The sequence below is a fragment of the Natrinema salinisoli genome, assembly GCF_020405205.1.
GTDB lineage: Archaea > Halobacteriota > Halobacteria > Halobacteriales > Natrialbaceae > Natrinema > Natrinema salinisoli.
Genome location: NZ_CP084469.1, coordinates 1 through 55,649, shown reverse-complemented (window position 1 = coordinate 55,649; position 55,649 = coordinate 1). Strand labels below are relative to the sequence as shown.

General features: G+C 64.9%; 55 protein-coding genes and 1 other RNA gene (1 of these 56 running past the window's edge). 32 read left to right on the top strand and 24 right to left on the bottom strand.

Translation table 11 applies throughout. The annotated features are described in order from the left end of the window. From LDB05_RS00280 to LDB05_RS00265, 4 genes are all read left to right on the top strand, one after another. Positions 1-310 carry the 3' portion of an Hsp20/alpha crystallin family protein gene (locus tag LDB05_RS00280; protein WP_425498582.1) on the top strand. The gene continues 59 nt to the left of window position 1, outside the view, so only the last 310 of its 369 coding nucleotides appear in the window; its start codon lies off the left edge, out of view; the stop codon is at positions 308-310. A 209-nt stretch (positions 311-519) separates the two neighbouring features. After that, a complete protein-coding gene (locus LDB05_RS00275; protein ID WP_226005928.1) occupies positions 520-2,766 on the top strand; it encodes a CDC48 family AAA ATPase in 2,247 nt (748 codons plus the stop codon). A 341-nt stretch (positions 2,767-3,107) separates the two neighbouring features. Continuing rightward, positions 3,108-3,419: signal recognition particle sRNA (gene ffs, locus LDB05_RS00270), an RNA gene on the top strand. Positions 3,420-3,727: 308 nt separating this feature from the next. Next, complete coding sequence (locus LDB05_RS00265; RefSeq protein ID WP_226005927.1) at positions 3,728-4,537, top strand: LolA family protein; 810 nt, start codon at positions 3,728-3,730, stop codon at positions 4,535-4,537. A gap of 27 nt (positions 4,538-4,564) precedes the next feature. On the opposite strand, the gene LDB05_RS00260 is transcribed toward LDB05_RS00265, so the two are convergent. The 3 genes from LDB05_RS00260 to LDB05_RS00250 all read right to left on the bottom strand — a co-directional run bounded on the left by LDB05_RS00260 (position 4,565) and on the right by LDB05_RS00250 (position 6,105). Beyond that, positions 4,565-5,488 (bottom strand): mechanosensitive ion channel family protein, encoded by a 924-nt coding sequence (locus LDB05_RS00260; protein WP_226005926.1) that lies wholly within the window; start codon positions 5,486-5,488, stop codon positions 4,565-4,567. Further along, positions 5,485-5,733 carry a YhbY family RNA-binding protein gene (locus LDB05_RS00255; protein WP_226005925.1) on the bottom strand — a complete coding sequence of 83 codons (249 nt, stop codon included), beginning with the start codon at positions 5,731-5,733 and terminating at the stop codon, positions 5,485-5,487. Before LDB05_RS00255 ends, LDB05_RS00260 begins: the two co-directional genes overlap by 4 nt. Positions 5,734-5,826: 93 nt before the next feature. Beyond that, entirely contained in the window at positions 5,827-6,105 is a 279-nt protein-coding gene (locus tag LDB05_RS00250; protein WP_226005924.1) for a ribonuclease P protein component 4, read from the bottom strand. A gap of 209 nt (positions 6,106-6,314) precedes the next feature. Here LDB05_RS00250 and LDB05_RS00245 point away from each other — a divergent pair, with 209 nt between their 5' ends. The 3 genes from LDB05_RS00245 (at position 6,315) to LDB05_RS00235 (ending at position 10,914) form a co-directional block, all read left to right on the top strand. Then, positions 6,315-8,111, top strand: a complete 1,797-nt coding sequence (locus LDB05_RS00245; RefSeq protein ID WP_226005923.1) for an ABC transporter substrate-binding protein — start codon at positions 6,315-6,317, stop codon at positions 8,109-8,111. Positions 8,112-8,116: 5 nt separating this feature from the next. Then, positions 8,117-8,977, top strand: a complete 861-nt coding sequence (locus LDB05_RS00240) for a phosphatase PAP2 family protein (RefSeq protein WP_226005922.1) — start codon at positions 8,117-8,119, stop codon at positions 8,975-8,977. A 230-nt stretch (positions 8,978-9,207) separates the two neighbouring features. Beyond that, a complete protein-coding gene (locus LDB05_RS00235) occupies positions 9,208-10,914 on the top strand; it encodes an ABC transporter substrate-binding protein (RefSeq protein WP_226007948.1) in 1,707 nt (568 codons plus the stop codon). 141 nt (positions 10,915-11,055) lie between these two features. Here LDB05_RS00235 and LDB05_RS00230 read toward each other — a convergent pair whose 3' ends face one another. After that, positions 11,056-11,439 (bottom strand): hypothetical protein, encoded by a 384-nt coding sequence (locus LDB05_RS00230; protein WP_226005921.1) that lies wholly within the window; start codon positions 11,437-11,439, stop codon positions 11,056-11,058. Positions 11,440-11,781: 342 nt separating this feature from the next. On the opposite strand from LDB05_RS00230, the gene LDB05_RS00225 reads away from it, so the two are divergent. After that, positions 11,782-12,339: a hypothetical protein gene (locus tag LDB05_RS00225; protein WP_226005920.1), complete on the top strand. Its 558-nt coding sequence runs from the start codon at positions 11,782-11,784 to the stop codon at positions 12,337-12,339. A 40-nt stretch (positions 12,340-12,379) separates the two neighbouring features. Here LDB05_RS00225 and LDB05_RS00220 read toward each other — a convergent pair whose 3' ends face one another. Continuing rightward, a complete protein-coding gene (locus LDB05_RS00220; RefSeq protein ID WP_226005919.1) occupies positions 12,380-13,663 on the bottom strand; it encodes an alkaline phosphatase family protein in 1,284 nt (427 codons plus the stop codon). 51 nt (positions 13,664-13,714) lie between these two features. Beyond that, positions 13,715-14,830, bottom strand: coding sequence for an MFS transporter (locus LDB05_RS00215; protein WP_343232922.1), 1,116 nt, complete (start codon positions 14,828-14,830; stop codon positions 13,715-13,717). Between the two features lie 270 nt (positions 14,831-15,100). On the opposite strand from LDB05_RS00215, the gene LDB05_RS00210 reads away from it, so the two are divergent. Then, positions 15,101-15,676: a DoxX family membrane protein gene (locus LDB05_RS00210; RefSeq protein ID WP_226005917.1), complete on the top strand. Its 576-nt coding sequence runs from the start codon at positions 15,101-15,103 to the stop codon at positions 15,674-15,676. A gap of 255 nt (positions 15,677-15,931) precedes the next feature. Here LDB05_RS00210 and LDB05_RS00205 read toward each other — a convergent pair whose 3' ends face one another. The 3 genes from LDB05_RS00205 to LDB05_RS00195 form a co-directional block, all read right to left on the bottom strand. Beyond that, positions 15,932-17,074 carry a thiolase family protein gene (locus tag LDB05_RS00205; protein WP_226005916.1) on the bottom strand — a complete coding sequence of 381 codons (1,143 nt, stop codon included), beginning with the start codon at positions 17,072-17,074 and terminating at the stop codon, positions 15,932-15,934. A gap of 106 nt (positions 17,075-17,180) precedes the next feature. Then, positions 17,181-18,473 carry a 3-phosphoshikimate 1-carboxyvinyltransferase gene (aroA, locus tag LDB05_RS00200; protein WP_226005915.1) on the bottom strand — a complete coding sequence of 431 codons (1,293 nt, stop codon included), beginning with the start codon at positions 18,471-18,473 and terminating at the stop codon, positions 17,181-17,183. Between the two features lie 93 nt (positions 18,474-18,566). Then, the gene (locus LDB05_RS00195) at positions 18,567-19,712 is read right to left on the bottom strand and encodes a LolA family protein (protein ID WP_226005914.1); all 1,146 of its coding nucleotides are present in this window, start codon (positions 19,710-19,712) and stop codon (positions 18,567-18,569) included. A gap of 101 nt (positions 19,713-19,813) precedes the next feature. Here LDB05_RS00195 and LDB05_RS00190 point away from each other — a divergent pair, with 101 nt between their 5' ends. Further along, complete coding sequence (locus LDB05_RS00190) at positions 19,814-21,010, top strand: M24 family metallopeptidase (protein ID WP_226005913.1); 1,197 nt, start codon at positions 19,814-19,816, stop codon at positions 21,008-21,010. Positions 21,011-21,240: 230 nt separating this feature from the next. Here the strand turns inward: LDB05_RS00190 and LDB05_RS00185 are convergent, their stop codons facing one another. After that, complete coding sequence (locus LDB05_RS00185; RefSeq protein ID WP_226005912.1) at positions 21,241-22,515, bottom strand: aldo/keto reductase; 1,275 nt, start codon at positions 22,513-22,515, stop codon at positions 21,241-21,243. Between the two features lie 137 nt (positions 22,516-22,652). Between LDB05_RS00185 and LDB05_RS00180 the strand changes: the two genes are divergently transcribed. Next, positions 22,653-24,278, top strand: a complete 1,626-nt coding sequence (locus LDB05_RS00180; protein ID WP_226005911.1) for a potassium channel family protein — start codon at positions 22,653-22,655, stop codon at positions 24,276-24,278. Between the two features lie 63 nt (positions 24,279-24,341). On the opposite strand, the gene LDB05_RS00175 is transcribed toward LDB05_RS00180, so the two are convergent. Both LDB05_RS00175 and LDB05_RS00170 read right to left on the bottom strand, forming a co-directional pair. Continuing rightward, positions 24,342-24,911, bottom strand: coding sequence for a GrpB family protein (locus LDB05_RS00175; protein ID WP_226005910.1), 570 nt, complete (start codon positions 24,909-24,911; stop codon positions 24,342-24,344). Between the two features lie 119 nt (positions 24,912-25,030). Then, on the bottom strand, positions 25,031-25,987 hold the full coding sequence (locus LDB05_RS00170; RefSeq protein ID WP_226005909.1) for a TIGR03557 family F420-dependent LLM class oxidoreductase: 957 nt from the start codon (positions 25,985-25,987) through the stop codon (positions 25,031-25,033). Positions 25,988-26,165: 178 nt separating this feature from the next. On the opposite strand from LDB05_RS00170, the gene LDB05_RS00165 reads away from it, so the two are divergent. From LDB05_RS00165 to LDB05_RS00140, 6 genes are all read left to right on the top strand, one after another. After that, on the top strand, positions 26,166-28,064 hold the full coding sequence (locus LDB05_RS00165; protein WP_226005908.1) for a histidine kinase N-terminal 7TM domain-containing protein: 1,899 nt from the start codon (positions 26,166-26,168) through the stop codon (positions 28,062-28,064). Between the two features lie 103 nt (positions 28,065-28,167). Next, a complete protein-coding gene (locus LDB05_RS00160) occupies positions 28,168-29,538 on the top strand; it encodes a metallophosphoesterase (protein ID WP_226005907.1) in 1,371 nt (456 codons plus the stop codon). A gap of 201 nt (positions 29,539-29,739) precedes the next feature. Then, a complete protein-coding gene (locus LDB05_RS00155; RefSeq protein ID WP_226005906.1) occupies positions 29,740-30,729 on the top strand; it encodes an ABC transporter ATP-binding protein in 990 nt (329 codons plus the stop codon). Then, positions 30,726-31,499 (top strand): ABC transporter permease, encoded by a 774-nt coding sequence (locus tag LDB05_RS00150; protein WP_226005905.1) that lies wholly within the window; start codon positions 30,726-30,728, stop codon positions 31,497-31,499. The genes LDB05_RS00155 and LDB05_RS00150 overlap by 4 nt, the downstream gene beginning before the upstream one ends. A 68-nt stretch (positions 31,500-31,567) precedes the next feature. After that, positions 31,568-32,941, top strand: coding sequence for a tRNA pseudouridine(13) synthase TruD (truD, locus tag LDB05_RS00145; RefSeq protein ID WP_226005904.1), 1,374 nt, complete (start codon positions 31,568-31,570; stop codon positions 32,939-32,941). Between the two features lie 125 nt (positions 32,942-33,066). Continuing rightward, entirely contained in the window at positions 33,067-33,363 is a 297-nt protein-coding gene (locus LDB05_RS00140) for a hypothetical protein (RefSeq protein ID WP_226005903.1), read from the top strand. 20 nt (positions 33,364-33,383) lie between these two features. On the opposite strand, the gene LDB05_RS00135 is transcribed toward LDB05_RS00140, so the two are convergent. Then, positions 33,384-33,905 (bottom strand): DUF8173 domain-containing protein, encoded by a 522-nt coding sequence (locus tag LDB05_RS00135; RefSeq protein WP_226005902.1) that lies wholly within the window; start codon positions 33,903-33,905, stop codon positions 33,384-33,386. Positions 33,906-33,998: 93 nt separating this feature from the next. On the opposite strand from LDB05_RS00135, the gene LDB05_RS00130 reads away from it, so the two are divergent. The 10 genes from LDB05_RS00130 to LDB05_RS00085 all read left to right on the top strand — a co-directional run bounded on the left by LDB05_RS00130 (position 33,999) and on the right by LDB05_RS00085 (position 38,846). Continuing rightward, positions 33,999-34,448 carry a zinc ribbon domain-containing protein gene (locus tag LDB05_RS00130; protein ID WP_226005901.1) on the top strand — a complete coding sequence of 150 codons (450 nt, stop codon included), beginning with the start codon at positions 33,999-34,001 and terminating at the stop codon, positions 34,446-34,448. Between the two features lie 26 nt (positions 34,449-34,474). Further along, positions 34,475-35,314: a 5'/3'-nucleotidase SurE gene (gene surE, locus LDB05_RS00125; RefSeq protein ID WP_226005900.1), complete on the top strand. Its 840-nt coding sequence runs from the start codon at positions 34,475-34,477 to the stop codon at positions 35,312-35,314. 264 nt (positions 35,315-35,578) lie between these two features. Further along, positions 35,579-36,340 carry a DUF2103 domain-containing protein gene (locus LDB05_RS00120; protein ID WP_226005899.1) on the top strand — a complete coding sequence of 254 codons (762 nt, stop codon included), beginning with the start codon at positions 35,579-35,581 and terminating at the stop codon, positions 36,338-36,340. Between the two features lie 158 nt (positions 36,341-36,498). Further along, positions 36,499-36,705 (top strand): hypothetical protein, encoded by a 207-nt coding sequence (locus LDB05_RS00115; RefSeq protein WP_226005898.1) that lies wholly within the window; start codon positions 36,499-36,501, stop codon positions 36,703-36,705. Between the two features lie 87 nt (positions 36,706-36,792). Beyond that, positions 36,793-37,059 (top strand): eL43 family ribosomal protein, encoded by a 267-nt coding sequence (locus LDB05_RS00110; protein ID WP_226005897.1) that lies wholly within the window; start codon positions 36,793-36,795, stop codon positions 37,057-37,059. A 15-nt stretch (positions 37,060-37,074) separates the two neighbouring features. After that, positions 37,075-37,209: a DNA-directed RNA polymerase subunit P gene (locus LDB05_RS00105; RefSeq protein WP_006181151.1), complete on the top strand. Its 135-nt coding sequence runs from the start codon at positions 37,075-37,077 to the stop codon at positions 37,207-37,209. A 5-nt stretch (positions 37,210-37,214) separates the two neighbouring features. Further along, complete coding sequence (locus LDB05_RS00100) at positions 37,215-37,481, top strand: KEOPS complex subunit Pcc1 (protein ID WP_226005896.1); 267 nt, start codon at positions 37,215-37,217, stop codon at positions 37,479-37,481. An 82-nt stretch (positions 37,482-37,563) separates the two neighbouring features. Then, on the top strand, positions 37,564-38,112 hold the full coding sequence (locus tag LDB05_RS00095; protein WP_226005895.1) for a DUF2243 domain-containing protein: 549 nt from the start codon (positions 37,564-37,566) through the stop codon (positions 38,110-38,112). Positions 38,113-38,195: 83 nt separating this feature from the next. After that, positions 38,196-38,591: a prefoldin subunit beta gene (locus LDB05_RS00090; RefSeq protein ID WP_226005894.1), complete on the top strand. Its 396-nt coding sequence runs from the start codon at positions 38,196-38,198 to the stop codon at positions 38,589-38,591. Then, entirely contained in the window at positions 38,592-38,846 is a 255-nt protein-coding gene (locus LDB05_RS00085; protein WP_226005893.1) for a DUF3194 domain-containing protein, read from the top strand. A 37-nt stretch (positions 38,847-38,883) separates the two neighbouring features. Here the strand turns inward: LDB05_RS00085 and LDB05_RS00080 are convergent, their stop codons facing one another. The 5 genes from LDB05_RS00080 to LDB05_RS00060 form a co-directional block, all read right to left on the bottom strand. Beyond that, positions 38,884-39,081, bottom strand: coding sequence for a hypothetical protein (locus LDB05_RS00080; RefSeq protein WP_226005892.1), 198 nt, complete (start codon positions 39,079-39,081; stop codon positions 38,884-38,886). A 33-nt stretch (positions 39,082-39,114) separates the two neighbouring features. Continuing rightward, positions 39,115-39,327, bottom strand: coding sequence for a hypothetical protein (locus LDB05_RS00075; RefSeq protein ID WP_226005891.1), 213 nt, complete (start codon positions 39,325-39,327; stop codon positions 39,115-39,117). Positions 39,328-39,387: 60 nt separating this feature from the next. Next, positions 39,388-40,686: an ArgE/DapE family deacylase gene (locus tag LDB05_RS00070; RefSeq protein WP_226005890.1), complete on the bottom strand. Its 1,299-nt coding sequence runs from the start codon at positions 40,684-40,686 to the stop codon at positions 39,388-39,390. Between the two features lie 143 nt (positions 40,687-40,829). Next, complete coding sequence (locus LDB05_RS00065; protein ID WP_226005889.1) at positions 40,830-43,166, bottom strand: LUD domain-containing protein; 2,337 nt, start codon at positions 43,164-43,166, stop codon at positions 40,830-40,832. 1 nt (position 43,167) lies between these two features. Continuing rightward, complete coding sequence (locus LDB05_RS00060; protein ID WP_226005888.1) at positions 43,168-43,674, bottom strand: LUD domain-containing protein; 507 nt, start codon at positions 43,672-43,674, stop codon at positions 43,168-43,170. Between the two features lie 254 nt (positions 43,675-43,928). On the opposite strand from LDB05_RS00060, the gene LDB05_RS00055 reads away from it, so the two are divergent. Together LDB05_RS00055 and LDB05_RS00050 are read left to right on the top strand one after the other, a co-directional pair. Then, the gene (locus LDB05_RS00055; RefSeq protein WP_226005887.1) at positions 43,929-44,273 is read left to right on the top strand and encodes a hypothetical protein; all 345 of its coding nucleotides are present in this window, start codon (positions 43,929-43,931) and stop codon (positions 44,271-44,273) included. A 19-nt stretch (positions 44,274-44,292) separates the two neighbouring features. Beyond that, on the top strand, positions 44,293-44,430 hold the full coding sequence (locus LDB05_RS00050; RefSeq protein WP_226005886.1) for a DUF7331 family protein: 138 nt from the start codon (positions 44,293-44,295) through the stop codon (positions 44,428-44,430). A 316-nt stretch (positions 44,431-44,746) separates the two neighbouring features. On the opposite strand, the gene LDB05_RS00045 is transcribed toward LDB05_RS00050, so the two are convergent. Both LDB05_RS00045 and LDB05_RS00040 read right to left on the bottom strand, forming a co-directional pair. Beyond that, positions 44,747-49,633: a carboxypeptidase regulatory-like domain-containing protein gene (locus tag LDB05_RS00045; protein WP_226005885.1), complete on the bottom strand. Its 4,887-nt coding sequence runs from the start codon at positions 49,631-49,633 to the stop codon at positions 44,747-44,749. A gap of 486 nt (positions 49,634-50,119) precedes the next feature. Then, entirely contained in the window at positions 50,120-51,022 is a 903-nt protein-coding gene (locus LDB05_RS00040; RefSeq protein ID WP_226005884.1) for an NmrA/HSCARG family protein, read from the bottom strand. 285 nt (positions 51,023-51,307) lie between these two features. Between LDB05_RS00040 and LDB05_RS00035 the strand changes: the two genes are divergently transcribed. Continuing rightward, positions 51,308-51,748: a MaoC/PaaZ C-terminal domain-containing protein gene (locus LDB05_RS00035; RefSeq protein WP_226005883.1), complete on the top strand. Its 441-nt coding sequence runs from the start codon at positions 51,308-51,310 to the stop codon at positions 51,746-51,748. Between the two features lie 100 nt (positions 51,749-51,848). On the opposite strand, the gene LDB05_RS00030 is transcribed toward LDB05_RS00035, so the two are convergent. Continuing rightward, positions 51,849-52,346, bottom strand: a complete 498-nt coding sequence (locus LDB05_RS00030; RefSeq protein ID WP_226005882.1) for a YciE/YciF ferroxidase family protein — start codon at positions 52,344-52,346, stop codon at positions 51,849-51,851. A 120-nt stretch (positions 52,347-52,466) separates the two neighbouring features. Continuing rightward, a complete protein-coding gene (locus LDB05_RS00025) occupies positions 52,467-53,021 on the bottom strand; it encodes a GMP synthase subunit A (protein WP_226005881.1) in 555 nt (184 codons plus the stop codon). Positions 53,022-53,175: 154 nt separating this feature from the next. Between LDB05_RS00025 and LDB05_RS00020 the strand changes: the two genes are divergently transcribed. After that, positions 53,176-53,397, top strand: a complete 222-nt coding sequence (locus tag LDB05_RS00020; protein WP_226005880.1) for a hypothetical protein — start codon at positions 53,176-53,178, stop codon at positions 53,395-53,397. An 84-nt stretch (positions 53,398-53,481) separates the two neighbouring features. Continuing rightward, positions 53,482-53,619, top strand: coding sequence for a hypothetical protein (locus LDB05_RS00015; RefSeq protein WP_226005879.1), 138 nt, complete (start codon positions 53,482-53,484; stop codon positions 53,617-53,619). A gap of 92 nt (positions 53,620-53,711) precedes the next feature. Here the strand turns inward: LDB05_RS00015 and LDB05_RS00010 are convergent, their stop codons facing one another. Then, positions 53,712-54,035: a hypothetical protein gene (locus LDB05_RS00010; protein WP_226005878.1), complete on the bottom strand. Its 324-nt coding sequence runs from the start codon at positions 54,033-54,035 to the stop codon at positions 53,712-53,714. Between the two features lie 175 nt (positions 54,036-54,210). After that, positions 54,211-55,428, bottom strand: coding sequence for a proteasome-activating nucleotidase Pan1 (gene pan1 / locus LDB05_RS00005; RefSeq protein WP_226005877.1), 1,218 nt, complete (start codon positions 55,426-55,428; stop codon positions 54,211-54,213). Between the last annotated feature and the right edge of the window lie 221 nt (positions 55,429-55,649).

Genomic DNA, 55,649 nt, shown 5'->3' with positions numbered 1-55,649 from the left:
CTTCGGTGACGCTGGTGGCAGCGACTACGAACTGTACGAAGAGGACGACGAGTTCGTCCTCACGATCGACATGCCGGGCTTCGAAACCGACGAAATCGACCTGGCGTGGGACGACGGCATCCTGAACGTCGCCGCCGAGCACTCCGACGAGAGTCGCGGCCGGAAGAAGACCTACCACCGTCGGTTCCGCTTCCCCAAGCTGATCGACGACGAGGAGATCGCCGCCGAGTACACGAACGGCGTCCTCGAAGTCCGGCTGCCGACGTCCGACTCGACCGCGCAGGGCAAGGAGATCCCGCTCGAGGGATAACCTATCCCTGATGCGGTACTCGCGGATCTTCGGCATCGTCGCCGTAGGGGTATCGGTCCCCGGCTCCGCCCGGTGAACTACCTCCCCGTTGACCGTTCGACTCGCGTGCGTCGACCGGTCGACTCCTGTCCTGAGTTCGTCGTTCGTGCGTTCGAACGCGTCGACGAACGGTATCGATCACGAATCTACCGACGCACAACGCAGTGGCCATGCGACTTCGAGTGAAACCGCTCAAACGGAAGGACGCAGGCAGCGGCCTGGCCGCAATCGACCGCGAGACGATGGCCGAGCTCGGGGTCTCGAGCGGCGAGTTCGTCGCCATCGAGGGCCCCGACGGTCGCGTCGTCGCGCGCGTCTGGCCGGGCCGGAGCGAGGACACGGGTCGGGGTATCGTCCGCATCGACGGCCAGCTCCGGCAGGCCGCCGGCGTTCGGATCGACGATCCAGTTAGCGTCGAGGCGGCCGACGTGGAACCGGCCGAGCGAGTCACGCTCGCGCTGCCCGAAAACGTTCGCATTCAGGGCGACGTCGGCTCGTACCTGAAGGACAAGCTTTCCGAACGAGCCGTCAGTTCGGGCGACACGTTCTCGCTGTCGCTGGGCTTTGGCCTCCTCTCGACGCGCTCCGGTCGGCGGCTGCCGGTCACGGTCGTCGACACCGAACCGAGCGGCTCCGTCGTCGTCAGCGGCGAGACTGAGGTTGACGTGACCGAACGCGGTGGCGACGAACTCTCGGTCGAAGCGACCGGCCCGCTCGAGGCCGAAGGCGAACCCGACGGCCAGCCGCCGGACGTCACGTACGAGGACGTCGGCGGTCTTGACGACGAACTCGAGCAGGTCCGCGAGATGATCGAGCTGCCGATGCGCCACCCCGAACTCTTCAGAGCGCTCGGTATCGAGCCGCCGAAAGGCGTCCTGCTGCACGGCCCGCCGGGTACTGGCAAGACGCTGATCGCGCGGGCAGTCGCGAACGAGATCGACGCCCACTTCCAGACGATCTCCGGGCCGGAGATCATGTCGAAGTACTACGGCGAGAGCGAGGAGCAACTCCGCGACGTCTTCGAGGACGCCGCCGAGAACGAGCCGGCGATCGTCTTCATCGACGAACTCGACTCCATCGCGCCCAAGCGCGAGGACGTTCAGGGCGACGTCGAGCGCCGCGTCGTCGCGCAGCTGCTCAGCCTGATGGACGGCTTGGAGCAGCGTGGCGAAATCACCGTCATCGGGACGACCAACCGCGTCGACGCGATCGACCCCGCGCTGCGCCGTCCCGGCCGGTTCGACCGCGAGATCGAGATCGGCGTCCCCGACGCCGCGGGCCGCGAGGAGATCCTGCAGATCCACACCCGCGGCATGCCGCTGGCCGAGGACGTCGATCTCGAGCGTTACGCCGAGAACACGCACGGCTTCGTCGGGGCCGACCTCGAGAACCTCGCGAAGGAGGCCGCGATGACCGCGATGCGCCGCGTGCGGCCCGAACTCGATCTCGAGGAAGACGAGATCGACGCCGAGGCGCTCGAGGCCATCGAGATCAGGGAAGACGACTTCAAGAGCGCCCTGCGGGGGATCGAACCCTCGGCGATGCGCGAGGTCTTCGTCGAAGTCCCCGACGTCAGCTGGGACGACGTCGGCGGCCTCGAGCCGGCCAAGGAACGGCTGCGCGAGACAGTCCAGTGGCCCATGGAGCACGCCGACGCCTACCGGCGAGTGGCCCTCGAGCCCGCCAAAGGCGTCCTGCTGTACGGGCCGCCGGGAACCGGCAAGACGCTGCTCGCCAAGGCGGTCGCCAACGAGTCCCAGTCGAACTTCATCTCGGTCAAGGGGCCCGAGCTCTTCGACAAGTACGTCGGCGAGTCCGAGAAGGGCGTCCGCGAGATCTTCAGCAAGGCCCGCGAGAACGCCCCGACGATCGTGTTCTTCGACGAGATCGACGCCATCGCGAGCGAGCGGGGCACCGGCGTCGGCGACTCCACCGTCGGCGAACGCGTCGTGTCGCAGCTCCTGACCGAACTCGACGGGCTCGAGGAACTCGAGGACGTCGTCGTCATCGCAGCCACGAACCGCCCGGAACTGATCGACGAAGCGCTCCTCCGACCGGGCCGGCTCGACCGTCACGTCTCGGTCGACGAGCCCGACGAGGAGGCCCGTCGCGAGATCTTCGCGATCCACACCGCCGACCGGCCGCTGGCCGACGACGTCGATCTCGACGCCCTCGCGGCCGAAACTGAGGGTCACACCGGCGCGGACATCGAGGCCGTCTGCCGCGAGGCCGCGACGATCGCCGTCCGCGAGCACGTCCGCGCGGAAGCGACCGGGGACGAGCGTGACGTCGAGGCGATCGAACTGACGAGCGAACACTTCGAGCGAGCGCTCGAGGAGGTCTCGTCCGACGTCGCCAGTGAGTTCGCGGCGGGCGAGTTCGACGACGTGCTCGAGGGTGCCGGTGGTGAAGCCTAACGGCGCCCTCGAGCACCGAGTCGTCGCTGCGGGACGACGTTCGATCCGGCACCGCATGGCCCGGCGGCTGTCCGGACACTCACGGGATGTACACGCCGTTCGTCGACTCGGCGTGACGGATCGCGCCTGAAACCGCGGCCTGAACTGCCGTTTTCAATACCCAGTCCCGATACGGGCCGTATTTGGGTCACTCCCTTGATAGCCCGTTTGCGTCGACTTCGTCTCGTCCCCACCAGCGTGACTCGAGCGGCGGTGGTCGTGCCAATCATCCGATCGGGCGGTACCTCGCCCTCGAGCGATTCGGGAGACGAAAGGTCCTTAAGCGTAACCCGCGTAGATCGGGATGGACTAGGTCGGGCAGTTAGGCCCTGCTCATTACCCGCGCTATGGTCTTTAGCGGGGACCGAACGCCGCAGGCGTCCGGTCAGACCGGCCGGGGCCTCGGGAGCCAACAGAGAAGCCTCGTCCGTCGGGGACAGCGGTCCACGATGGCCGTCCGCAGGGACGACCCATCGTGGTTAGTCGGCGACAGCCCATCAGGCGCGGAAGCGAGCAGTGGACCGCCGAACACCTGTCGCTCGACGGGTCGCGGGGTGGAGAAGGCAACCGAGATTCCCCCGTCCGGAACGCCGGGCAACTGCGGCCGTCCGCATTCATACACAACGAAATTTTACTCTGCGGGCCGCCTACGGCGGCCCTCGGTAAAATTTCGATCAAAAGCACTCCTCCTTCCGTTCCGTGACGCTCCGCGTCACTCCACATCAGTCGTCGGCCCGCTCGCTCACCCTACGGGTTCGCTCGCGGTCGTGGCGGGTAACCGCCTGCCCTTCCCCGGGTCGCACTGCTCTCACTGTCGTTCGAGCCGTGCTCCCGGCCAGAGTTTGAGAAACCCGACCTTCGAATCTGACCGCAGACGTCAGAATAGAAACTATTACTATCGCTGCTCAAAATTAGATTTCTGATGACATTTCGAGGATCCACAGCCGTTCTCATCGCACTCGTCGTATGCGTCCTTCTGAGCGGCTGTGCAGTGCTCGAGCCGTCCGTAACCGATCCCGACCCGAATCAATCCAACCCCGATCCAGAGGTGGTGTTCGAGGGGGCGTTCGTCCACGCCGAGGATCTCGAGGACGTCCGGGGCAAGGAAACGACCGAGGTAACGAACGGAAGCGAGACGATTACGGAAGTTGTTCGAGTTGCCGAGCGGCCCTACGTCGATTACCGGAGCGGGGTGCTCGAGTCCTCCGAGCCCGATCAAGTGGGGGATATCTACGGCTCGAACGCCTCCGGGTCGTGGTGGTACGACGCGGCTTCGGAGACGGCGAGCTACTACGAGGCCGAGGAACGGTTCGACAACGACGACGTCCGATCGGCGCGGGCCGACGAGGCCGAGCGGCAACTCGAGCTGTACGACCTCGAGTATCGCGGCACCGAACGGATCGCGGACCGCGAGGCTCACGTCCTCGCGGTCGAGGCGAAAAACGAGACCGTCGAACGGGGTATTTCGGCGATCGTCGGCGATACCGAGTACGTCTACGCGATCGAGACGAGCGATCCGAGCGACGACCTCGAGGCCGTCGAGCAGACGCTGTGGATCGATACGGAGTACGACTACCCGCTCAAGGAGCGGGTCGTCTTCGAGGAACCCGACGGCGAGCGCATCGTCATGACCGAGCGCTTCGACTCGGTCGCGTTCAACGTCGGACTCGAGGACGAACGGTTCGATCCGCCGGAAAACGCAACGACCGAAAATTCGACTGCCGTCAGATAATGAGACAGGTCGTTTCTTCGAGGTGCGCTATTCGGCCGGCTGCACGACGCTTTGTCCGCTCTTGAGGTCGAGTCCGCCCTCGAGGGTGCGGACGGGGTAGGGGATGTCGATCCCCTCCTCGTCGAAGCGACGTTTGACCGCGGTGACGTACTCGCCGCGGGTTCGAACGAAGTCGGCGCGGGAGGGGTTCGAGATCCAGAACCGCGACTGGAGGCCGACGTCGGAGTCGCCGAGTTCCGTCAGTCGGACGGACGGCGCGGGATCGTCCATGATGTCGGGGTGGCGCTCGGCCTCGTCGACGATGATCTCGGTCGCTCGTTCGATGTCGTCGTCGTAGCCGATCCCGAAGACGAACTTCAGCCGGAGCTTGTTCGCGTCGACGGGGTTCTTGAGAACGCCGTCGGTGAGCGACGAGTTCGGCACGGTGAGCAGTTCGTTGTCGAACGTTCGGACCCGGGTCACGCGGAGGCTGATGTCCTCGACGGTGCCCGAGTACGTGCCGTCGTCCCACTCGATCCAGTCGCCGATGCGGAACGGCTTGTCGGTGTAGATGAACACGCCCGCGACGAAGTTGGCGATCACGTCCTGCATCGCGAACCCGATCGCGAGCGCGCCGGCCGCTGCGATGCCCGCCATCGACACCAGAAAGTTCCCGTAGCCGGCGAAGCCGAACGCGATGGCGAAGCCGACAAACGCGATGCCGAACCTCGAGAGCATCAACAGCGGGTTCTGCGCGTGTTTGTCCAGTTCGCGCCTGTTCATCGCCCGGGTGATCAGCGGTAACACGAGGAGCCGTCCGACCAGCCAGATCGCGACGAGCGCGACGACGAATTTGATCGCCCCTTCGGCCGTTCCGGCCTGGGTCGCCGTGAGCCCGGCATCGTCGAGCGCGTTCCCGATCGGACCGAGTCCGGTGGCCTGTAACGGCGACGGAACAGCCCCGATCGTCATCGGTGGACCACTGCCGTATGGCCCCGTGTCTCGATCAGTTCCGCGTCGACGCGATCAGCGAGGTCGGCCGCCTTTTCCTCGGTCGAACTCCCCGCCCGCGACGCGCGGAGGAGCTTCACTTTCACGAGGTCTCGATCCGAGAGCTGGTCGTCGAGCTCGTCGACGACCGAGTCGATGCCACTCTTGCCGACCCAGACCGTGACATCGAGATCGTGGGCTCGTCGCTTGAGTTCCTGTTTATCCATGGCCCCGATTAACGAATCGAGCGGCTTCAATCTTCGCGATTCGGACGGGGACGATAGAGGGTGTGCGATGGTGAACTGGGAACGGAGCGGCGATCACGACTCGTAGGGATACCTGGCGTGTGCACCGCAGTCACAGGTGATTACGACGTGACCGTCCTGTAATCTGACGCGTGCGTTCTTCCCCGGCCGAAGGTACGCATCACAGCGATCGCAGCTGAACCGGCGAAACTCGCGCGGGAGCGTCAGTCGGTTTCGTTCCGCGACTCGCCGCGCGAGGCGGACGTAGTAGCGAGCCCGATCGTCCGCACCGTCGGCTGCCGCCGCTCGAGCGAGCTCGTGCAGGCGCTCGATCCGCTCGGCCGCGACGTCCATACGCGTCGTTTCGGCGGTCGACCTATTGATGTTGCGTTCCAGCGACGGGGTCGCCGTCCCCGCGTTCGTCGATCCCCGGTACTCTCGGGGGATTGGTGATTACGACGAGTTTACTACCGTTTGAAAACACTTTTCACTCCGCTTGTGACTCGGTCGTAGTACGCAATACTGTTATATATCAAATGAGTATTGGGTGTTAGGTAACCGGAATGAATTGGACCCCCTCCCCCGCTGACGATGGCGTCAGCAGACGTTCCTTCCTCGCTGCGAGTGCGACCGCCGGTACGGTCGCGACGAGCGGTTGCATCGACCGCGTCCAAAGCGTCGTCAACACGGTGGACGACGAACAGGTCTCGCTGTCGATCATGACGATGCCCGCCGACTCGGACCGCCAGAACATCCGGATCGCCCGCCGGCTCGAAGCGAACCTCGAGCGGGTCGGAATCGACGTCTCACTCGACATGCGGTCGCGCTCGGAGCTGCTGGAGGCAGTGCTGATCGAACACGAATTCGATTGCTACGTCGGCCTTCACCCCGCCGACTACGATCCCGACTTCCTCTACGAAGCCCTCCACTCCACGTTCGCCGGCGAAGCCGGGTGGCAGAACCCCTTCGGGTTCGCCAACATCTACTTCGACACCCTCCTGGAGAAACAGCGGCGAGTCGACGGCGAGAAACGCGAGGAACGCATCGAAACGGTCTTGAAAGCGCTGGCGCGGGAGAAACCCTTCGTGCCGATCTGTATCCCCGACGAGTACCACGTCGCCAACCCCGATCGGTTCACCGGGTGGGAAGACGGCCACCTCGCGACGCGACACGGGTATCTGGGTCTCGACCCGGCCGAGGGCGTAGACGAGCTCCGGGCGCTGGTAACCGGCAGCCGGATGACGGAGAACCTGAATCCGCTCTCGGCGACGCTTCGGAAGCGCGGGACGACGATCGATCTCCTGTACGACTCGCTCGGAACCGAACACGACGGCGAGATCCGGCCGTGGCTCGCGCAGTCGTGGGAGTGGGACGAGCCGGCGGATTCCAACACCGGCTCGCAGAGCGAGGAGTCGACGCTGACCGCGACGGTCACCCTACGCGAGGACTGTGAGTTCCACGATGGCGAACCGGTGACCGCCGACGACGTCGCTTTCACGTACCGGTTTCTCGAGGATACGTCGCTGGGACGAGCCTCCGTCAAATCGCCGGCACCGCGGTATCAGGGTCACGTCGACCTGATCGACGACGTGACGATCGAGGACGAGTATCAGCTGACGATCACCGTCGTGGGCGGGCAGGAGACCGGCGAACGAGCGCTTACCGTTCCGATCTTGCCCGAGCACGTGTGGCGCGAGCAGGTCGACCAGCGGGCCTCAGACGGCGATTTCACCGCATCACAGGGCCGATGGGACGTCGTCAACACGAACGAGGTGTCGCCTGTCGGAAGCGGTCCGTTCCGGGTCGATAGTCGGACGGAAGCGGAGTCGCTCGTCTTGGCGCGATACCGGAACCACTTCACCCGCCGGGAAGACGTCGGACTCCCCGAAGCGACGGTCGACGAGTTGCGGTTCACCGTCGACCCCGGAAGCGTCTCCTCGATCCGTCGGGTCGAGGACGGCGGTGCTGACGTGACAGCGTCGATGCTGAGCGCGCATTCGCTGCCGGCGATCCCTGATTCGTCGGAGATTAGACGCCTGCAGTACCCCTCACGGATGTTTTATCATCTCGGATTCAACGTCCGGAACGCACCCTGTAGCAACCCGCACTTCCGGAGAGCGGTCGCACAGTTACTGGACAAGGAAACGATCGTGGCGGACGTGTTCGACGAGAACGCATCGCCCGTCGCAACACCGGTGACCGACGAGTGGGTTCCGCAGGCCCTCGAGTGGGACGGCGAGGATCCGGAGACGCCGTTCGTCGGTACCGACGGCACCCTCAACGTCGACGCTGCGAAAGCGGCGTTCGAGCGAGCCGGGTTCCGATACGATGATAACGGGCGACTCCTTGGGGGGTACTAGGACCGATGCTCGTTGAGGTGCTGATACAACTCGTCGTCGTAATCGGGATTCTCCTCCCGCTTTCGATAGCCGTCTTCGTCGGCCGCGAGCGCCTCGCACGAACGCGCTCGGAGTGGCGATCCCGGCTCAGAACTGCCGGGCCGACCGTCGGCGTCTTGCTCTTCATCTTGCTGATCAATCGATTCGCCAGGCAACGAGCACCGCGGCTCTCCCGGGAGATCGGGCTCCATCTCACCTCCTGGTTTTACAATATCGAGGGGGAGTTTATCCTGGTCTTCCAGTCGATCGCAACGCCCGAGCTGAACACGTACTTCTCGTTGATCTACATCTACGGCTATACGTTCCTCCTGATCTTTCCGGTGATCGCCTATTTCACACTCCCCGACACACGGATTTTTCGTCGACTGTTGACAGCATACGCGCTCAATTACGCGATCGGGCTCGTGCTGTACGTCTTCGTAATCGCGTACGGTCCCCGGAACCTGATGCCAGCCGAAGTCGCGGAAACCATGCTGTTCGACATCAACTACCAGTACCGGTATATCACCAGTGAGGTCAACAGCAACACCAACGTCTTTCCGTCGCTTCACACGTCGCTTTCGGCGACCGTCGCGGCGTTCGCAGCGATAACTCGCTCGGAGTTTCCGCGGTGGTTCCCCGTCGCGGTCGTACTGGCAGCCAGCGTCGCGATCTCGACGATGTACCTCGGGATCCACTGGGGGATCGACGTCGCCGCGGGATTACTGCTCGCAGCGCTTTGCGTCGAACTCTCGGATCGGCTCGTCGATCGCTGGTCACTCTCCGACCTCTTCGAAGACCGATTGCAACAGTACGAAGAGCAGTTACCGTGGGAACGGAGCGATTGACTGGGCACGCATTGTCAATCGTGCCCGGTGGCGGACCAGCGCCGGTCACGACCCAGCCGCAAACCGCTGCAGTCCCCGACGATCGACCCACGCAATCGGGGTAACGGAGAGCGCAATACTGTTATAGCGTGGCTCTTCAACTGTAATAAACGAACGAAATGAACAGGAGACGAACCGCCCAGAATCAGGACGGCCGCGGCGGTGACGGCGGGACCCGCAGTCGTCGTGCGATGCTGGCAGCAACGGCCGGACTGACGGTCTCGAGTAGCGGTTGTCTTCGAGGAGTCCGGAACATCGTCACGCCCGACAACATCGGACAGCTCTCCGTCTCGATTACCACGATTCCGGCGGACTCCGCCAGACAGAACGTCCGGATCGCTCGTCGTCTCGAGAAGCACTTCGAAGCCGCCGGCATCGACGTGTCGCTCGATATCAGGTCCGACATCGACTTCCTGCGAACGGTCCTGTACGATCACAATTTCGACATCTGCATCGGTCGTCATCCGGCCGGAACCGACCCGGATTTCCTCTACGAAGCGTTGTACTCGCGATACGCTGACGAATCGGGATGGCAAAACCCGTTCGGATACGCCGATCAGGACCTGGATCAACTCCTCGAGAAGCAACGCCGCGTCAGTGGTGATGACCGCAGTACCGTCATCACGGAGATACTCGAGTCGATCGCGACCGAACAGCCGTTCGTGCCGATCTGTGTCCCCGAGGAACACCGCGTCGTCAGGACCGATCGGTTCGACGGCTGGGAGAACGGTCACCTTGCGACGCGCCACGGCTATCTCGGTCTCGAGCCCGCCACGGACGTCGAGGAGCTTCGGGTCAGTCACGCCGACGCCAGACCGACGGAAAACCTCAATCCGCTGGCGGCAGACTACCGCCGCGAGGGAACGGTCACGAATCTGTTGTACGATTCGCTCGCTACGCAGAACGGGACCGACGAGATCCAGCCGTGGCTCGCCGAGTCGTGGGACTGGGCCGGTCGAACCGTCGATGTGTCCCTCCGAGAGGGATGTGAATTTCACGACGGTGAGCCGGTGACTGCCGAGGACGTCGCGTTTTCGTATCGACTGTTCAAGGATATCTCGCTCGGAGCCCTCGAAGCGCCCTCGCCCGCCCCCCGGTTTCGGGGACAGGTCGCTGCTGTCGAATCGATCGACATCCAGCACGACCACCACCTCGAGTTCACGGTCGGGACGAACGAGACGGTCGGCGAACGTGCACTGCTCGTGCCGATACTCCCGGCCCACCGCTGGCGCGAACGGGCGGCCGAAGTTCTGGGTACGGGTGATGCAAGCATCGCGCAGGGAACGACGGAAACGGTCGTCACGAACAACGTCCCGGCAATCGGAAGCGGCCCATTCCAGTTCGTCAATCGAACCGAGGGCGATCAGGTCGTTCTCGAGCGGTTCGAGGACCACTTCACGACCCGGACGGCCGTCGATCTGTCGGAACCGGCGGTCGACGACTGTACGTTCTTCATCGATCCGGGCAGCGTTTCAGCGGCTCAGGCCGTCGCAAACGACGCCCGAGACGTGACGAGTCTCCCGCTCGAGGCCAACGCGATCGGCGATGTCGAGGAGTCAGGCAGCGTCGAGCGGATCGAATCGGCGTCGTGGTCGTTTTATTTCCTCGGTTTCAACGCGCGTCGCGCACCGTTCAACAACTATCGGTTCCGGCGCGTTATCGCCGGTCTGATCGACAAACAGTGGGTCTGCGACGAGATATTCCACGGGTATGCACGACCCGTCGCGACTCCCGTTACCGAGGAGTGGATCCCGGAACGCCTCGAGTGGACCGGGAACGACCCCGAGACGCCGTTTCTCGGATCGGACGGTGAACTCGACGTCGACGCGGTACGGGCCGCGTTCGAAAACGCCGGGTTCAGATACGACGACCGGGGACGACTTCGAGTGAGACACTGAACGCTGTCGAGCAGCGGCGACGTCACTGTCGGCGTCCCCGATCCGGCCGGGGTGGATCGTACTCGTCGAAATCGCCCTGTCGGGACCGAGATGTCTCTCACGTTCGACGAGTCGACGGCGGCAAAAACGAGAGGAAGACCGTTACTCGTCCTCGAGTGCGTCGGCGATGCGCTTCAGCGCACGGGTCTGGTCGCGCAGTTCGTCACGCATCTGTCGGACTTCGCGAACGAGTTCCTCGTTGCTTTCGTCTTGACCGCCAGCGCCCGGGCCGCCGGGACCGGGACCGCCGGGGCCGCCACCGCCGCCCATCATGCCACCCATCATCTGAGCGAACGGGTTGCCGCCCATGCCGCCGGGACCGCCGGGGCCGCCACCGCCGCCACCGAACGGGCTCTCGGGCGGTTCGCCCTCACCCTCGCCCTCTTCGGCTCGCTTCTCGCGGATTTCCTCGACTCGTTCGCGGAAGGATTTCTCCTCACCCTCGTCGCCTGCGTCTCCGTCTGGGGATTCGTTTTCGTCCGTCATACAATCGGATTCTCTTGCGTCGGGGAAAAGGGTTGCCATATTTCAGATGGGAGCGTGGACTCCCCGTATCTGCCGAGCGCCGTACTGGCGAATGCGACCAGTCGCGACCGACGAATTCGTCGCTTCGTATCGGGACGCTTACACCCGACTATGTAGGCCAAACGATTGTTATAGCTGTCCCCGAAAGGAGCGTAATCCAGTCAGTATGGACAACGGGATACGACGGCGGTGGCCTCGAACGGGATCGATTCGGGAACTCGAAGACGGATGAGCCGGCTTCCGAGACGAGACGCGATCGCTCGAAGTGGTGTGACGCTGTCGATACCGGGCAGGATCGGGGCCGTGGCTGAAACGACGAACTCGGCGACCGATCCGGGCGGAGACCGGGAGACCGACTTCCCGAGCTGCGTCTATCAGCCGGACGACGAGGGACGGTGGACGGTCACGATGCCGATCAATATGCACGTCACCGTTCCGGGCGATCGGGACGCGGTGGCTGCGATCGAAGCCGAGTTCGCCGGCCTCGAGAACCCTCGCTGGACGCAGGTGTTCCCGGACACGGCTGTCAGGGCGTGGGACAGCGACAGCCGGGCCCTCGTCGCACCGGATTACTCGGTTCGGCGCCCGCGGCTCGGTGACGAGTGGACGCACGTCCACGCCTGGCGCGTCGATGCGGATCGCGTCGCGGTTCACGCGCATCTCGACGTTCTCGACCGAGAGTTCGAGTATTACCACCGCGGCGCTCACTACGACGCTGCCACGCAACGGGTTCGATCGCACCTCTCCGCGACCGAGTGGCGGCGAGAAACGCCGTACAGTATCGACTATCGTACCGATGCCGAAACCCGAACGGCGTGGGGTGAGACGGGCGATACCAAACTCGAGTACGTCGGGGACTGATCGACGACGGTTTCGATAACAGATCCAGTCGAGACGCCCCCTACTCGGGAATGTCTGCGAGGTCGATCGCCGCGAACGGGACGAGCATCTCCTCGGGATGGAGCCCGCCGTGCATGCCGATTAGTTCGAGCTTCGCGGAATCGCTCCCGTACCAGACCCCCTGGTCGCGGTGACAGATCACGAGATCGCCGAGCCGGCGCCGGAAGGTGTGGCTTTCCTCGCGATCCCCGAAGAGATCGCGTTTTCGGGCCTCCTGGTCCGTGAAGACGCGAGCTTCGAGATCGTCGATCAGTTCGGTTCGTACCGCCTCGCGGACGTCCGTGCCGCCATGCAGGTGGAGGTGGACGTTTCGCGGACTGCCGGCGTACCTGACCGGGTCACCGTTCGCGTGGCGCTGCAGGTTCCCCATTACGGCATCCGACGACTCGAGGTCGACGGTTCGATCGGTGTCGACGTGGCCGTGATCGGCCGTTACGAGGACGAGCGTCTCACCGGTGTCCGCCGCCGCGTCGCCCTTCGCGACTCCCGAAAGCGCCCGCTGAACTGTTCGGAGCGTCTCGTCGACAGTCGCGTGATACTGGTCGCTATCGGTCCCGGCGGCGTGGGCGGCGGCGTCCACGTGCGGGAGATACGCGTACAGGTAAGACGGCTCCTCGGCGGCGGCGACGGCCTCTCGGAGCGCGGCCTCGAACCCCTCGAGCTCGTATCCCGGTGACTCCGTCACGTCGCCGCCGTAGGAGTGGACGGCCGCGCCGTCGTAGGTTTCCGGGAACGGAACGACGTGATGGCAGTCGATCCCCGCCGCGGTGAGGGCCGGATAGATCGGGTCGCCCTCGAAGACGTCGTGCAGGTCGCGATCGACCGACTCGTCGCCGGCTTTGACCTCGCCGGTGAACGCCTCGTAGGAGGCGTCGTCGACCGGATCGTAGACGTCCCAGCCGAGGACGCCGTGGGACGCGGGCAGTCGGCCGGTGTGGAACGTCGTGAGCGCCGCCGCCGTTTCCGAGGGGTAGGTCGACGTCAGCGGCGAGACGCGTCCGTCGGCCTCGACGCGGTCGAGCAGCGGATGATCGTGGCGCTGCCAGAAGGCGAGGCCGAAGCCGTCGATCAGCACGACGATGACGCGGTCGTACTCGTCCTCGACGCCCTCGAGGACGTCGTCCGGAAGCGGCCGACCGGCGGCTGACGGTGACGGCCCGTCGACGTCGAGAACGGAGACGGCCGTCTCGGGGACGCCGGCGAAACAGTAGCCGCCGTAATCCGGGACGAGGTAGCCGTCCTCGGACAGTCGGTTTCGGAGGCGGGACTCGAGGTCGGGACGCATATTTCGGCCCACGGACGCGGTGGGAAAATAGTTCAGGGGTGGTCATGTGTGCTACGAACCGGTAGTTCCGACAACCGTCGCCCACAGCGAGACGACGGTCACGACGAAGGTGAGCAGGATAGCGGCAGTGTACCCTCCCGTATAGGAGATGCTCGCAGTTCCGAGTAGCGGCATGATCAACGCGCTGGTCCCGATCGCGATATTGAAGACGCCGACGATGGCGGTGTCCCTCTCGGGGTCGTACACGTTCATCAGGAGGGGGACGTACAGCGTCGCACACCCGCCCAGTCCGATGCCGATCAGGAAGATCGAAACCGCGAGCACCGGCACCTGGGGCGCGAACAGCAGGCCGATTCCGGCGGCCGAACACGTTAGTGACGCGAGAAACGCCCGTCTCGAGCCGACGATATCCGTGGCGTACCCGCTTCCGACTCGCGAAATGATACTGACACCGCCGATCAAACCGAAGGCGGCGGACGCGTTCGCCTCGGTCAAGCCCCGGTGGGTGAACAGATCGATCGCGTACGCCGCGAGGAGCTGGTACCAGGCGAACGCGAGCCCGATACCGACGAACAGCAGTTGGAACGTTCGTGTTCCGGCTAACTGGCCGACCCAATCGATGACCGCTCTAGCCGACGCCGCCGACGTATCCGCCCATCGCGGTCGTCGACACGTGACGCCGGCGAGCGCGAACGCGAACGCGGTCACCGACATAACGACGAGAAAGCCCTGCCGGACGCCGAACCGAGCGAGGACGAACTGCCAGATCGGTGGCAGCAAAAACAGACCCAGTCCGTTGCCGACGAAAATGAGCCCGGTCGCAGCACCGCGGCGCTCTTCGAACCAGCGCGGGACGATCGACGCGAGCAGGACGAACACCGTTCCGAGGGCGAGTCCGAGAACCGCGAACACGAGCGTCAGGCCGAGGTACGATCCCGTCACGTACAGGGACGGAGCGATCAGTCCGGTGGCCACCGCACAGGTCAGTAGCACGGCTCGGGCTGGCAGGCGTGCGGCGAACACGCCCACCGCTCCGGACCCGATAAAGAAGGTAAACAGCATGACCGCGAAGACGGTCGACAGCGTCACCTGTGGGATCCCGAAGGCCTCACTGAACGGCCGTCCGAATACACCGTACGAGAAGGGGGTTCCGAAGGTGAACACCATCGCGATCGCGCCGACGAACGCCACGACCCAACTGCGGCGGCTGTCGGCCGTCTCTCCGTGACCAGTACTCACGTAACCGCGTCGACCCCACGGCGTCGAAAACATTCTGATTCGTCACGGTCGGGCGTGGCGTCGGACGTTCGGTCGCATGGTGGTCGCCCGATCGAGTATACATACTCATAACTTATGCATAGCCATTACATAGAGTTTCTGAATATACTTATATACTATGTCGTCGTTCTAGGAAGTAGGAAGGAATCTTCCCATATCATGACTACATCCACGATCTCCCAAGACGCGCGAAACACGTTCGAAAGCACCATCGGCGGCTACACGGTCGGCGGCCGCGCCCACAGCCTCTCGGCCTGGTTCGTCCTCTCGCTCCGGCTCATGATGGGCTGGGCGTTCGCCTACTCCGGGTTCACGAAGATCGTCGCGGCCGAACCGTTCAGCGCCGGCGGCTACCTGGGCAACGTCGCAGCGACCAACGGAAACCCCCTCGCCGGTCTCTTCGGCTGGATGGCGACGACGCCGTGGTTCGTCGAGTTCGCGAACGCCGCCGTCCCGTGGGGCGAACTCCTGATCGGCCTCGGACTCCTCGTCGGCGCGCTGGTCCGCCTCGCGGCGTTCTTCGGCGCGCTCATGATGCTCATGTTCTACTTCGGGAACTGGGACATCGCCCACGGCGTCATCAACGGCGACTTCGCGTACATGCTCGTGTTCCTCGCCGTCGCCGCCTTCGGTGCCGGCCGGATCCTCGGCCTCGACGCCTCCATCGAAACCTACGACCTCGGCGGACAGACGCGCCTCGAACGCTATCCCCGACTCGAGTACGTCCTCGGGTAGACGATCTTTTTTCACCCCTGCCGTCGCTGTACTCGTTTTCAACCAGTGTTCGAGACTGGCTTCCGTTCCCTCGCGAGCAAAATAGCCGTCACATCTCTCGCCAGGCCACAGAAAACACCTAGACCGACCGTTTCAGGGCATTTCGAACTCGATCGCCGCACCCTGACGCGACCACCTTTTGTCTCGGTCGACGCGCTCACATCGTTCGCGGTCTCCCTCGCAAAATCTGGACCAAAAATACCTAATCCGACCGTCTCAGGGCAGCTCGAACTCGATCGCCGCACCCTGACCGAAGCCGACGCACTCGGTCGCGATGCCGCGGTCGACGCCCTGGCGATTCATTTCGTGGACCAGCGTCACCGGCAGTCGCGCGCCGGAGCAGCCCAGCGGGTGACCGATCGCGATCGCGCCGCCGTTGACGTTGAGCTGATCGTCCGGAATGCCGAGTTCGCGCTGGGAGTACAGCGTCTGGCTGGCGAAGGCCTCGTTGATCTCGACGAGTCCGTAGTCGTCGATATCGCGACCGGCGCGCTCGAGTAGCCCCTCCGTCGCCGGAACCGGGCCGACGCCCATGATCGTCGGGTCGACGCCGGCGACGTAGCTGGTGCCGACTTCCGCGAGGACCTCGAGGTCGTTCTCGTCGGCGAAGTCGCGGCTGGTGAGCATGACGCCGGCAGCGCCGTCGGCGATCTGCGAGGCGTTACCGGGTGTGACCGTCCCGTCCTCCTTGAAGACAGTGGGGAGGTCGGCAAGCGTTTCGGGAGTCGTGCCGGGGCGCAGTCCCTCGTCTTCGTCGTGAACGCCGTCCTCGGTCTCGATCGGGACGATCTCGTCGTCGAACTTGCCTTCTTCGGTCGCCTCGACCGCGCGCTGCTGGCTCCGAGCGCCGTATTCGTCCTGCTCCTCCCGACTGATGTCGAACTCCTCGGCGACCTTCTCGGCGGTCATCCCCATCTGGAGGTTCCGCATCCCGTACTCTTCGTCGAGTTTGGGGTACATGTCGCCGGCGTCACCGCCGCCCATCTTGACGCGGCTCATGCTCTCGACGCCGCCGGCGATGACCGCCTGATGGCGGCCCGCGGCGATCGAGTCCGCGGCGCTGATGATCGCCTGCGCGGAGGAAGCACACTGGCGGTCGATGGTCGTCGCCGGCACCGACTCGCCGAGCTCCGAGAAGAGCGCGATCTGACGTGCGATGTTCGTTCGCTGCTCCGAGCGCTGCTGTGCACAGCCCCACATCAGGTCGTCGACGTCGTCGCCCTCGACGCCCGTCTCGGCGAGCATCTCGTCGACCAGCGGAATCGAGAGGTCCTCGCTGCGGATGTCCGCGAGGGCACCGTCTTCTTTCCCCTGTGCAGTTCTAACAGCGCTAACGATTACCGGCGTATTGTCTGCCATTGTATATCATAATCTTTCGAAGGCGTAAATATCTATTTGCTTCGGAAAGTAACAGGGGATATCGGCATCGATTGGAAATTGGCGGATAACAGCCCAGCGCCGGCAGCTATTCTCGTCGCTCGAGTTCCGCACCCAGTTCCTCGAGTAGGCCGAAGAATCCGGGGAAGGAGACGTCGACGTGGTCGGCACCCTCGATCGTCGTCTCGCCGTCGGCGACCAGTCCAGCGAGCGCGAGCGCCATGATGATACGGTGGTCCGCTCGCCCCTGTACGGTCGCGCCCTCGAGTTCCGACGAACCGCCGTGGATGGTCAGCGAATCCCGTTCTTCGGTCGTTGCGACGCCCATCTTGCCGAGTTCCTCGGCCATCGCGCTCACCCGGTCGGTCTCCTTGTAGCGAACGTGCTCGGCGTTCGTGATGTGAGTGTCGCCGTCCGCGACCGCACCGAGGGTCGCGATCGTCGGGAGGAGGTCGGGCGTGTCCTCCACGTCGACCTCGATTCCGGAAAGTGAGGCCCGAGAGACGTCGATCGTCCCTGCATCCCGGTCCCAGTCGACGTCGGTGCCCATGCGCTCGACGACGTCGACGATGGCGCTATCGCCCTGCGCGCTGGGCTGTGCGCCCTCGATGCGGACGCCCTCCTCGCCGGCGATCGCACCCGCCGCCAGCGGGTACGAGATCGAGGAGAAATCGCCGGGCACCGCGTACTCGCCGCCCGCAGGGTCGTAGGACTGGCCACCGTCGACTGCGAATCCCACGTCCGTCTTCCGCGCCTCGACGCCGAAGTCCGCGAGCACCTCGAGCGTGATGTCGACGTACGGCGCCGATTTGAGTTCGGTCTCGAGGTCGATTTCCAGCCCGTCCTCGGTGACCGCACCGGCCATCAGCAGGGCAGTGATGTACTGTGAGGAGACGTCGCCGGGGATCGACACCTCGCCGCCCGCGAGCGGGCCGGTGACGACCAACGGTGCCTGCCCGTTCCCGCGGGTGCTGTATGCGGTCGCGCCGAGATCGCCGAGCGCCTCGAGCAGCGGCCCCTGTGGCCGCGAGCGCAGCGATCCGTCGCCGGTGAGCACCGAGGTGCCGTCGGCCAGGGCCGCCGCCGCGGTGACGAGCCGCATCGTCGTCCCGCTGTTCGCGCAGTCGATGACGTCCGCCGGGACCTCGGGGCGGCCGTCGAAGCCGGCGATCTCGAGGGTTCCGTCTTCACCCCGCTCGACGTCACCGCCGAACAGGTCGACCGCGCGGGCGGTCGCCTGCGTGTCCGCGCTCCAGAGCGCGTCGCGGACGATCGCCTCATCGGCGTAGCCGGCCGCGAGGATCGCCCGATGCGTGTAGCTCTTCGATGGCGGTGCCCGCGCCGTCCCCGCGACGCTCGAGGGTGTGATCGTGACGTTCATGCTCGACGTGTCGCACGGTCCGCCTATGACGGTACCGATTGTGGACGTTTTCGAGCGCCAGTGTCCGCTCGAGCGTCCGGTGGTGGTGGCAGCTCAGGGACAGCCGATCGACGACGCGATCCCGAGCAGCGGTTCCCCGTCGATGAGACTCGAGATCTCGTAATTCAGGTCGTCGCAGGCCCAGAAGACGCTCTGTATGCGCCCGTCGCGGCGGTAGGCCGTCCGACCGTCGAACTCGGTCTCCTCGAGCGCGTCGGGTCTGAACCGTTGGACCTCCCGAACGGCGATAAAGAGCTCTTTCGCGATCACGTTCGGATCGTTGTACCACAGCGTCGTGGTCGTCCCGAACCGATCGGCTTTTTCGACGACGGTGACCCGATCGAGAACGTAGGGTTCGGGTACGTCCGGCTGGGGGAGCGTATACGGGACGGCGTCGTCGGCGGCCGCCAGGGAGTCGAAGACCCCCTTGGGCTCGGGACCGTCGGTGACGACGGTCGCACCCGACGGCGGCTCGTACGTGAACGTTCCCGACTCGAGTGGCTCGTTGATCGAGAGGTTCTCGTACGTGACGGTCAGTTCGTGACGCGTCTCGCCGTCGTCGCTGATCGTGTTCTGCTCTTTGACCGGATACCCGTACGCGTCGTCGATCCAGACGGTTCGGGATACGTCCAATTCCTCGAGGTCGCCCGTCGCTCGCAGCGGAACGACGTACGTCGTATCCCCGACGACGAGATCGATCGTCGGCCCGATATCCTCGACCGGCGGTTGCGTCTCGATGACGTGTGTCTCGCGCCCGTCGATGGTTTCGGTCCCGTCGTGACTGAGACGGTGGTCCTCGAGGAGCGTCTCGAGGACGAGTCGCGTACTGTCTGTATCGACCTTGTTCGGGTGGTACTGCTTGTCGACCGTCTCGGCCGGCGGGTTGTACTCCCACGTCGTCGCCCGGTTCGTCACGGTAACGGAGCCGGCCGGGACGTCCGGGTCCGTCGACTCGAGGACCTCGATGCGCTGTTTCGCGGGCGGCCGACGAGCGACGCGTTCGACCCGTTCGACGGTTTCGTCCGGGGTTTCGACCGTCATGACCCGACGGGCTTCGAGGGAGGACATGTGACGACGCGTTTCGATCGCATTTCGGACGAGGTCCTCGCTCGAGGGTGGTTCGTCGTCCTCGCCCGTATACCCAACACACCCCGCGAGCGCGACTACAGCCCCCGCCGTCAGGAACCCGCGACGTTTCATACGGGACTGATAGATATATCAATTGATAAGAGTGTGGATTCGGGTCGATCCGCGACGGTCGGATCCCCGGGATTATGTGCACTGCACTCACACATCCGTTCATGAACGTGGACGTCGACCTCTCCCCGCTACGGGAGTCCCTCTCGGTCGAGGAACTGGACGGCTATCTGATCGATGACGACGCGTCGGACTCGGACCAGCGGTACGTCTCCGGCTTCACCGCGCCGGATCCCTACCAGACGCTCGTCACCCAAACGGGCGTCCACCTGCTCGTCTCCGGCCTCGAGTACGGGCGCGCGAGCACCGAGGCCAGCGCGGACTCGGTCACCCGGCGGGCCGCGTACGACTACCAGCAACTGGTAGCGGAACACGGCCGATACGAGGGGAAGAACCGGATGCTGTCGGCCTTTCTCGAGGACCACGAGGTAGCGTCCGTCGCCGTCCCACGGAACTTCCCGACGGGGACCGCGGACGGACTCCGCGAGCACGGGCTCGCGGTGACGGTCGAACGCGAGGGGATCGTGACGGACATCCGCGCGACGAAAACGGACTGGGAAGTCGACCAGATCCGGGCGAGCCAGCGGGCCAACGAAGCCGCGATGGCGACCGCGGAGGAGCTGATTGCCACCGCGGACGTCGAAGACGGGATCCTCGTCCGCGACGGCGACCCCCTCACCAGCGAGGACGTTAAAGAGGAGATCGAGGTCACCTTGCTCCGCCACGGCTGTGCGCTCGACGAGACCATCGTCGCCTGCGGGGCCGACGGCGCGGATCCCCACGATCGCGGCAGCGGGCCGCTCGAGCCCGACGAGCTGATCGTGATCGACATCTTCCCACGGGACAAGGAGACGGGCTACTTCGCGGACATGACCCGGACGTTCGCCCGCGGCGACCCCGGCGAAGAGGCCCGACGTCGGTACGAAGTTACCCGTAAGGCGTACGAGGCGGCCCTCGAGACCGTCGCGGCCGGCGTCACCGGCGCCGAGGTTCACGACGTGGCCTGCGACGTGATCGAAGATGCGGGCTACGCAACCCTCCGGAGCGATCCCAACACCGAGACGGGATTCATCCACAGCACCGGCCACGGCGTTGGCCTCGACATCCACGAGGAGCCCAGCGTCTCACCGGCCGGCGACGAACTCGAACCCGGTCACGTCATCTCGATCGAACCTGGCATCTACGACCCCGCCGTCGGCGGCGTCCGCATCGAGGATCTGGTCGTCGTTACCGAAGACGGCTACGAGAACCTGACCGACTATCGGATCGGGCTCGAGCCGACGGCCGGCGATAGACAGTAGAGGAAAGTGGGTTGGCGCGCGCTGTCCCGTGGTGAGCCGACAGCGAACCACGGGACGAAGACGTGCGAGGGATGAGCGAGTGGAACGAGCGAATCGGCTGGGGAGGGCGTGGCGGTTCCCTGTTGCCACGATAGCAGGACGCTATAGTAGTCATTACAACTATTCATAACTGATCGCACAGCTTCGTGCGATCCGGTGTGCAGTGACTTGCAGTAGCTACTATAGTTGCCTCAGCGATACCCGCTCTCGTCCGCGCCCCGCGCCGCGTCGATCCGCTCGAACTGATCGTCGCTCAACTCGAGCGAAACCGCGCCGACGTTCTCCTCGAGCTGGTCGGGCGTCCGCGCGCCGACGATCGGCACGCAGGTAAACCGATCCTGGTCCATCAGCCAGCGCAGCGAGACCTGCGCGGGCGTCGCGTCGACCTCGTCGGCGACGGATTCGACGGCCTCGAGGACTTCCCACGCGGTCTCGCTGGTGTATCGATCCTCGAAGAGATCGGTGAGGCTACCGCGGGCACCGTCGGGCGCGACGACGGCTCCGTCCTCGGCACGCTCGTACTTTCCGGTTAAAAACCCGCCGGCCAGCGGCGAGTACGGACAGACGGCGATGTCCTGATCCGCACAGACGTCGAGATAGTCGCCCACGTCGTCCGTATTCGCGGCGTTGAACATCGGCTGGGTGACGTCGAACCGCTCGAGGCCCTCGACGTCGCTAGTCCACAGCGCCTTCGTGAGCTTCCAGGCGGCCATGCTCGAGGCTCCCAGATAGTGCACCTTGCCTTCGCGGACGAGTTCGGTGAGCGTCCGCATCGTCTCCCGGATCGGCGTGTCGTCGTCCCAGCGGTGGATGTAGTAGAGATCGAGGTAGTCCGTGCCCAGCCGCTCGAGGGTGCCCTCGATCTGGGCGCGGATGTGCTTGCGCCCGAGGCCGGAGTCGTTCGGTCCGGGTTCGCCCCGGCCATCGTACGGGAAGTAGACCTTCGAGGCGAGGACGACGTCCTCGCGGTGGTGGCCCCGATCCTCGAGCCACTCGCCGATCCAGCGTTCACTTTTGCCGTTGGGATCGCCGTAGACGTTCGCGGTGTCGATGAAGTTGATGCCGTGCTCCCAGCAGGCGTCGAGGAGGTCGTGGGCCTCCTCGCGGTTCGTCTCGACGGTCCCGTCGCTCTCCTTTCCGAAACGCCACGTGCCGAAACAGAGCTTCGATACCGTCGTGCCCGTGTTGCCGAGCGTCGTGTACTCCATGGAAGGTGGTTCAGTAGCGAGGGTCAAAACGAGTGGGGAAGCGGCGACTGCCTGCGATAGGCAGTCGATGATCGTCTCGAGTTCGTCCGCCGTTTCGTCACTCGGGGCACCGTAGTACTGCTCGAGTGACACACCTTCCGTCGATCGTCGGACGACATCACTGAAACTCTCCTCTTCGAGTTTTTCGGCTCTGAGACGATCGGACGCATCGTCTGTCAATGAGATCGTTTTCACGTTCTGTGAGTGTACTACCTCCATCACAAAAATCTACCTCGAGGCGGAACGAAGACCCTCTCTCCGCCGAGACCGATAGGGGCCTTCTCAAAGATCCGACTCCGGGACGGTCGTTGGCCGAGTCCCGAAGCTACAAACCACTCGACAGTCACCTCCCGATGATGAATTACTGGTGGCGGCGTATCGTCCTCTCGCTGGTCGCCGTTCTCGTCCTCGTGCTCGTCTACGCCGGGCTCTATCAGCTGGGGATGGCCGCCTTCGAAGGGGAAACGAAGACGTACGCGCAGTCGATCCAGACCGTCATCGAGACGCTGACGACGGCCGGCTTCGGCGGTGATGCCCCCTGGGAGAGCACCGTCATGAACCTGTTCGTGGTCGTAATGAATCTCACGGGCGTCCTGCTCGTCTTCCTCGCATTACCGCTGATCGTCGTGCCGCTGTTCCGGCAGGCCCTCGAGGATCGGCCGCCGGAGACGACCGACCTCACCGATCACGTCGTCATCTGCTCGTACACACCACGATCCGACGTGCTCGCACAGGAGCTCGAGGCGGCGAACGAGCCCTACGTCTTCGTCGACGACGACGCCGAGCTCGTCGTCGATCTCAACAATGAGGGGACCAACGCCATCTACGGCGAACTCGATCAGGAGGAAACGCTGCGTGCGGCGAACGCCGGCGATGCCAGCGCACTCGTCACCGACATCGACGACGAGACCAACGCGATGGTGATCCTCACGGCGCGAGAGCTCTCGAGCGATCTCGAGATCGTCAGCGTCGTCGAGAACGGCGACGTCGCGAGTTACCACCGCTACGCCGGGGCCGACGAGGTCGTCCGCCCGCGGCGGGTGCTCGGCCAGAGCCTCGCGGCGAAGGCGACGACGACGGTTTCGGCCGAACTCCGGGACACGATCGAGCTCAGCGAGGACCTCGCGGTGACCGAACTGCTGGTCCAGGATCACAGCGACCTCGTCGGACAGACGATCCCTGAATCGGGGATCCGGGACCGCATGGGAATCACCGTCATCGGTGCCTGGTTCAACGGCGAGTTCGTCCCCGTCCCCGGCTCGGAAAACGTGATCGACGGCAACACGATCCTGCTCGTCGCCGGTCGCCGCGACGACCTCACCGAGCTGAAATCGCGGACGGTATCGTCGCTGCCCCACAACCCGGATCGGGTCGTCGTCGGCGGGTACGGTGTCGTCGGACGAACCGCGGTCGAAACCCTGGCATCTGGCGGTGTCTCGACATCTGTCGTCGATCTCGAGGACAAACCGGGAGTCGACATCGTCGGCAGCGTTACCGACGAAGCGATTCTCGAGACTGCCGACGTCGCCGACTCGAGGGCGGTCATTCTTACGCTCAACGACGACGCGACGACGATCTACGCGACGCTGGTTCTCAAGCAGGTCGCCCCCGATATCGAGATCATCGCGCGAGCGAACGAGACCGAGAACGTTCCGAAGTTCTACCGCGCGGGGGCCGAGTACGTCCTGTCGCTGTCGACGGTGACCGGTCGGATGCTCGACTCCATCCTGATCGAGGGCGAGGAGATCCTCACGCCCGAAACCCAGTTCGAACTCGTTCGGACGACCGCCCCGAGGATCGTCGGCCGGAGCCTGGGCGAGGTGGACCTGCGGGCGCGAACCGGGTGTACCATCGTCGCGGTCGAGCGCGGCGACGAACTGCTGACCGACCTCGGGCCGGAGTTCGTCGTCCGCGAGGACGACATGCTGATCGTCGCGGGAAGCGACGACGCAGTCAATCGGTTCGTCGCGTTCGCGTGCTGATCCTCGGAACGGTGGGGAAACGGAACGGTCCGTCGCGAGCGATCGGTCGCCGGTTCCATCCAGCTACGACTCGATCGTCGGGATATCGAACGCGACCGTCAGATCGTCGTCCGAGCGCGCGACGTTGAGGATGTGCTCGATGAACGCGGTCTTCCCCTCGGAGTAGGCGACGAGGTCGTCGTGGTCGGCTGCCAGATCGCGCTTCAGCGTTTCGTACTCCGTACGGAGCGCGGGGTACGCGCGAAGGACGTCGCGCGTGACGACGCTGATCTTCCAGCCGTCGCTCGAGGTCGCGAAGACGTGATCGTTGAACCGCTGACCACCGTCGCAGCGAAAGACGGGATGCCACTGATCGCTGTTCTCGATGCGGTCCCCGCCGAGTTCGGACTTGAGCGTCCGGGAGACGTCGCTCACCGCATCGTCCGCGACGACGATATCGAGGTCGACAATATCTTTCGAGGCGAGGTTGGGGACAGCGGTCGATCCGACGTGTTCGATTTGCTCTACGGTAGCCTCGAGAGATTCGCTGGTCAACACGTCGGACACGCGGTCACGTTCGGCGACGAAGCACTCGCGCCACGTGTCGTGTCTGGCCGGAACGAGTTCGATCGGATCGTCGTTCGCATTGACCATTGTTTCGCGGACACGTGTCTGACACTTGAATCCTACCATCCGAACGGAACCCAACGTCCGTCGGCGGTTGCAGTTCTGGTACACCTCACTTGGCCACTAGCAAAACCACCGGGACTGCCTCACTCGAACGACGGCAACACGTCCGCCGCGTAGAACTCGATCGCTTTCTCCTGGTCGGGTCCGATCTGGTGGAAATAGACGTGATCGTAGCCGGCGTCGATTGCCTGCTCAATGCTGTCGATGTGGGCCTGCGGGTCGGGCTCGGTAGTCGTGCCTGCTTCAGCGATATCTTCTTTTTCGACCATCTCCGCCGCCTGCTCGAAGTGGGCCGGCGTCGGGAGCTCCTGACCGAGTTCGCCGGGGATCGAGCCGTTGGGCCACTGTTCGTAGACGGTTTCGATCGCTTCGTCCTCGCTGTCGGCGTAGCAGCCGTGTAGCTGGGTGTATTTCGGCCCGTCACCGCCGGCGCCCTCGTAGGCCTCGACCGGCTCCGATTTCGGGCCCGAACACCACAGCCCGTCCGCTGTCTCCGCGACCCATTCGGCCGTCTGCGGGCCGAAGGCGCTCCCGATCGTCGTCGGCTGCTCGTCGGGCACGGTGTAGAGCCGCGCGTTCTCTACCGTATAGTACTCGCCGTGGTGGCTCGTTGTCTGGCCGGTCCAGAGGGAGCGCATGACGTCCATCGCCTCGTCTAACATCTCGAGGCGCACGCCGTGTTCGGGCCAGTGCTCGCCGGTGACGTGTTCGTTCAGGTTTTCGCCGGTGCCGACACCGAAGGTAAACCGGTCGCCGAGCATCTCGTCGACGGTCGCAACGGCGTGGGCGACGTTGACCGGGTGGATCCGGATCGTCGGGCAGGTGACGCCCACGCCGACCTCGATGTCGTCGGTCACCGTCGCGATGCCGCCGAGCGTCGACCAGACGAACGGCGACTCCCCCTGCGCCGAGACCCACGGGTGAAAGTGATCCGAGATCGAGAGGAAGTCGAAGCCGGCGTCCTCGGCGCGGCGGGCGATCTCGACGAGCTCGTTCGGGCCGTGTTCCTCGCTCGAGAGGGTGTATCCGAGCTGTGTCATTCCCGAACCTCTACCACGAATCGGGGGGTAACGGTTGAGCCTGCGAGGGCAGGATCCGATGCCGGGTCGCCGGTTGCTGTGCCGTGAGTACCGGTAAGCGAAATCTCTCCCTCGGTGACGGCCGCCGTCTTTATACACACTTAGGAGAGAGGTATGGAGAACAGTCTCTTCGCACCCCATGACGTGGCAACTGACGCCGTACACCGTCCCGCTATTGCTCGCGACACTCCTCGCGACCGTCGGTGCGATCGTCACGTGGCGACACCGGTCCGGGCCGGTCGAAACCTGGGGGTCGAGCGTTCAGCTCTCGGTCGGTCTGTGGGCGTTTCTGACACTGTGCACCGTCTCGAGCGTCCCGCTGGAGCTGAAGCTGTTCTGGTTTCGGTCGTTTCTGGTAGTACCACCGTTACTGACCGTTACAACCCTGTGTTTTGTGTTTCACTTTACCGGTCGCGGTGACTGGCTCACCCGCCCTCGTCTCGTCGCTCTCTTCCTCTTTCCCGTCGCAACGCTCGTTCTCGTCGCGACGAACCACGTTCACGGGTACATGTTCGTCGACCCGCGGGTCGCGCACGGCTCGGTCTCTCTCCTCGAGTACGATTTGCAATGGGGGACGTACGCGGTCTTCGGACTGTCGTACGCGCTCGTGGTGGTCCACAGCACGATGCTCTCGCTGAAGATCTTGCGCTCGCGAAACGTCTATCGGCGGATCGCCTTCGTTATCATCGTGACCACCGTTGGCTCCACGTCGATGACGCTCTTTTCGCTCGCAGAGGTGAGTCCGGCCCCTCCTCACTTCATGCTGCTGCCGCTTGCCTATCTCGCGTTCGGCACGCTGCTCATCGTCGGGACCTCGAGTATCACGGTCGCCAAGAAGGTCCCCGTCGATCGGCTGCTCTCGGTACTGGGCTCGCAACGCGGAGCCGTGGTGCCGCTGGCCAGGGACTTCGTCGTCGAAGCGGTCGACAACGGGATCATCGTTTTCGACCGGAACGATCGCGTCGTCGACGTCAACTCGACTGCAAAGCGGCTGGCCGGGGGTGGCCGGCCGGTCGGCAAACACGTGACGGCGCTCGTCCCGTCCGAGATCGTCCTCCGAGCCGGCGACCTCGAGGCCGTCCTCGACGGCTCGGAGCCGGTCCGTGAACTTCGGGAGGAACTGTGGGTCCGGCTCGACGACCGAGAGCGGTGTTACGACGTTCGGGTTTCGGCACTCGGCGACGATGACGACCCCGTCGGACACGTCGCCCTGATTCACGACATCACCGAACAGAAACGCCGCGAGGACCAACTCCGAGCGCGGGAACAGGAACTCGAACTCCAGAAGGAGCAACTCGAGTATCAGAACGAACGGCTCGACCGGTTCGCGGGAATCGTCTCCCACGACCTCCGGAACCCGCTCAACGTCGCACAGGGCTATCTCGAGACGATACTGAGCGAGGTCGAGGACACCGACGCTGACGACGGGCCGGCGGAGGTTTCCGTCAGCGTCGAGTACCTCGAGGAAGTGGAGCGCTCACACGACCGGATGGGCGACATCATCGAGGACGCGCTCGCGCTCGCCCGGCAGGGGAAGGCGATTACGGAAACCGAGTCGGTCACTCTCTCGGTCGTTGCCAAGGACGCGTGGGCGAACGTCGAGACGCGGAAGGCGACGCTTGAACTCGGCGACGACTGCTCGGTCGTCGCCGATCGGGACCGACTGCTGAACGTCTTCGAGAACCTGTTCCGAAACAGTCTGGAACACGGAACGCCCAGCGACGAGGAGGACGACCATGCGAGTCCGACCGTTCGTGTCGGTCGTCTCGCCGATGGAACTGGGTTCTACGTCGAAGACAACGGCCCCGGGATTCCGGACGACCGAAAGGAATCGGTGCTGGAAGAGGGATATACGACGGCTACCGACGGGACCGGATTCGGGCTCGCGATCGTCCGGGACGTCGTCACGGCCCACGGCTGGTCGATCGCAGTGACCGACGCCGCCGACGGCGGTGCGCGATTCGAAATTTCGGGCGTCGATCAGTCCGATGTCGACGACCCCGCCCTGCCGCCACTCGGTAGGCGGAGCACCGAGTGATCCCGATCGGTTCGGGGCCGCGAGCCGGGGGCGAACTCGACCGCGGTACGCTGCGAGACGCGGACGGCAACAGCTTTCGAGGTGGAGCCACAGGCTGGTAACGATGGCCACCGAGACGGACGGCGATGATCGTGTCTACTACGTGATCAGCGATCTCCACATCGGCGGCGACGAACAGCTCGAGGACGCTGCGTTTCTCGGCGAGCTGCGCGCCTTCCTCGAGCGGCTGGCGCGGACCGACGAGAACGCGGAATTGATCATCAACGGCGACGCGTTCGGGCTCTGGGAGTTCACGACGGTCGACGGGCTCGAGAAGTTCGAGGTCCTGGAGGAGACGTATCCGGAGCTGTTCGAGCAACTTCGAGCGACGGGGGAGAATATCCCTATCACGCTGCTGCCGGGGAATCACGACCACGAGCTCGCGGCGTACGACGAGTACGTCGATCGGTTCGCGGCGTACAACGTGGACCTCGTTCAGGACCAGTCGATCGTTCGAACGGTCGGCGACCAGGCGATCCACTTCGAGCACGGCCACCAGCAGGACGCCAACAACCGGATCGAGGACTGGGGGAACCCCTACGCGACGCCGCTGGGCTACTACTACAACACGCTCGTGACGAGCCGGGCGGGTCAGCTCTCCGACCGCGGCCGGTACAACTGGCTGAAGGACGTGCAGGCGGTCACCCCGACCGAGCGAATGCCGATCTGGCTCCTCTCGAAGTACTTCTACCGGGAGATGAATCCGCTGATACGCTACTCGCTGGTGCCGTTCCTGTTGCTGTTCAATATCAGCGCCCTCCTCTCGGTACTGGCGGGGCTGCATCTGACGGGGATCTGGTCGCTACCGGTTACCTGGACGGAGGCGTTCCTCGAGCAGTTCGGCAGGGCCGGCACCGCGGCCTGGTTCCTCCTCACGCTCAACGTCGCCGTCGCCGGGCTGCTCCTGCTCATCGGGATTCCGCTGTACTTCATCCGTCGAGACATCAGGAAGACGATCGATCGCTTCGGCGTGTTCGAGACGGAGCTCACCGTCGATCCGGTCGAATCGTACGAGGAGCGCGCTCGCGAGGTCTTCGCGGCGGAGCCGGAGACGACGATCTTCTGCTTCGGGCACACCCACCGCCCGATGTTGAAGGAAGTCGACGGCGGCGTGCTGGTCAACACGGGCACGTGGCTCAAGCGCCTCCACCGTCGCGACGGGATCATCGGAATCCTCCCGCCGGTGTTCTACCCGTCGTACCAGCTGGCCGCCGTTCGCATCGCGCCCGAGTCAGAGAGCGAGACCGCGTCAGATGCCGCGGGCGTCGCCGTCGAGTTCGAGCGGTTCACGAAACCGAGCCCCGCGACGGAGGAACTGACGCGCACCGAGCGGTTCTTCACGGTCGGCCGCGAGCCCGTCCCCGACCTGCCGGATCGCCACGTCGTCGAGAATCCGGAACCGGAGACGGTCCACGCGCCGGAAGCGACCGACTGATCGGCTCGAGTCCGGCACCGAAATCGGGCGCTCGTGGAGTCGTGGACGATGCTCGTCGCTCGGGCCTCGTGCGGTCCGTAGCCGAGAGACGGTCCCAGTCGAAGTACCCCGAAAAACTATAGATAAACTTCCGCGCAAGCGGGTCGGATCGGTATCGGCGGAATCGAACCGCTTACCCGGCACCCGCAGCTACCGACCCGTATGACAGCCGTAGTCGATGCGACGGACCTCGAGAAGCGCTACGGCGAGACGGTGGCGCTGTCGGGGGCGTCGCTGTCCGTCGAGAGCGGCGAGGTGTTCGGACTGATCGGGCCGAACGGGGCCGGCAAGACGACGCTCGTCCGCGCGCTGACGGGGACGACCGAGCCCGATACGGGAACGGCGCGGATCCTCGGCGAGTCGCCGGCGGCCGTCGATCGCGACCGGCTCGGCGTCTTGCCACAGGAGTTCTCGCCGCCGGCCCGCCTCAGCGCCCGCGAACTCCTGTCTTACTACGCGGGACTGTACGACGACCCGCGCGATCCCGACGACGTCCTCGCCGACGTCGGTCTGGTCGACGCCGGCGAAACCTGGTACGAGGACCTTTCGGGCGGGCAGCAACGGCGCGTCTGCGTCGGCTCCGCGCTGGTCAACGACCCCGACCTCCTCTTTCTCGACGAGCCGACGACCGGCATCGACCCCGCCGGTCGTCGCACCGTCTGGGGGCTGATCGAGGATCTCGCCGCCGGCGGGACGACCGTCGTCCTCACGACCCACGACATGGCCGAAGCCGAACGCCTCGCCGACCGCATCGGCCTGCTCGCCGATGGGAGCCTCGTCGCGCAGGGCACACCCGAGGCCCTCGTCCGCGACCACGGCGGCTCGAGCCGACTCACGATCGAAACGGCGGCCGATCCGGACGCCTTCGCCGACCTCGAGTACCCAGTCGAACGCGCGGCGGGTGGTCGGGGCCGAAACCCGGACAGTGGCGTTATCGTCCGCGACATCGAGCCCGCCGCGATCGGGACGGTGGTCGACTACCTCGAGGCGCGCGATATCGAGTACACCGAGCTCTCGTGGGCCGAACCGGACCTCGAGGACGTCTATCTCGAACTGGCCGACGCGACCGAGCGAGCGCGGACGGAGCGACTGGGCGGCGGGGACGGCGGAACCGGCGAATCGGATCTCGCACAGGCGGGTGAGACGGCGTGAGTCGGATGGGACGCGTTCGCGCCGAAACCAGCGCCGGCTGGCGCTCGTTCGTCCGCCGGCGGACGGCGGTCTTCTTCACCTTCTTCTTCCCGGTGATCCTGATCGTCATCTTCGGCGCGCTGATCCGCACCGATCCCGCGGGCGGCGGCCTGTTCACCGAGCCGGCGGCGTTCTACGTGCCGGGCTACCTCGCGGTGGTCGTCCTCTTCACGCCGCTGTCGCGGATGGGCAGCGAGGTCGCGCGCCACCGCGAGGGGAGCCGCTTCGAGAAGCTCGCGACGACACCGCTGACCCGCGGCGAGTGGTTGCTCGCCCAGACGGCCGTCAACGCAGCGATCATCGGGCTCGCCAGCCTGCTCATCCTCGGACTCGTCATACTGCTGACCGGCGCCGAGATCGTCTTCTCGCCGCTGCTGGTGCCGTACGTCCTCGTCGGCGTCGTCTGCTTCTGCGGCGTCGGCGCGATGCTCGGCAGCTACACCGACTCACAGGACGGCGCGGTCGCCGCCAGTAACGGGATCGGGCTCCCGCTGCTCTTCCTCTCTGAGACCTTCGTCTCGCTCGAGCAGCTCCCCGGCTGGTTCGAGCCGCTCGTTAACCTTTCGCCGCTGACGCACTTCGCTCGAGGCGTGCGGGCGGCGACCTATTCGGGGTCGGAGACGCCCGCGGTGGCCGGCGTCGATCCCGCGCTCGCGAACCTCGGTATTCTCGCCGTCCTCGCCGTCCTCGCGTTCGCGCTGGGCGCGCGGTCGATCCCCCAAACGGACTGACAGAGGGGAGCGCTCGCCCGCGAGAACGAACCGATTTACGCCCGGCACTCGAATCGTCGCCAATCAGTATGCGCTCAGGCCACCCCACGGAGCAGGCTGTCGGTATGGAGTACTACGTCAGCGACGCCGACGGCGTCGGCGGCCGCCTTCGCGAGGACGACGCGGACTTTCAGGTGCGCGAACTCGAGCGCTTCGACACCGAGCCGGTCGACGCGCCGACGGACGCCTATCCGCATCTCGTCTTCCGCGCGACGTTGCAGGGGTGGGACACCAACGACTTCGCCTCGCGGCTCTCGGACGCGCTCGGCATCTCCCGCGAGCAGGTCAACTGGGCGGGGACGAAGGACAAGTACGCGATAACGACGCAGCTGTTCTCGGTCTACGGCGCCGACCCCGAGGACCTCCCCGAAATCGACGGGGTCGAGATCGAGGTCCTGGGGCGGGCCGGCCGGAACCTCGAGTTCGGCGACCTCGCGGGCAACGAGTTCGAACTCGTCGTCACTGATCCCGAGCGGCCGGAAAGCGCCGCGACAATCACGGACGAATTGAGCGAGTTCGGCGGCCTCGAGGCCGCCGCCGGTGACGACAGCGATTCGGACGCCGAAGCCGACGCGTCCATCGGCGTCCCCAACTTCTTCGGCCAGCAGCGCTTCGGGAGCCGTCGGCCGGTTACCCACAACGTAGGGCTCGCGATCGCTCGCGACGACTGGGAGGGTGCGGTGATGGCCTATCTCGGCAACCCGACCGAGGCGGAACCGGAGGGGACGCAGGAAGCTAGAGCCTTTGTCGAGGAAACCCGCGACTGGCAGGAGGCCCTCGAGCGGGTGCCACACCGCCTCCGCTACGAGCGCTCGATGATCCACGCGCTGGCCGAGTACGACGGCGACCCCGGGCCCGAACAGTTCAGAGAGGCCCTCGAGCGGGTCCCATCGAACCTCCAGCGGCTGTTCGTCCACGCGGCACAGTCCTACGCGTTCAACCTGATGCTGAGCGAGCGCCTCGAGCGCGGCCTGCCGTTCGATCGGCCGGTCGCTGGCGACGTCGTCTGCTTCGCCGATACCGACGCCCCCGACGGACTCGAACTCCCCGACACGGACCGCCTCCAGCGCGTCGACGAGCGCCGGGTCGAGTCGGTGACCCGCCACTGCGAGCGCGGCCGGGCGTTCGTCACCGCGCCGCTGGTCGGCACCGAGACGGAGCTCGCCGACGGCGAGCAGGGGGAAATCGAACGCGCGGTCCTCGACGAACTGGGGCTCGGGACGGCGGATTTCGATCTGCCAGGGGAGTTCGACTCCAGCGGGACGCGCCGCGCGATGCTTCTCCGGACGGACCTGCGCCTCGAGACGGACCCGCTGACCCTCGAGTTCGCGCTTCCGAAGGGATCGTACGCGACTGTCGTCTCGCGGGAGTACCTGAAGGTCGATCCGGTCGATCTCGGCTGACCGGCACCGACTCGATACCGTCGCTCCCGACGCGACAGCCGGCGGGTTTTAGGTCGGTATGGCGAGTACCCAACGAGCGTGATGGCCACCGCGACTCAGTGTCCGACGACGAGGGTCGTTCGAGAATGATCGGGACGAGCGAGACCCGCGAGATCGTCGACTGGCGGAAGACGACCGAGGACGGGAAAACGGTGTACGAAATCGAGTACAGCGAACCCGTCCCGGAACCGACGGGGCGATCGAAGACGCTGTTCGGCGCGAGCAGCGGCGGGACGGTTCCGGCGGGCGATCAGTACTTCGAGCTGCCGGACGGTGAACGGATCCCCGCGTCGGAAGCGGTGTTCGACGCCGAGGGGACGACGCTGCGAGTGCGCCGCCGGTCGTCAGTCGTGGCTCGGCTCCGGCGATATCTCCCGTGGTGACGTAGCCACCGTTCACGCGCTCACTCGAGGTACTCCCGGAGAACGGCGCCGAACCCGGCGGCACCGATACAGATCGCGAGGATGCCGCCGACACCGGTCAGTGCGAGCGCGCCGCTCAGAGCGGCGGCGACCAGCAGCCGCTTGAACCACTCGTCGTTGCGCCCGACGAGTCGGTCGGCGATCGCGAGGTAGGCGATCGCAGCACCGACCGCCCAGATCAGATACGCGGCCAGGGCGAGCGGAATTGCGACGATGGCCCCGATGATGGTGATGAACAGGAGCAAGATCACCAGCACGATCGCTATCAGAGAGACGATCCCGTAGGCGAAGGTCCCCACGGGGTCCTCGAGCACGTCCCCCATCATCCGGTCGGTGTACTCGGGAACGATCGCGATCAGGATCGCGCCGACGACCAGCGTGGTCAGAAAAGCGCCGATCGCGCCGCCGAGGAGTCCGCCGGTCGCTCCGATATCGACGTTGACGCCGGGATCAGCCTGTGCGATACCTGCAACCGCGAGAGTCGCGTTTTCGAGTCCACTCATATTCCGTAACTGACCGTCGAGGCTATATACTGTGGTGGTGGCGACCCCCGGGTTCGCTGATAGCTTTTTCCTCGTTCGGGCCCTACTACACCCGTGCACAGCAAACGCTTACAGCGGGAGGTCGACGAGCTCGTCGCTCAGGGCTGGACGATCGAGGAGGAGACGCCGGATCGGGTCGTGATGGTCGATCGGGAGTTCGGTTCGGTGCTCTCACACGTCGTCGTCGCGCTCCTCACGTTCTGGTTCTCGATGGGAGTCGGAAACCTCGTCTGGGGTGCCTACAATTACATCAGCAAGTCTCGACGCCGCGTCCTCTGGGACGACGCGACCAACTGTCCGTCGTGTGGCGCGGACGTTCCGCAGTCGGCCGACTACTGTCCGACCTGCGGCGACGACCTCGAGTCGGTCACCGAGCCGAGCGGCGGGATAACCTGTCCGGAGTGCGACGCCGTCGCGGCCGAGGGGTCGCGGTTCTGTCCGGCCTGCGGGACGAAACTCGCGGGCACGTTCGGCGAGTCCGCCGGGAACCGAACTGATACGTAGCTCGCTCGCTACGCAACGACCAGGCAATGGAACTGGACTCGGACCCCCACATTCTGCTGACGAACGACGACGGGATCGACGCGCCCGGCATCCGGGGACTGTACGACGCGCTTTCGGCGGTCGGCACGGTCACCGTCGTCGCGCCCGACCGAAACCGAAGCGCGGTCGGCCGATCGCTCTCCTACGGTCGGACGAAGTCGTCGGACGACGACGACCTCTCGGTGGATCTGGCCGACAGCGCCTTCACCGTCCCGGTCCCCCACACCGACCACGAACTCGGCTACGCCGTCGACGGAACCCCCTGCGACTGCGCCATCGTCGGCACGAAGGGCCTCGAGCCGGCACCCGACATCGTGGTCTCGGGCTGTAACTCCGGGGCGAACCTCGGCGCGTACGTCTTTTCCCGATCGGGAACCGTCAGCGCCGCCATGGAGGCCGCGTTCCTCGGGACGCCGTCGATCGCCGTCTCGCTGGACACGCTGGGCTACGACGAGGAACTCGAGCCGGCGGATTTCGAGCGAGCGGGCGAAATCACAGCAGACCTCGTCGCCGGCGCGCCCGGCACCGGGCTGTTCGACCGCGTCGATTACCTGAACGTCAACGTTCCCCGGCCCGATCGCGAACCGAACGGTTTCGCGCTGACGCGACCGACCGAAATCTACGAGATGGACGCCACGTTCGAGGACGGCGCGTTTCAGCTGACCAACCGACTCTGGCAGCAGATGGCCAACCGGGACATTCCCGACGGGGAGGACACCGACCGCCACGCCGTCCTCGAGGAAGAAGTGTCGATCTCTCCGCTCAGGGTCCCCTACGAGATCGTCGACGCGGAACCGGTTCGACGCATCCTCGACGACATTGTGTAACGCTACCTATTGATTTCCCGTCACCTCAGATGCCAGTAACATTTACACGGTCGGCTCACAACGGGTATCCAACCTATCGATATCGGACGGGAACCCTCCGGGCGAAACGATCGCGAGCGGCAGCGGAGCCTGATTCCGACTGCCGCCGATGCCGCCGTCCGGGGAACGGGCACGTCTCGAAGCGGTCGAGCCTCGAGTCACCGTCGAACGACCGAATCGGGGCGAAAACAGGCCTGTTTTACATCCGCCTCCCCATCCACCGATATGGAGTGTCGTCACTGTGCATCGCCGCTCGAGAAACCCGGCGACTTCTGTCTGGTCTGTCGGGAGGAAAACACCGAGGCGATCGTTCTCGAGGCGGCGCGCGACAGGGCGACCATCACGATGCTGGCCGGCGAGCCGGACGACCCGGAGGCTCGAGACCGCGATACCGATCCCGAGGGGAAGATACTCGGCGAGACGACGATCACGACGACGCCCGAAGACGGCGAGAACGAGCCGATCGAACTCCGGAACTTCGCGGGACTGATCGGCGACGAGATCCGCCGGAAACGTCCCGAAGAGGTCTACGCCGGCGGCGCGCGAACGGTGATCCGCGCCGTTCGCGAGGACGTTCACCACCCCTTCTACCGCGTCGACGACGAGGATCCGGTCGCTGCGGTGCTCGAGCGACGCGGGAACCGCGCGCTCGACGTCGTCGAGACACCGCCTTCCGAAAAGATCGGCGGGAGCCACTCGACGCTCATCGGCGGCCGAACGGGGATGCAGGCCATCCAGGCCGTCGCGGGCCACCCTCACGTCAAGAAGGTCATTCCGGGACCCATCGACGCCGGCGGGAAGGGGTCACAGTCCGGCATGCGCGCGAAAGTGACCCGCGCCGACGACGGCGGCAACGTTCGCATGCTCCTCCGAAACGGCTCGAGCGTGCAGGAAAACCGCGTCGTGACCACCGCTCGCGACCGGGAGATGGGCGAGCGGATCCGGGAGGACCTCAACGACGTGCTCACGGACGCGGAATTCCAGTAGTCGGCCTCACTGGTCGTCTCTGCGGACTGCCAGCCGCTGATGTCGATTTCCGTGTCGGGAGAATCTCGCAGCAAATATTGTGCCGGCCCGATGGAAGTGTCAGTTCCTGCTGGTTGTCCGAGGCTTAACCCGCGGGCTGTAATTAGATATAATTAGCCATGCTCGAGCGACCGGACGCCGTCCTCACCCTGATCCCGCTGTTGGCCGTCAGCGGCCTCCTGGTCCGCACGGTGATCGCGACGACGGGTGTCGGGACCGGGTTACTCGCCGCACCGCTCGCGGTAGTCGGATACCTCGCCGCGCTCGCAGTCGTCGTCCTGGAACTGCTCGCATGGCCGGTCGCCGAGCGATTCGGTAGGCCGTAAACGGGGTCGGTCCACGGAACGGCGTCTCCGCAGAAACCGTCGCGACTCAACAGGTTTAAGAATCCGCTGGCGATAGAGATGACCACTATGGCCAAGAAAGGACAGGTCGGTAGCGCTGGCCGCTTCGGTGCCCGCTACGGCCGCGTCGCACGCCGTCGCGTCAGCGAGATCGAAGACGACATGGAAAACGCCGAAGTCGACGGCGACGACGTCACTCGCGTCGGCACCGGCATCTGGAAGAACGAAGAGACCGGCGAGGTCTTCACCGGCGGCGCGTACCGCCCGGAAACCCCCGCCGGCCGCACCGTCACGCGCTCCATCCGCGCGGCCCTCGCGGAAGACGACGACGAATAACGCTCTCTACCCAGTATGAGTTACAAATGCTCCCGCTGTAAACGCGACGTCCAGCTCGACGAGTACGGCGGCGTCCGCTGTCCCTACTGCGGCCACCGCGTGCTCCTGAAGGAACGCAGCCGCGACGTCAAGGAAGTCGACGTCCAGTAACCGCCGTGTCTTCTCACGACGCGACTCTCGAGTTCGACTACGAGACGCGGTCGCGTGCCGAACTCGTTGCCGAAGCCGTCGCTCGCGAAATCGGCGAGATCGACGACGAACGCTCGCGGACGACTATCGAACGGGAAGAGGCACGTGTATTCATCGAGATCGACGCCGACGACGTCGTCGCCCTGCGAGCGGCGCTGAACACCTGGTTTTCCCTGATCGACGTCGCGGAGCGAACCGCCGACGCAGGGGTCGATATTCTCGAGTCCCGGTAGGATATCGTCCGACCAGCGAACGGCGAACCATCCCTGTACCGGCAGGCAACGCGGTCTTCGTCGTCGTCACCGAACCCGCTCTATGGCCGACCGGAACGGAACGTGGCTCGGACTGCGACGGGACGCGAAGCCGCTGGTGATCGCCGGCCTCGCGCTCGGGGTGGGGCTGGGCGGCTTCTTCGACGGCATCGTCTTCCACCAGATCCTCCAGATCCACCACATGCTGTCGTCCTACCCGGACTCGAGTATCGCGACCGACCTCGAGCTCAACGTGATGGCCGACGGGCTCTTTCACCTCGCAACCTACGTGTTCACCATCATCGGCGTCGTGTTGCTCTCTCGCGCGTGGCGGTTCCATTCGGTGCCCACGTCCGGGCGGACGCTGCTGGGTGCGGTGATCATGGGCTGGGGCGCGTTCAACCTCGTCGAGGGACTCGTCGATCACCAGCTGCTCGGGATTCACCACGTCTGGCCCGCCGGTCCCGGTCCGCTCCTCCTCTGGGACGCGCTCTTCCTGCTCTGGGGGGCGCTCTTCCTCGGCGGCGGCTACCTCGTGATTCGGACCGATAGCGCCGCGTCGCCGGGAGCCAGCGACGACACGGTCACGGCGGACGGACGCGGTCGGGACTGAGCCCGGATTCGCCGTTCTCTCTCGAGCACCCGACGTGGAAGACAAAGCTGGTCTTTATCAGTGCGGAGGGCGACGGTCGAGACATGCAAGGAAACCTGCCGCCCGAGGCACAGGAGAAAATCGAGCAGCTACAGGACCTTCAGGAGACGGCACAGGAAGTCGCCGTCCAGAAGCAGGAAGCCGAATCGAGCCTCACCGAGGCCCAGAACGCCCTCGAGGAACTCGACAACATCGACGAGGGAACGACGATGTACCGAAACGTCGGCGAACTCCTCGTCGAGACCGACTACGACCAGGCCGAAGAGGACCTCGAGGACAAGGTCGACTCGCTCGAGATCCGTCTCGAGACCCTCGAGAAGCAGGAAGAGCGCGTTCAGGACCAGTTCGAGAGCCTCCAGGAGGAGCTCGAGGACCTGCTCGGTGGCGGCATGGGCGGCGGCCCGGCCGGCCCCGGCGGCCCGGGCGCCGGCGGCGCGTAAATGCCGACTGAGGAACCGTCGGACGAGACCGTCGTCCAGACGGCCTCGGACGCCGCGGAAGGCGTCATCTTCTCACACTACAAACAGTCCGACGTGCGCGATTACGACGTGACCGCGATCTTCGAGGACGGCGTCCTCGAGGTCGACGTCTACCTCAACGCGCCGGAGGGCGAAGACGAGCCCGACCCCGAACGGGTCGCCGACGACGCCGCGCTCGCGGCGCGACAGGCGGTCGACGAGCTGTTCGAGGCGTAGCGAGCCCGGCGGGATCGGGATCGCCCCTTCTCTCGGCTCAGCGATCCAGATAGCCGCTGCCGACAAACGCGATCCCGATAACACCGACGAACAGCACCGCGCTCGCGACGGGCTCCGAAAGGGGACCGACGGAGTCAGCGACGTACCCCACTGCGACGAGCATCGCTGCAACTATTGTCGGGAGCGGATGTGCGACCAGTTGCTCACCGAAGGCCTGAAACCGCCAGTATGCCATCTCGAGGTTCGAGGCCAGCGTCGCACCGAGCGGTCAGTTCCCGTCGGGGTTTTCCGCTGGTTCGAAGGCCTCGAATTCTCGGTCGCGGACCGTGACGATCTCGCCGGTGTTGACCCGCCGGCCCTCGGCGTCGCCGACCCGAAATAGGGTTACGGTGTCCTCACCCGTGCCGACGACGCGGTAGATTCCATCGGGATAGTCGCCGGCGATCGGTCGGCAGTGATCGCGCATGGCGAGGGAATCCATGTGCCGATGTGGAGTCACCGGTCCGATATAAGCGTAGAGGCTCGCGGTCGTCGATCGATGTCAATCCGCAGTCCCGCACCAGTCGACCGCCGTCAGCGCGAGCGTCTGTGCCGTCTCGACCAGCGAGGCGATCTCCACGTACTCGTCGGCACCGTGGATGTTGTCGCCCCGCGGGCCGACCGACGGACAGGGGATGTCGTAGTAGCGGTTGTAAAACCGCTCGTCGTTGCCGGCGCTTCCGCCGCCGAACGTCGTTTCCCTCCCGGTGACCGTTTCCGCGTTCTCCCGCGCGATCTGGACGATCTCCGCGTCGGTATCGAGTTCGTGCGGCGCGGCGTTCCAGCCGAACCACTCGAACTCGGGTGGGTGTTCGGACAGCCACTCGTCGCTCTCGGCGGCGTCTCGCACGGCCGCTTCGACTTCGGCCCGGACCTCCTCGCGTGTTTCGCCGGGCGGCCAACCGATTCGTCCCTCCAAGACCGCCTCTGAGGGGACCGTCGAGGGCCAGTCGCCGCCGTCGATCGTGCCCACGTTCAGGTTGGTTTCGTGCCCGTCGAGTTTCGGGTTCTGCCGGACGGCCGGCTCGTACGAAATACGCGCTTTCCGTTCCCGGTCCAGTTCGTCGAGCGCCCGATAGAGCGTCGTCGCCTTGCCGATGGCGTTTACGCCCGCATAGCCCTGGGCAGCGTGTGCCGACTTCCCCAGTACGCGAACGCGGAAGTACATCACCCCGGCGCTCGCCATTCCGATGTTCGGCAGGCCGGAGGGTTCGGTAATGATCGCCGCGTCGGGTCGATAGCCGCGCTCGAGCGCGGAGAGGACGCCGCCGGGACCGCCGTCTTCCTCTTCGATGGTCGTCTGCAGCGTGAGGTCGCCGGCCAGTTCGACGCCGAGGTCGTCGAGCGCCTCGACGGCGACGAGCATGGACGCCACGCCGCCGAGCATATCGTTGCTGCCGCGTCCGTAGAGGCGACCGTCCTCGATAGTGGCGTCCCACGGATCGTACCGCCACTCGTCTTCGTCGACTGGAACGACGTCGACGTGTCCGCTCAGGGTCAGGGACCGCCCGTCGCCGGCGCCGGTCCACGTCGCTGCGACGTTCGGACGGTCCTCGTATCCGTGTGCCGCGTAGGACGAGGTCTCGAAGAACCCGGGGTGGTCCCGCAGTTCGTCGGCGTCGGGCACCCACGTGTCGACCTCGAGCCCGCGGGATTCCAATCGCGACACGACGACCTCCTGTGCGGGTTTCTCGTTGCCGGTCACGGACTCCTGGGCGATGAGTTCGTCGAGGAGTTCGATGAGATCCTCGCGCCTGTCCTCGATCCGGTCGCGGAGAGCGCCCCTGTCTATTGCGGACATTTACCGCGTTATGGTACATCACACCACATACTTACGTCTTTCTCCGACGACCCACCCGGATCGGCGGTCGGCACTCGAAAGTCAGTTCCCGACGGTGTCCACGAAAGAGACCGCGACCGCTGCGGGAGACCACCGAGCGCCCGCTACGATCGGTGACCGCCGGGCGCGAGCAACTCAACCGGATGCGGGACGTCTCGCTCGAGCAGCGTCTCGAGTTGATCGCCACAGGAAGTACCGGAGGCGACGACGGTCTCCGCGTCTTCGACCTGTCCGGCCAGCCGTTCACCGACGTCCATACTGAGTTCGTAGTACTCCTGTTTGTAGCCAAAGGAGCCGGCCATCCCGCAACACTCCGCGTTCGAGGTCTCCGGCTCGTAGCCACAGGACTCGAGGACGGCCACCGTGGGCGCTTCGAGATCGAGCGTCCGCTGCTGACAGTGAGAGTGGTAGGCGACTGGTTGGCTTCCGTCGCCGGTCGACAGGGCGTCGGGGTCGGCACCGTTCTCGAGGAGTCCGTAGACGTACTCGCAGATCTCGTAACTGCCGTCCCGGAGCCGCTCGTAGGAGTCCTCGGGCAGCAGGCGCTCGTACTCGCGGTGCATGGCGGCCAGATCGGAGGGTTCGATGACGACCACGTCTCGCCCGGCGTCGAGGTCCTCGGCCAGCGCGGCGTAGAGTCGGCTCGCCTGTCGGTCCGCCGTGGCGATCATTCCCTGGGAGAGCGCCGCGCGCCCGCTCTCGGGGAGGTCGGGAACTCGCACGGGAACGCCGAGCGCCTCGAGGGTGCGGACGGCGGCCTTCCCGCGGTCGACGTCGACGTAGTTCGTGTAGACGTCGGGGTAGAGAACGGCCTCGCGATCGACGTCGGCCCCGCCGTCTCGAGCATCGGCTTGCGCTGTCCGCTTGCTCGAGCCCACCGCTCGCTTTTTCGAGACGGCTTCGCCACCTCGCTTCTCGAACCAGTCGACCAGCGATTTCCGCTGGAACGACGGCAGATCGCGCCGACGGTCGATTCCGAGGGTGCGCTCGAGGACCGCGCGAACGGGGCCCGCGTCGGCCAGCCAGTTCGAGACGGGGGCGGTCGCGCTGGCGGTCTTCGCAACAGTTCCGATGTTGCCGAAGAAGCGCTTCCCGAGGTCCATACCGCCCTCCTCGACGTCGGGGGTCAGGCCGTCGACGAGGAAATCGTACGACTCCGCCTCGGCGCTGCGATTCACTCGATCCCTGACGACGGTGTTGATCCACGGGATGTCGATCTTCACCGGACAGGCGTCGACGCAGTTCGTACAGCCGGTACAGAGGTCGTTGAACTCGGCCGCGGACTCCTGGCCGTGGACGCCGGCTTCCCAGCCGGTGGCAATCCCCCCTGAATACGTCTCGCCGCCGAAGCCGTGGCCGCCGACGGACTGGAAGTTCGCACAGGAGTTCGAGCACGCGCCACAGCGGATGCAGTACAGGGTTTCCCGGAGCTGGTCGTCCTCGCGCATGTCCGTACGACCGTTGTCCAGCAAGACGAGGTGGAAGTCGCGGTCCGCGTCTCCCGTTCCGTCCGCGGCTTCCGTCCCGTCGGCTACCCCTTCCCCACCGGCCGTGATCGGCTCGTCCGGCGCGTCGAAGTCCAGCGTCGGCGAGTCGGTCGGCGGGGACAGCATCGTCACGTACTGGGAGATCGGCTGGCCGGTCGCGCTCTTGGCGATGATATCGACGAACGGCTCGAGGTCCGACAGGGTCGGGATCAGCTTCTCTATACCCGCGACCGCGACGTGTGTGTCGGGCGTGACCGCACACTTGCGGGCGTTGCCCTCGTTCGTAACGAGCGCGATCGTCCCGCTGTCGGCGACGACGAAGTTCGCCCCGGTGATCCCGACGTCGGCGTCCGTGATGATTTCGCCGAGGTGATCCCGGGCGAACCGCGTGAGTTCCTCCGCCGTCTCGAAGGGGTCGTCGGGGTCGAATCGCTCGTTGAACAGGTCAGCGATCTCCGGACGAGAGATGTGCATCGCCGGGCCGACGATGTGAGAGGGCGTGTCGTCGGCTACTTGCAACACCCACTCGCCGAGATCGGTTTCAGTGACGTCGATCCCCTCGGCCTCGAGCGCGTCGTTGAGATCGATCTCCTCGGTCGTCATCGACTTGGATTTGACGACCGAGGGCTCGGCCGCCTCGTCCGCCGGCCCGTTCCCCTCGACTACGTCGGCCACGTACGCGTTAGCGTCCGCGGCGTCGTCCGCGACGTAGACGGTGCCGCCGTTTTCCTCGACCGCCTCCCGGACCGTCTCGATCAAGTCCGGAAGGCGGTCGATGGCGTCTTCCTTGATCGCTCGCGCGTCGGTTCGGAGAGACTCGAGGTCGTCGGTCCCGCCGTAGGTTTCCTTTCGACGGGCGTTCGAGGCGCTCGCGTGGGCGTGGATCGCCGGCCCTTCGGTCTCGAGCAGGTGGCGGATCCGGTCGGCCTGCTCGGTTCGCGTGCGCTGTGCCATCCTATCGGTCCTCCAGGACGATCACGTCGACGTTGCCGGGGCCGTGCACGCCGTGGACGAGGTCGCCCATGTCCGCCGTCGCGCTCCGGCCCGTTGCGAAGACGACGCTGTCCCGACCCGCTTCGAAGCCGTCTGCGAGACGGCTGAATCCGGCACTGAGGTTCGGAACGACGCCGCTCTCAGCGACGACCGCGACGTGTCGGTCCGGGTAGAGGCTGATCGGTTCCACGCCGTCTGCCGTCGACTCGACGGCCACCGTTCCGTACTCCGCGATCGCGAAGGCCACCGGAGTGACGCCCGTCCGGGCCGCCTCGATCTCGGCCGTCGTCGGCTCGGTCGTCACCCCGTCCGGGAGCGACGCCCCCTCGAACGGGAGCGACGCGCCGACGGCCGGGTGTTCGACGATCGTTTCGATCCGCTCGCTCGCCTCGGCGGCCGCGACGCGCTCGAACCCCACCTCGAGTCCCTCGAGCGCGCGTTCGAACCGGCCGAGAGTGTCGACTGTCATCGTTTCCCACATCCGGGCGGACGGTCAAGATACTGATGGTCGCTTCAGTGTCACTTCGAGGATCTTGTTGGAAGCTGATGGCCCCGCAGAGTCCCGAGTAGACCGGATGCGAACCGATGTATCTCTCCATGCAGGGTGGACGGGGGTCTTCGAGGGCGACCTCTACTACTCCGTCGACGACTACCGCGACGAACTCCAGGTCGACGCCGACGAGTGCCCCCCTCTCCATCGCCAACGGCGAGTACGATTACCTGATGACATCCGAAGACGGTCGTCGAACGACCGACGGGACAAGCGAGGGCGCGACCCCGATCGAGTTCGCCGAGATCCGCCATTTCCCGATGAGCGAACACCCCGAGCTGTGCAACGCTTCCATCCGCGAGATCCTCGCGACCGTTGCTGGTGATCGAGAGGAAGCGCTCCCGAACGCCCTCGAGCCCGACGACGTCGGTATCGAACTCGTCGTCCCGATCGAATCGAGTCCCACGCTCGTACCGTTCTTTTCTGCCGCCGGCCGCAGCCCGTTGACCGTACGCCTGGCGTCTCGATCGGACTCGGTACCGTTCACCAGACACAAAGCTTATATCATGTGTGTCTAGTTCTCATCCAACACCCACCATGTCAGAAACGACATCCGGACCCGACCGATACGCCGAGCAAGAGACGGACGACGGAACCGTTCGGATCTTCGATCCGGAGAACGACGCCGCCTGGATCGAATCCGACACGACGCTTTCGATCGTCTGGCAGACCTGACCGGAGCGAAAACGGATCTCGGCTACCCGTGCCGGATCGTCGTCTCGGTCACTGATCCACCGCAAACGGGCACTCGAGGGCGTCGACGGCAGCCCTTTACCGACCGTCGTCTCACCGCTACCCGTGAGCTGCGGATACCGGTAGCGATGAACTCGTCGAGTCAGTTGCAACACTGCGAAAAATACGCGCGATTCGACCGACACCTCGACGCCGATCGCGCCGGTGTGATCGATACGTGTTGTTCCGATTCAGTCCACCGAAACGACCGTGACGGAGGGTGTCACCACCCTCGAGCGTCAGCGTCGTTCGGTTCCGATCAGGACGAAGCGGGCACGGGCCCTCGATCGTCTATCGGAGTCGCGTCGGTCTCGACTCCGGCCATGCCGCTGAAGCCGGTCAGCCCGTCCCAGATGACGGGGAGTTCGTCCGAGTACTCGGGCGCGTCCGATGGCGGCTCTTCGACCTCGCCGTCTTCGGACTCCTCGATGCCGACGGTCGCGCCGTCGTATTCCGCGTCGAGCGGCTGCGTCTTCCACAGGAACACGCGTTCCTCGACGCCGGACGCTCTCGCATCGAATTCGAGGCCTGTGTCCTCACCGGCACCGTCGACGGCCTGGAACTCGGCGCTGAAGGCGTCGACGGGCGTGTCGGTCTGTCCCGGCGGGACCCACGCTCGATCGACGACCAGAATGCCCGCGCTCTCGATGTCGACGACCTGCCAACCGGGTCGGTCGATGCCCGTGAACTCGAGGGCGTCGGAATCGTAGCGCATGACGAGCGTGTACTGGCCGACCTCGATCTCCTCGTCCGTCGCGGACTCGATGTCCGTGTCGACGGTGACCGTCTCACCGACTGTAACGTTCTCCTCGTCGACGTCCGCGTCGACGATAACGTCGGCGTCGGGTTCGGGTGCCGTTTCGGTGAGCGTCACATCGACCGTCGTCGTCTCGTCGACCTCGATCGTGACGTCCTCGCTGGCGTCCTCGTACCCTTCGGCCGAGACGGTGAGCGTGTACTCGCCGGCCTCGAGGTCGAGGGCGTAGGAGCCGGTCTCGTCGGTCGTCGTCTCCTGGTCACCGACAGTGACGGTCGCGCCGGTGATCGGTTCGCCGTCGGCGTCAGTGACGGTCCCTTCGAGCGTTCCGTCGGTCGGTTCGGCTTCCAGCGTCACGTCGGCGGTCGTGGTTGCAGCGGCCTCGACCGTGACGTTCTCGCTGGCGTCCTCGTAGCCGTCAGCACTGACCGCGAGCGTGTACTCGCCCGGCTCGAGGTCGAGGCTGTAGGTGCCGTTCTCGTCGGTCGCCGTCTGCTGGTCACCGGCGGCGACGGTCGCGTCGGCGATCGGTTCGCCGTCGGCGTCCGTAACGGTGCCTTCGACCGTGCCCTGCGACACGTTTTCGAGCTGGTCGGCCGCGCCGTTCAGGTTCGGCTGGACGGTGAACTCGACGAGGTCGGCCGCGTTGTGCAGCGACTCGTTCGCGAGTGCGGCGTCGTCGGAGACGTCGCCGTACTCCTCTTCGATGCGTTCACCCTCTTCCCGAGCCTCGTCGGGCGTGGTGACGTCGTCGGGGTCGACGATCGGGGAGACGATGTCCGGCGCTCGCGCGTTGATTACGGCGACGACCGTCTCGAAGACGGTCGCCTGCCGGTCGTCAGCGTCGGCGCGCAGGCGGTCGGCCTCGGCGGACGCCGCCTCGGCGTCGCTGGCTTCGACCTCCTCGACCGATTCGACGTCGTCGAACTTGTCATCGATCTCCGACGTCTGATTGTCGACCTTCTCGTTGAAGTCCTCGAGTTCGTCGTTCGTCTCGGCGATCTCGTTTTCGTTAACGCGCTCGACGGTCTCCGAGATCGGATCGGATTCCTCACGCTGGAGGGCGACGTCGAGCGTCGTGGTCGCGTCGGCGTCGACCGTGACGTTCTCGCTGGCATCCTCGTAGCCCTCGGCCGAGACGGTGACCGCGTAGTCACCGGCCTCGAGTTCGAGGTCGTAGGTGCCGTTGTCGTCGGTCGTGGTCTGCCGGTCACCGGCGGCAACGGTCGCGTTGGCGATCGCGTCGCCGTCCGTATCAGTGACCGTGCCTTCGAGAGTCCCGTCAGTCGGCACGGGCTCCAGCGTCACGTCAGCGGTCGTGATCGCGTCGGCGTCGACCGTGACGTTCTGGCTGGCGTCTTCGTAGCCCTCGACCGAGACGGCGAGCGTGTACTCACCGGGCTCGAGCTCGAGCGCGTAGGTACCGTTCTCGTCGGTCGTCACCGTCTCGTCACCGGCGGTGACGGTCGCGTCGGCGACCGGTTCACCGTCGGCGTCAGTAACGGTTCCTTCGACGGCTCCGGTCGCTTCTTCGAGGGTGACGTCTGCGGTCGTGGTCGATTCGACCTCGATCGAGACGTTCTGGCTGGCGTCCTCGTAGCCCTCGGCGCTGACCTCGAGGGTGTAGTCGCCGGCCTCGAGGTCGAGGCTGTAAGTGCCGTTGTCGTCGGTCGTCGTCTGCTGGTCCCCGGCGGTAACTGTCGCGCCAGCGATCGACTCGCCATCCGTGTCAGTAACGGTGCCTTCGAGAGTCCCGTCAGTCGGCACGGGCTCCAGCGTCACGTCGGCGGTCGTGGTCGCGTCGGCTTCGACCGAGACGGTCTGGCTGGCGTCTTCGTAGCTCTCGGCCGAGGCGGTGAGCGTGTACTCGCCGGGCTCGAGATCGAGGCTGTAGGTACCGTTGTCGTCGGTCGTCGTCTGCTGGTCACCGACGGTGACGGTCGCATCGGCGATCGCGTCACCGCTCATGTCGGTTACAGTACCTTCGAGCGTGCCATCGACCGCTTCTAGCGTGACGTCGACGGTCGTAGTCGCGTCGGCGTCGACCGTCACGTCTTCACTGACAGTCTCGTAGCCCTCAGCACTGACTTCGAGCGCGTACTCGCCCGGTTCGAGCTCGAGGGCGTACGTACCATCGTCGCCGGTCATCACCGTTTCGTCACCGGCGGTAACGGTCGCGTCGGCGATCGGCTCGCCGGCAGCGTCGGTGACGGTTCCTTCGACGGATCCGGGACGTTCTTCGAGGGTGACGTCGGCAGTCGTGGTCGATTCGACCTCGACCGTCACGTCCTCGCTAGCGTCCTCGTACCCCTCGGCACTGACCTCGAGGGTGTAGTCGCCGGCCTCGAGTTGGAGACTGTAGGTGCCGTTCTCGTCGGTCGTCGTCTCCAGATCGCCGGCACTGACGGTCGCATCGGCGATCGGTTCGCCGTCCGTGTCAGTGACGGTGCCTTCGAGGGTGCCGTCAGTCGGCACGGGCTCCAGCGTCACGTCGGCGGTCGTGGTTCCGCCGGCCTCGACCGTCACGTCTTCGCTGGCATCCTGATAGCCCTCGGCACTGATCTCGAGCGTGTACTCGCCCGGCTCGATATCGACGGCGTAGGAGCCGTTCTCGCCGGTCGTCGTCTGCTGATCACCGACAGTGACGGTGGCGCCGGCGACCGGCTCGCCGTCGGCGTCAGTGACGGTCCCTTCGACGGATCCGGGACGTTCCTCGAGCGTCACGTCAGCGGTCGTGGTCGTTTCGACCTCGATCGTGACGTTCTGGCTGGCGTCCTCGTAGCCCTCGGCCGAGACCGCGAGCGTGTAGTCGCCGGCCTCGAGTTCGAGGCTGTAGGAGCCGTTCTCGTCGGTCGTCGTCTGCTGGTCGTCAACGGCGACGGTCGCACCCGCGATCGGCTCGCCGTCCGCGTCAGTGACGGTGCCTTCGAGGGTCCCGTCAGTGGGCGTGAGTTCCAGTGTGACGTCGACAGTCGTGGTCGTGTCGGCTTCGACAGTCACGTCCTCGCTGGTCTCCTCGTAGGCGTCGGCCGAGACGGTGAGCGTGTAGTCGCCGGTCTCGAGATCGACGGCGTACGAGCCGTCCGCAGCAGTCGTCACCGTTTCGTTGCCGACGGTGACCGTGGCACCGGCAATCGGGTCACCGTCAGCATCGGTGACGGTTCCCTCGACCGTACCGGTAGTCGGCTCTTCGCCTTCGAGTGCGTCGAGCTTGTCGGCACCGCCGTTCAGCGGCGGCCTGAGATCGTTTTCGATCAGATCGGCCGCGTCTCGCAGCGATTCGGCCGCCTGCGTCGCGAGGCCCCCTTCCTCCTCGAGACGGTCGGCAACTTCGCGTGCGTCAGCGGGCGATTGGATCTCCGAGCGGTTGACGTCGGCGACCCCGCCTTCGTTGATCACGGTCACGATCTTGTCGAAGATCGCCGTCTCTCGAGCATCGAGGTCAGCCCGGAGGCGATCGGCTTCGTCCTGAGCCTCCGGGACGCTCTGGGCTTCGACCGCGTCGACGGAACTGACGTTCTCGACGTCGACGCTGAGGAGAGACGCCTTCTCCTGGAGTTGGCTATTGAACGACATGATCGCGTCGTTCGCGGTCGGGATCTCGTTGTTGTTGACGCTCTCGACGACCTCACCGACCTCGTCCGAGCCGCCGTCGTCCTCCTGCTGGAGGGTAACGTCGACCGTCGTCGTTGCGTCGGCCTCGACCGAGACGTTCTGACTGGCGTCTTGGTACCCATCGGCCGAGATGGCGAGTGAGTACTCACCGGGCTCGAGGTCGAGACCGTAGGAGCCGTTCTCGTCGGTCGTCGTCTGCTGGTCGCCGGCGGTAACGGTCGCATTGGCGATCGGTTCGCCGTCAGTATCCGTGATGGTTCCCTCAACCGCACCGGTGGCCGGTTGAACTGAATCCAGCTGATCGGCAGCGCCATTGAGGGGCGGTCTGAGATCGTTTTCGATCAGGTCGGCCGCGTCTCGCAGCGACTCGGCTGCCTGTGTCGCGAGGCCCCCTTCCTCCTCGAGACGGTCGGCAACCTCACGTGCGTCAGCGGGCGACTGGATCTCCGAGCGGTTGACGTCAGCGACGCCGCCCTCGTTGATCACGGTCACGATCTTGTCGAAGATCGCCGTCTCTCGAGCATCGAGGTCGGTTCGGAGGCGATCGGCCTCGCCCTGAGCTTCCGGAACCGTCGTGGCCTCGACCGCGTCGACGGAACTGACGTTCTCGACGTCGACACTGAGGAGAGACGCTTTCTCCTGCAGTTGGCTGTTGAACGACGTGATCGCGTCGTTTGCGGTCGCGATTTCGTTGTTGTTAACGGTCTCGACGACCTGATTCAGATCGTCGTTCTGTGCGTCGATACGTTCTGTGGTCGGTTCTGCATCACTCATTCCTGCGACTCCGAACGGTGCAGCAACGAGTGACAAAACGACCAGGGCAGCGAGTGTCGTTGCCCGTATCTGTCTCGTTCTCATGACTCTCACAGCGTCTGCCATGTCAACAACAGTCCGATAGTATTTTTTCCCGGATATGGCTTTAACTTTTAAACATACATATAGCTGAGAGCCGCGTTGCTTCCGGGGAAACACAGGTACCGACGCTCGTAGCTCTTCGCACGGGATGCAACGATACCACGTCTCGTACGACCGATCCGACGCGTTCGCACTCGTCGGCAGCACGGATCTCGGATGTGACTCGACGCCCCGATTTGCGATCGATCGCGCGAAAATAGGACCGAAAACTGTCGCCTAACGATCGGTGTTGCGTGCCAGTCGCTGTCGTCTGAACCGCGCGTCACCGGCCGATTGACGCCCTTCCGACGCCGATAACGAGACCAGCATCGTCGGAGGCCGACGATCGCCGCTGCCTCAACGTGACTACTGCATCGCCTTGACCCAGCCGGGCGTCGACGCCATTCCCTCTTTGTCCTCCCAGCCGTTTTCGCGGAGGTACTCGGGAAGCCGCGTGAACTCGAATCCGAACCGGTCCTCGAGCTCGCCGATGTCGGCGTCGTAGCCGACCTCGTTGAACCACTCGCACATGACGGTGAACTCCTCGCCGAATGAGTCGTAGGCGTCCTCGATGGGGACGTGAACGGGGTCGACCTCTCGGCCAGTGACCGTCGAGAGCACCTCGGCGGTTTCCGCCAGAGTCAGTTCGTCTCCCGCGAGTTCGACGCGCTCCCCGACGAACTCGTCAGGGTGTTCGAACGCGACCGCAGCAGCGCGACCGACGTCGTCGACGTCGATCATCTGGAGGGAGACGCCCTCCTCGAGGGGCAGCGCGATCTGGCCGTCCTCAACGACGTCCTCGGCGAACGCCTCGAAGTTCTGGAAGAAGAACACGGGCTGGAGGACGGTCAGCGGCAGGTCGAGTCCCTGCGCGTGCTGGTCGATCTCCCACGCCGAATCGAAGTGAGGGATACCCGTGTCGCGCTCGTGACTGCCGACGCCGCTCAGCACGAACTGGTCGACGCCCTCCTCGGCGGCGACTTCGGCGACGTTTTTCCCTTGCTGAACCTGCGCGTCGTACCCCTGCGTCCAGAAGTTCGTGACGGCGAAGACCGCGTCGACGTCCGCGACGTGCGGCGCCAGCGACTCCTTGTCGTTCATATCTCCCTCGACCATCGTCACGCCCTGCTCGGCCAACTCCCGGGCGCGGTCTCCGGAGGCGTCGCGGGTCAGTCCGTATACGTCGAAATCGGCGTCGGACTCGAGCAAGTGGGCGACGACCGCGCCGCCCTGGTTGCCGGTCGCACCGGTGACGAGTACGCTCGTCATATCAGTTCACCTCTCCAGCACGCAGGTTGTCAGTGGTGTGCGATACGATTGCTGTCCGAACGACGGCGTCGACCGGGTTCATTACGTATCGGGAGACGGGCCGAATACAAATATAACATATTGGACATTAAGGATACCACCTAACACTGATGTTACCGTCACGAGTTCCGATAGGAGCGGAGTTCGGGATATCCGGATGGTTTCATTCTGGAGACGGAAGCGAAACCGGCGACGAGCCCGTACCCAGTCTGTGGAACTTTCCGGATCGCCGTCGAACGATCAACTATGCAGTACTTCGAAGACATCGAGATCGGTGCGGAGACGACCTTCGGAGAGCGAACGCTGACCGAAGACGAAATCGTGTCGTTCGCCAGGAAATGGGATCCACAACGATTCCACGTCGATCCCGAAGCCGCATCGGAGTCGGTCCACGGCGGCCTCATCGCCAGCGGTTTCCACACGGTCGCGGTCGCGATGCGCATCTGGGTCAACGAATACCTCCGCGACGTCGCGAACATGGGCGCACGGTATCTCTCCGAACTCGCCTGGCACGAACCGGTTCGTCCCGGCGACACCCTCGTCATCAGCGGCGAGGTGCTGGACAAAACGACCCCAGAGCACACCGACAGCCACGGCTACCTCGACTACGAACTCTCGGCCCGCGTCGACGGCGAGCCGGTGATGACGATGGTAACCGACCTCGTCGTCCAGCGCCGAAGGGACTGATCGCTCGAGGAGCGACGAGCCCCGATCCGAGCCCGGACCAGTACAGCGGCCAGTCCCTGTCGATCACCGGTCTCGAAAAAGAGCGTACGGACCGGTCGACTTACTCCGAAACCTCGAGTTCGCCGTAATCGAACTCCTCGCCCATCTCCGAGAGGGTCTCGAGTTCGTCCTGTTCCTCCCGCAACGTCTCCTCGAGGGTGTCCGCGGCGTCGTCGAGTCCGAGCTGATCGGCCATCGGGATGAGGTTCCCGTAGACGGCGATCTCGTAGTGCTCGGACTTCTGTCCGGCGGCGATGTTGAACCGATCGAGCGCTTCGTCGCTCGGGTCCTTGTCCACGAACTCCTCGTGGGCCTCGATCATTCCCTCGACGACCGGGTCCTCTTCTCCCTCTGGAGAGGCGTCGACGTGCTCGAACACCGTCTCGAGGCGGTCGATCTGGTTTTTAGTTTCCTCGCGGTGCTCGGCGAATCCCGATTTGAGTTCCTCGCTCGTGGAGGTCTGCTCGAGTTCCTCGAGCGCGTCGACGAGGCGCTGTTCGGTGTAGTACGCGTGCTTCAGTCCGTCTACGAAGAGGTCTTCGGTCGAATCTATGGTCATAGGCGTTCGTCCGAGTGGACAGCAGTGATTTCAATAAGCAAGCGGCTTGCAGTTGAGATGAGCGTATTCAGGCGACTCAGACGGCAGAATCTGCAGTTCGGGAGTCTGCAGTTCGCGGGACTACTCGGATTCGCAGACCGCCAGGAAGTTCTCGAAAATCTCGTCTCCTTCCTCGGTGTGGGCGACCTCGGGGTGCCACTGGACGCCGTAGAGGTCCCGATCGGTATCGCTCATCGCCTCGACGTCGCAGACGTCGCTTTTCGCGGTCAGTTCGAATCCGTCGGGGAGTTCCTTCACTTCGTCGGCGTGGCTCGCCCAGACGCGGGTCTCGGGATGGAGCGATCCGGTCAGCGGGTCTTCGTCGTCGACGATATCGACGGTGACGTCCGCATAGCCGCCGTACTCGCCGCCCCCGACGCGGCCGCCCAGTTCGTCCGCGATCAGTTGCATTCCCAGACAGATGCCGAGAACTGGCACGTCCGCCTCGAGGTAGTCGGCGGAGCGCCCGATCCGGTCCATGTCCGGGCCGCCCGAGAGGACGACGCCGTCGGCGTCGACGTCTTCCGGCGGTGTGTCGTTGTCGATCAGCTCCGTATCGACGCCGAGGTCGCGAAGCGCCCGGCGCTCGAGGTGGGTGAACTGTCCATGATTGTCCACCACGACGATCTTCGTCATTGGGTGCTCGTAGCGGGCCACCCGGTAAAAGCGGTCCGAAAACCGATTTCGATTGCAGTGTCGCGACGGTCGAACCTGACGGCTCCTTATAACTGGTGCACGGATTCAGGTCCGAGCTTTTCACCCTCCGCTCCAAGCCGACCGTAGAACCAGTATGGGTCGCCCGAATGTGGACACAGGCGATATGCGGTGGGGGTGGACCTGCCCGCTGTGCGAGACGGACGTCTCGGTCTCGAGAGACCCCGGCTCCGGGACCTTCCGATGGGAGTGTGACAACGGTGCGTGCGACGCGATCGGATTCGGCTTCACCTCGCGGCGCAGGGCCCGACTCGCCCTTCGAGAGTATCGCGAGCGGTATCGAAACATCTATCGCTAGTCCCGGCCCGAACCGGCCGGTAAACCGCTATTCCCGAGGCGGGGTTCCGGTACGTTTATGCGTTCGTCACCGGATGACGAACACATGCCAGTCGATCTCAGCGAATTCGACCATCCCTCGTGGCTCACTGCGGCGGGAACGGGCATCGGGTACGCACTGATCCTCGCAGTGTTGACGCTGGCCATGTTCATCGTCCCGTGGCTCGTCTTCTCGGTCCTGTAACGCGGAAAATCGCTCCGCGTCGTCGTCTCGTTTTGATCGGTCTCGAAACGAGGGACGACGGAGGTTCCACGTACACAGTCCCCTCGATCGAATCAGTCGGCAGCGCTATCGCTCGAGTGAGCGCCGTCGCCGGGTTCGGGCTGTAGCTGGCGAACCAGGTTCAGGTGCATGAGATGGAGGTGCATCCCGATCCCGTACAGGATCAGCCCCAGTCCGACGAAGATCAGCGGGAGTTGTATCGCTTCGATCGCCGCTGCGGCGCTCTCGAGGTTCGCCGGAAGGACGCCGACGACCGTCAAGACAAAGGCGCCCAGGATGATCAGAAAGCCGATCCGGACCGCGCGAGAGTACGTTCCGACCTGTTCGATTCGGTTCTCGATATCGTTTCGGGAGGGTGGTGATTTCTCAGTGGCCATAGTCGGCCCACGTCAGTAGAGAGAATCGAGTCGGATACCCGTTCAGTTTGCACATGTCACCCTCGCGGCGTCTCTCGAATAGTGTCGCATCCGTCAGTCAATGGGTACGCCAAATGCTGTCGCCCGTCGCAGTGAAACCGAAGCAAAAGATCGACGTCGACCTCGAGCGACTCCTTCAGGCGAAGGTCTTCGAGACTTCTTCGCCCTCGTCGGACTCGGCCTGGACTTTGTCCCAGGCGCTGCGGAAGTCCTCCATCCGGATCTCGGTGCGGTCGTCGCGGATGGCGAACATGCCGGCCTCGGTACAGACGGCCTTGATGTCGGCACCCGACGCCTCCTCGGCGTCGACCGCCAGTTCGGCGAAGTCGACGTCGTCGGCGACGTTCATCCCGCGGGTGTGGATCTCGAAGATGATCTCGCGACCTTCCGCGTTCGGCTTGGGCACCTCGATCAGGCGGTCGAACCGGCCGGGGCGGAGGATGGCGCGGTCGAGCATGTCGAAGCGGTTGGTTGCGGCGATGATGCGGATCTCACCGCGCTCCTCGAAGCCGTCCATCTCGCTCAGAAGCTGCATCATCGTCCGCTGGACCTCGGCGTCGCCGGAGGTCTTGGACTCGGTCCGCTTGGCGGCGATGGCGTCGATCTCGTCGATGAAGATGACGGCGGGTTCGTGCTCACGTGCGACGTCGAAGAGGTCGCGAACGAGCTTGGCACCCTCGCCGATGAACTTGTGGACCAGCTCCGAGCCGGCCATCTTGATGAAGGTGGCGTCGGTCTGGTTGGCGACGGCTTTGGCGAGCATCGTCTTCCCGGTCCCAGGCGGCCCGTAGAGCAGGACGCCGCTCGGCGGGTCGATCCCGACGTCGTCGAACATCTCGGGCTTCTCGAGGGGCATCTCGACGGTTTCGCGGACTTCCTGCATCTGCTCCTCGAGTCCGCCGATGTCCTCGTAGCTGACGTCCGGGCTCTCGGTGACTTCCATCACGCGAGCGCGAACGTCGGTTTCGTTCGAGAGGGGCTTGACGATAGATAGCGAGTTGTTGACCGCGACCCGGGCGTCGGGCTCGATGTCCTCGCGCATCTCGTCGGTGACTTCCGTCAGCGCCTCCTGATTGTTCCCGTGCTGTTTGATGATGACGCCCTCGTCCGTGACTTCCTGGACGGTGGCGACGAACAGCGGGGACTGCTTGAGTTTCTTGTTCTCGTGTGTGAGTCGCTCGAGTTTCTGCTGGTACTTGTTGTTCTCGGCGTTGGCGTCGAGGAGCCTGTCGCGCATCTCCTCGTTTTGCGCCTCGAGGATCTCCAGCCGTTCCTCGAGCGACTGGATCTTCTCCTGTTGGGACGCCTCGTCCTCGTCGTATGGGAGGTCGACGTCGTCCACGGTGTCGCTCATCACCCGTCCCTTGGGTGTTGGTTCTTAAGAGACTTCGGGTAGGTGCAGCACTGTGACGTACGGCGAATTCCCGACGAACACGACCGAGAGTCGGTTTCGAGGGCGTTCGGACGAGCCGCCGAACGGCGGGAGTCGGAACTCCGATCCACGGCGGACTGCAGACCGGTCCTGTCGGTCTAACGGAACGTCGTCGCTCAGTCCCGTCACCTACCGTCTCGAGT

Excerpts from the sequence above, each read along its gene's own strand:
- LDB05_RS00080 (WP_226005892.1), bottom strand. The coding sequence starts at position 39,081 with ATGGCATACTGGCGGTTTCAGGCCTTCGGTGAGCAACTGGTCGCACAT.
- LDB05_RS00055 (WP_226005887.1), top strand. The coding sequence starts at position 43,929 with ATGACATCCGAAGACGGTCGTCGAACGACCGACGGGACAAGCGAGGGC.
- LDB05_RS00230 (WP_226005921.1), bottom strand. The coding sequence starts at position 11,439 with ATGACGGACGAAAACGAATCCCCAGACGGAGACGCAGGCGACGAGGGT.
- LDB05_RS00120 (WP_226005899.1), top strand. The coding sequence starts at position 35,579 with ATGGAGTGTCGTCACTGTGCATCGCCGCTCGAGAAACCCGGCGACTTC.
- LDB05_RS00180 (WP_226005911.1), top strand. The coding sequence starts at position 22,653 with ATGAATTACTGGTGGCGGCGTATCGTCCTCTCGCTGGTCGCCGTTCTC.
- LDB05_RS00070 (WP_226005890.1), bottom strand. The coding sequence starts at position 40,686 with ATGTCCGCAATAGACAGGGGCGCTCTCCGCGACCGGATCGAGGACAGG.
- LDB05_RS00205 (WP_226005916.1), bottom strand. The coding sequence starts at position 17,074 with ATGGCAGACAATACGCCGGTAATCGTTAGCGCTGTTAGAACTGCACAG.
- LDB05_RS00110 (WP_226005897.1), top strand. The coding sequence starts at position 36,793 with ATGGCCAAGAAAGGACAGGTCGGTAGCGCTGGCCGCTTCGGTGCCCGC.
- LDB05_RS00160 (WP_226005907.1), top strand. The coding sequence starts at position 28,168 with ATGGCCACCGAGACGGACGGCGATGATCGTGTCTACTACGTGATCAGC.
- LDB05_RS00030 (WP_226005882.1), bottom strand. The coding sequence starts at position 52,346 with ATGACCATAGATTCGACCGAAGACCTCTTCGTAGACGGACTGAAGCAC.
- LDB05_RS00085 (WP_226005893.1), top strand. The coding sequence starts at position 38,592 with ATGCCGACTGAGGAACCGTCGGACGAGACCGTCGTCCAGACGGCCTCG.
- LDB05_RS00015 (WP_226005879.1), top strand. The coding sequence starts at position 53,482 with ATGCCAGTCGATCTCAGCGAATTCGACCATCCCTCGTGGCTCACTGCG.
- LDB05_RS00265 (WP_226005927.1), top strand. The coding sequence starts at position 3,728 with ATGACATTTCGAGGATCCACAGCCGTTCTCATCGCACTCGTCGTATGC.
- LDB05_RS00165 (WP_226005908.1), top strand. The coding sequence starts at position 26,166 with ATGACGTGGCAACTGACGCCGTACACCGTCCCGCTATTGCTCGCGACA.
- LDB05_RS00035 (WP_226005883.1), top strand. The coding sequence starts at position 51,308 with ATGCAGTACTTCGAAGACATCGAGATCGGTGCGGAGACGACCTTCGGA.
- LDB05_RS00135 (WP_226005902.1), bottom strand. The coding sequence starts at position 33,905 with ATGAGTGGACTCGAAAACGCGACTCTCGCGGTTGCAGGTATCGCACAG.
- aroA (WP_226005915.1), bottom strand. The coding sequence starts at position 18,473 with ATGAACGTCACGATCACACCCTCGAGCGTCGCGGGGACGGCGCGGGCA.
- LDB05_RS00010 (WP_226005878.1), bottom strand. The coding sequence starts at position 54,035 with ATGGCCACTGAGAAATCACCACCCTCCCGAAACGATATCGAGAACCGA.
- LDB05_RS00190 (WP_226005913.1), top strand. The coding sequence starts at position 19,814 with ATGAACGTGGACGTCGACCTCTCCCCGCTACGGGAGTCCCTCTCGGTC.
- LDB05_RS00090 (WP_226005894.1), top strand. The coding sequence starts at position 38,196 with ATGCAAGGAAACCTGCCGCCCGAGGCACAGGAGAAAATCGAGCAGCTA.
- LDB05_RS00115 (WP_226005898.1), top strand. The coding sequence starts at position 36,499 with ATGCTCGAGCGACCGGACGCCGTCCTCACCCTGATCCCGCTGTTGGCC.
- LDB05_RS00095 (WP_226005895.1), top strand. The coding sequence starts at position 37,564 with ATGGCCGACCGGAACGGAACGTGGCTCGGACTGCGACGGGACGCGAAG.
- LDB05_RS00185 (WP_226005912.1), bottom strand. The coding sequence starts at position 22,515 with ATGGAGGTAGTACACTCACAGAACGTGAAAACGATCTCATTGACAGAC.
- LDB05_RS00275 (WP_226005928.1), top strand. The coding sequence starts at position 520 with ATGCGACTTCGAGTGAAACCGCTCAAACGGAAGGACGCAGGCAGCGGC.
- LDB05_RS00060 (WP_226005888.1), bottom strand. The coding sequence starts at position 43,674 with ATGACAGTCGACACTCTCGGCCGGTTCGAACGCGCGCTCGAGGGACTC.
- LDB05_RS00155 (WP_226005906.1), top strand. The coding sequence starts at position 29,740 with ATGACAGCCGTAGTCGATGCGACGGACCTCGAGAAGCGCTACGGCGAG.
- LDB05_RS00255 (WP_226005925.1), bottom strand. The coding sequence starts at position 5,733 with ATGGATAAACAGGAACTCAAGCGACGAGCCCACGATCTCGATGTCACG.
- LDB05_RS00020 (WP_226005880.1), top strand. The coding sequence starts at position 53,176 with ATGGGTCGCCCGAATGTGGACACAGGCGATATGCGGTGGGGGTGGACC.
- pan1 (WP_226005877.1), bottom strand. The coding sequence starts at position 55,428 with ATGAGCGACACCGTGGACGACGTCGACCTCCCATACGACGAGGACGAG.
- LDB05_RS00075 (WP_226005891.1), bottom strand. The coding sequence starts at position 39,327 with ATGGATTCCCTCGCCATGCGCGATCACTGCCGACCGATCGCCGGCGAC.
- LDB05_RS00235 (WP_226007948.1), top strand. The coding sequence starts at position 9,208 with ATGCTGGCAGCAACGGCCGGACTGACGGTCTCGAGTAGCGGTTGTCTT.
- LDB05_RS00105 (WP_006181151.1), top strand. The coding sequence starts at position 37,075 with ATGAGTTACAAATGCTCCCGCTGTAAACGCGACGTCCAGCTCGACGAG.
- truD (WP_226005904.1), top strand. The coding sequence starts at position 31,568 with ATGCGCTCAGGCCACCCCACGGAGCAGGCTGTCGGTATGGAGTACTAC.
- LDB05_RS00250 (WP_226005924.1), bottom strand. The coding sequence starts at position 6,105 with ATGGACGTCGCGGCCGAGCGGATCGAGCGCCTGCACGAGCTCGCTCGA.
- LDB05_RS00065 (WP_226005889.1), bottom strand. The coding sequence starts at position 43,166 with ATGGCACAGCGCACGCGAACCGAGCAGGCCGACCGGATCCGCCACCTG.
- LDB05_RS00210 (WP_226005917.1), top strand. The coding sequence starts at position 15,101 with ATGACTACATCCACGATCTCCCAAGACGCGCGAAACACGTTCGAAAGC.
- LDB05_RS00215 (WP_343232922.1), bottom strand. The coding sequence starts at position 14,830 with ATGGTGTTCACCTTCGGAACCCCCTTCTCGTACGGTGTATTCGGACGG.
- LDB05_RS00195 (WP_226005914.1), bottom strand. The coding sequence starts at position 19,712 with ATGAAACGTCGCGGGTTCCTGACGGCGGGGGCTGTAGTCGCGCTCGCG.
- LDB05_RS00175 (WP_226005910.1), bottom strand. The coding sequence starts at position 24,911 with ATGGTCAATGCGAACGACGATCCGATCGAACTCGTTCCGGCCAGACAC.
- LDB05_RS00050 (WP_226005886.1), top strand. The coding sequence starts at position 44,293 with ATGTCAGAAACGACATCCGGACCCGACCGATACGCCGAGCAAGAGACG.
- LDB05_RS00140 (WP_226005903.1), top strand. The coding sequence starts at position 33,067 with ATGATCGGGACGAGCGAGACCCGCGAGATCGTCGACTGGCGGAAGACG.
- LDB05_RS00045 (WP_226005885.1), bottom strand. The coding sequence starts at position 49,633 with ATGAGTGATGCAGAACCGACCACAGAACGTATCGACGCACAGAACGAC.
- LDB05_RS00170 (WP_226005909.1), bottom strand. The coding sequence starts at position 25,987 with ATGACACAGCTCGGATACACCCTCTCGAGCGAGGAACACGGCCCGAAC.
- LDB05_RS00025 (WP_226005881.1), bottom strand. The coding sequence starts at position 53,021 with ATGACGAAGATCGTCGTGGTGGACAATCATGGACAGTTCACCCACCTC.
- LDB05_RS00245 (WP_226005923.1), top strand. The coding sequence starts at position 6,315 with ATGAATTGGACCCCCTCCCCCGCTGACGATGGCGTCAGCAGACGTTCC.
- LDB05_RS00240 (WP_226005922.1), top strand. The coding sequence starts at position 8,117 with ATGCTCGTTGAGGTGCTGATACAACTCGTCGTCGTAATCGGGATTCTC.
- surE (WP_226005900.1), top strand. The coding sequence starts at position 34,475 with ATGGAACTGGACTCGGACCCCCACATTCTGCTGACGAACGACGACGGG.
- LDB05_RS00040 (WP_226005884.1), bottom strand. The coding sequence starts at position 51,022 with ATGACGAGCGTACTCGTCACCGGTGCGACCGGCAACCAGGGCGGCGCG.
- LDB05_RS00220 (WP_226005919.1), bottom strand. The coding sequence starts at position 13,663 with ATGCGTCCCGACCTCGAGTCCCGCCTCCGAAACCGACTGTCCGAGGAC.
- LDB05_RS00260 (WP_226005926.1), bottom strand. The coding sequence starts at position 5,488 with ATGACGATCGGGGCTGTTCCGTCGCCGTTACAGGCCACCGGACTCGGT.